The 57,540-nt window shown below is 71.1% G+C and carries 50 protein-coding genes and 1 pseudogene (1 of these 51 only partly in view); 28 read left to right on the forward strand and 23 right to left on the reverse strand.

Annotation, left to right across the window (positions count from 1 at the left end):
• A pseudogene (locus tag IEZ09_RS00005) lies at positions 1-545 on the forward strand (WD40 repeat domain-containing protein); the annotation flags it as partial.
• A 141-nt stretch (positions 546-686) separates the two neighbouring features.
• Complete coding sequence (locus IEZ09_RS00010) at positions 687-866, forward strand: hypothetical protein (RefSeq protein ID WP_189251425.1); 180 nt, start codon at positions 687-689, stop codon at positions 864-866.
• A 62-nt stretch (positions 867-928) separates the two neighbouring features.
• Here the strand turns inward: IEZ09_RS00010 and IEZ09_RS00015 are convergent, their stop codons facing one another.
• Positions 929-1,600: a response regulator gene (locus tag IEZ09_RS00015; protein ID WP_189251426.1), complete on the reverse strand. Its 672-nt coding sequence runs from the start codon at positions 1,598-1,600 to the stop codon at positions 929-931.
• On the reverse strand, positions 1,597-2,733 hold the full coding sequence (locus IEZ09_RS00020; protein ID WP_189251427.1) for a sensor histidine kinase: 1,137 nt from the start codon (positions 2,731-2,733) through the stop codon (positions 1,597-1,599). The genes IEZ09_RS00015 and IEZ09_RS00020 overlap by 4 nt, the downstream gene beginning before the upstream one ends.
• A 135-nt stretch (positions 2,734-2,868) precedes the next feature.
• Here IEZ09_RS00020 and IEZ09_RS00025 point away from each other — a divergent pair, with 135 nt between their 5' ends.
• The 4 genes from IEZ09_RS00025 to IEZ09_RS00040 are packed head-to-tail and all read left to right on the forward strand — an operon-like array spanning position 2,869 to position 6,211.
• Entirely contained in the window at positions 2,869-4,206 is a 1,338-nt protein-coding gene (locus IEZ09_RS00025) for a DUF8832 domain-containing protein (RefSeq protein ID WP_189251428.1), read from the forward strand.
• Positions 4,203-4,592, forward strand: coding sequence for a FixH family protein (locus IEZ09_RS00030; protein WP_189251429.1), 390 nt, complete (start codon positions 4,203-4,205; stop codon positions 4,590-4,592). The genes IEZ09_RS00025 and IEZ09_RS00030 overlap by 4 nt, the downstream gene beginning before the upstream one ends.
• A 16-nt stretch (positions 4,593-4,608) precedes the next feature.
• On the forward strand, positions 4,609-5,700 hold the full coding sequence (locus tag IEZ09_RS00035) for a hypothetical protein (RefSeq protein ID WP_189251430.1): 1,092 nt from the start codon (positions 4,609-4,611) through the stop codon (positions 5,698-5,700).
• Positions 5,693-6,211, forward strand: a complete 519-nt coding sequence (locus IEZ09_RS00040; protein ID WP_189251431.1) for a hypothetical protein — start codon at positions 5,693-5,695, stop codon at positions 6,209-6,211. Before IEZ09_RS00035 ends, IEZ09_RS00040 begins: the two co-directional genes overlap by 8 nt.
• On the opposite strand, the gene IEZ09_RS00045 is transcribed toward IEZ09_RS00040, so the two are convergent.
• Entirely contained in the window at positions 6,174-6,830 is a 657-nt protein-coding gene (locus IEZ09_RS00045) for a LuxR C-terminal-related transcriptional regulator (protein WP_229812219.1), read from the reverse strand. The genes IEZ09_RS00040 and IEZ09_RS00045 overlap by 38 nt on opposite strands.
• The gene (locus IEZ09_RS00050; RefSeq protein ID WP_229812106.1) at positions 6,830-8,107 is read right to left on the reverse strand and encodes a sensor histidine kinase; all 1,278 of its coding nucleotides are present in this window, start codon (positions 8,105-8,107) and stop codon (positions 6,830-6,832) included. The genes IEZ09_RS00045 and IEZ09_RS00050 overlap by 1 nt, the downstream gene beginning before the upstream one ends.
• 68 nt (positions 8,108-8,175) lie before the next feature.
• On the opposite strand from IEZ09_RS00050, the gene IEZ09_RS00055 reads away from it, so the two are divergent.
• The 4 genes from IEZ09_RS00055 to IEZ09_RS00070 all read left to right on the forward strand — a co-directional run bounded on the left by IEZ09_RS00055 (position 8,176) and on the right by IEZ09_RS00070 (position 13,172).
• Complete coding sequence (locus tag IEZ09_RS00055; RefSeq protein ID WP_370467601.1) at positions 8,176-8,949, forward strand: ABC transporter ATP-binding protein; 774 nt, start codon at positions 8,176-8,178, stop codon at positions 8,947-8,949.
• 12 nt (positions 8,950-8,961) lie between these two features.
• Complete coding sequence (locus IEZ09_RS00060; RefSeq protein WP_229812107.1) at positions 8,962-10,860, forward strand: FtsX-like permease family protein; 1,899 nt, start codon at positions 8,962-8,964, stop codon at positions 10,858-10,860.
• Positions 10,861-10,968: 108 nt separating this feature from the next.
• Positions 10,969-12,114 (forward strand): galactokinase, encoded by a 1,146-nt coding sequence (galK, locus tag IEZ09_RS00065; protein ID WP_189251434.1) that lies wholly within the window; start codon positions 10,969-10,971, stop codon positions 12,112-12,114.
• Between the two features lie 95 nt (positions 12,115-12,209).
• Positions 12,210-13,172, forward strand: coding sequence for a hypothetical protein (locus tag IEZ09_RS00070; protein WP_189251435.1), 963 nt, complete (start codon positions 12,210-12,212; stop codon positions 13,170-13,172).
• 3 nt (positions 13,173-13,175) lie between these two features.
• Here the strand turns inward: IEZ09_RS00070 and IEZ09_RS00075 are convergent, their stop codons facing one another.
• The 8 genes from IEZ09_RS00075 to IEZ09_RS00110 form a co-directional block, all read right to left on the reverse strand.
• Positions 13,176-14,114, reverse strand: a complete 939-nt coding sequence (locus IEZ09_RS00075) for a quinone oxidoreductase family protein (RefSeq protein ID WP_189251436.1) — start codon at positions 14,112-14,114, stop codon at positions 13,176-13,178.
• The gene (locus IEZ09_RS00080; RefSeq protein WP_189251437.1) at positions 14,099-14,965 is read right to left on the reverse strand and encodes a dioxygenase family protein; all 867 of its coding nucleotides are present in this window, start codon (positions 14,963-14,965) and stop codon (positions 14,099-14,101) included. Before IEZ09_RS00080 ends, IEZ09_RS00075 begins: the two co-directional genes overlap by 16 nt.
• Before the next feature lie 3 nt (positions 14,966-14,968).
• Positions 14,969-15,748 carry a citryl-CoA lyase gene (locus IEZ09_RS00085; protein ID WP_189251438.1) on the reverse strand — a complete coding sequence of 260 codons (780 nt, stop codon included), beginning with the start codon at positions 15,746-15,748 and terminating at the stop codon, positions 14,969-14,971.
• Positions 15,741-16,934 (reverse strand): CaiB/BaiF CoA transferase family protein, encoded by a 1,194-nt coding sequence (locus IEZ09_RS00090; protein ID WP_189251439.1) that lies wholly within the window; start codon positions 16,932-16,934, stop codon positions 15,741-15,743. Before IEZ09_RS00090 ends, IEZ09_RS00085 begins: the two co-directional genes overlap by 8 nt.
• Positions 16,934-18,364 (reverse strand): amidohydrolase family protein, encoded by a 1,431-nt coding sequence (locus IEZ09_RS00095; protein ID WP_189251440.1) that lies wholly within the window; start codon positions 18,362-18,364, stop codon positions 16,934-16,936. The genes IEZ09_RS00090 and IEZ09_RS00095 overlap by 1 nt, the downstream gene beginning before the upstream one ends.
• Positions 18,365-18,440: 76 nt before the next feature.
• Positions 18,441-19,241 carry an IclR family transcriptional regulator domain-containing protein gene (locus IEZ09_RS00100; protein WP_189251441.1) on the reverse strand — a complete coding sequence of 267 codons (801 nt, stop codon included), beginning with the start codon at positions 19,239-19,241 and terminating at the stop codon, positions 18,441-18,443.
• 44 nt (positions 19,242-19,285) lie between these two features.
• A complete protein-coding gene (locus IEZ09_RS00105; RefSeq protein WP_189251442.1) occupies positions 19,286-20,056 on the reverse strand; it encodes a crotonase/enoyl-CoA hydratase family protein in 771 nt (256 codons plus the stop codon).
• 17 nt (positions 20,057-20,073) lie between these two features.
• The gene (locus IEZ09_RS00110) at positions 20,074-21,183 is read right to left on the reverse strand and encodes a PucR family transcriptional regulator (RefSeq protein ID WP_229812108.1); all 1,110 of its coding nucleotides are present in this window, start codon (positions 21,181-21,183) and stop codon (positions 20,074-20,076) included.
• Between the two features lie 116 nt (positions 21,184-21,299).
• Here IEZ09_RS00110 and IEZ09_RS00115 point away from each other — a divergent pair, with 116 nt between their 5' ends.
• The 3 genes from IEZ09_RS00115 to IEZ09_RS00125 all read left to right on the forward strand — a co-directional run bounded on the left by IEZ09_RS00115 (position 21,300) and on the right by IEZ09_RS00125 (position 25,417).
• Positions 21,300-22,355, forward strand: coding sequence for a ferredoxin reductase (locus IEZ09_RS00115; RefSeq protein ID WP_189251444.1), 1,056 nt, complete (start codon positions 21,300-21,302; stop codon positions 22,353-22,355).
• Between the two features lie 53 nt (positions 22,356-22,408).
• Positions 22,409-23,527 carry a fatty acid desaturase family protein gene (locus IEZ09_RS00120; RefSeq protein WP_189251445.1) on the forward strand — a complete coding sequence of 373 codons (1,119 nt, stop codon included), beginning with the start codon at positions 22,409-22,411 and terminating at the stop codon, positions 23,525-23,527.
• A gap of 123 nt (positions 23,528-23,650) precedes the next feature.
• Positions 23,651-25,417, forward strand: coding sequence for a CocE/NonD family hydrolase (locus tag IEZ09_RS00125; protein WP_189251446.1), 1,767 nt, complete (start codon positions 23,651-23,653; stop codon positions 25,415-25,417).
• Here the strand turns inward: IEZ09_RS00125 and IEZ09_RS00130 are convergent.
• Both IEZ09_RS00130 and IEZ09_RS00135 read right to left on the reverse strand, forming a co-directional pair.
• Positions 25,410-25,967, reverse strand: coding sequence for a hypothetical protein (locus IEZ09_RS00130; protein ID WP_189251447.1), 558 nt, complete (start codon positions 25,965-25,967; stop codon positions 25,410-25,412). The genes IEZ09_RS00125 and IEZ09_RS00130 overlap by 8 nt on opposite strands.
• Positions 25,964-26,566: a hypothetical protein gene (locus tag IEZ09_RS00135; RefSeq protein WP_189251448.1), complete on the reverse strand. Its 603-nt coding sequence runs from the start codon at positions 26,564-26,566 to the stop codon at positions 25,964-25,966. The genes IEZ09_RS00130 and IEZ09_RS00135 overlap by 4 nt, the downstream gene beginning before the upstream one ends.
• A gap of 136 nt (positions 26,567-26,702) precedes the next feature.
• Here IEZ09_RS00135 and IEZ09_RS00140 point away from each other — a divergent pair, with 136 nt between their 5' ends.
• Positions 26,703-28,595, forward strand: a complete 1,893-nt coding sequence (locus tag IEZ09_RS00140) for a sensor histidine kinase (RefSeq protein ID WP_189251449.1) — start codon at positions 26,703-26,705, stop codon at positions 28,593-28,595.
• Complete coding sequence (locus tag IEZ09_RS00145; protein WP_189251450.1) at positions 28,583-29,224, forward strand: LuxR C-terminal-related transcriptional regulator; 642 nt, start codon at positions 28,583-28,585, stop codon at positions 29,222-29,224. Before IEZ09_RS00140 ends, IEZ09_RS00145 begins: the two co-directional genes overlap by 13 nt.
• Here IEZ09_RS00145 and IEZ09_RS00150 read toward each other — a convergent pair.
• From IEZ09_RS00150 to IEZ09_RS00160, 3 genes are read right to left on the reverse strand one after another with little or no spacing between them, the layout of a single operon-like run.
• The gene (locus tag IEZ09_RS00150; protein WP_189251451.1) at positions 29,208-32,090 is read right to left on the reverse strand and encodes a LuxR family transcriptional regulator; all 2,883 of its coding nucleotides are present in this window, start codon (positions 32,088-32,090) and stop codon (positions 29,208-29,210) included. The two genes, IEZ09_RS00145 and IEZ09_RS00150, sit on opposite strands and share 17 nt — an antisense overlap.
• Positions 32,091-32,148: 58 nt before the next feature.
• Complete coding sequence (locus IEZ09_RS00155) at positions 32,149-32,370, reverse strand: hypothetical protein (protein WP_189251452.1); 222 nt, start codon at positions 32,368-32,370, stop codon at positions 32,149-32,151.
• Between the two features lie 56 nt (positions 32,371-32,426).
• A complete protein-coding gene (locus IEZ09_RS00160; protein WP_189251453.1) occupies positions 32,427-34,796 on the reverse strand; it encodes a type 2 lanthipeptide synthetase LanM family protein in 2,370 nt (789 codons plus the stop codon).
• Positions 34,797-35,259: 463 nt separating this feature from the next.
• Between IEZ09_RS00160 and IEZ09_RS00165 the strand changes: the two genes are divergently transcribed.
• The 6 genes from IEZ09_RS00165 to IEZ09_RS00190 all read left to right on the forward strand — a co-directional run bounded on the left by IEZ09_RS00165 (position 35,260) and on the right by IEZ09_RS00190 (position 45,310).
• Complete coding sequence (locus IEZ09_RS00165; protein ID WP_189251454.1) at positions 35,260-37,776, forward strand: class III lanthionine synthetase LanKC N-terminal domain-containing protein; 2,517 nt, start codon at positions 35,260-35,262, stop codon at positions 37,774-37,776.
• Positions 37,773-38,504, forward strand: coding sequence for a GNAT family N-acetyltransferase (locus IEZ09_RS00170; RefSeq protein ID WP_189251455.1), 732 nt, complete (start codon positions 37,773-37,775; stop codon positions 38,502-38,504). The genes IEZ09_RS00165 and IEZ09_RS00170 overlap by 4 nt, the downstream gene beginning before the upstream one ends.
• The gene (locus IEZ09_RS00175; protein ID WP_189251456.1) at positions 38,501-40,066 is read left to right on the forward strand and encodes a hypothetical protein; all 1,566 of its coding nucleotides are present in this window, start codon (positions 38,501-38,503) and stop codon (positions 40,064-40,066) included. The genes IEZ09_RS00170 and IEZ09_RS00175 overlap by 4 nt, the downstream gene beginning before the upstream one ends.
• Complete coding sequence (locus tag IEZ09_RS00180) at positions 40,063-41,616, forward strand: alpha/beta hydrolase family protein (protein WP_189251457.1); 1,554 nt, start codon at positions 40,063-40,065, stop codon at positions 41,614-41,616. Before IEZ09_RS00175 ends, IEZ09_RS00180 begins: the two co-directional genes overlap by 4 nt.
• Positions 41,617-41,838: 222 nt before the next feature.
• Complete coding sequence (locus tag IEZ09_RS00185) at positions 41,839-43,578, forward strand: ABC transporter ATP-binding protein (protein ID WP_189251458.1); 1,740 nt, start codon at positions 41,839-41,841, stop codon at positions 43,576-43,578.
• Positions 43,571-45,310, forward strand: a complete 1,740-nt coding sequence (locus IEZ09_RS00190; RefSeq protein WP_189251459.1) for an ABC transporter ATP-binding protein — start codon at positions 43,571-43,573, stop codon at positions 45,308-45,310. The genes IEZ09_RS00185 and IEZ09_RS00190 overlap by 8 nt, the downstream gene beginning before the upstream one ends.
• Before the next feature lie 14 nt (positions 45,311-45,324).
• Here the strand turns inward: IEZ09_RS00190 and IEZ09_RS00195 are convergent, their stop codons facing one another.
• Positions 45,325-45,681, reverse strand: coding sequence for a 5-carboxymethyl-2-hydroxymuconate Delta-isomerase (locus tag IEZ09_RS00195; protein WP_189251460.1), 357 nt, complete (start codon positions 45,679-45,681; stop codon positions 45,325-45,327).
• A gap of 26 nt (positions 45,682-45,707) precedes the next feature.
• On the reverse strand, positions 45,708-46,085 hold the full coding sequence (locus IEZ09_RS00200) for a hypothetical protein (RefSeq protein ID WP_189251461.1): 378 nt from the start codon (positions 46,083-46,085) through the stop codon (positions 45,708-45,710).
• Positions 46,086-46,160: 75 nt separating this feature from the next.
• Here IEZ09_RS00200 and IEZ09_RS00205 point away from each other — a divergent pair, with 75 nt between their 5' ends.
• Entirely contained in the window at positions 46,161-46,961 is an 801-nt protein-coding gene (locus IEZ09_RS00205) for an alpha/beta fold hydrolase (RefSeq protein WP_189251462.1), read from the forward strand.
• Positions 46,958-48,151 (forward strand): PP2C family protein-serine/threonine phosphatase, encoded by a 1,194-nt coding sequence (locus tag IEZ09_RS00210; protein WP_189251463.1) that lies wholly within the window; start codon positions 46,958-46,960, stop codon positions 48,149-48,151. The genes IEZ09_RS00205 and IEZ09_RS00210 overlap by 4 nt, the downstream gene beginning before the upstream one ends.
• Here IEZ09_RS00210 and IEZ09_RS00215 read toward each other — a convergent pair.
• Positions 48,118-48,777: a response regulator gene (locus tag IEZ09_RS00215; protein WP_189251464.1), complete on the reverse strand. Its 660-nt coding sequence runs from the start codon at positions 48,775-48,777 to the stop codon at positions 48,118-48,120. The two genes, IEZ09_RS00210 and IEZ09_RS00215, sit on opposite strands and share 34 nt — an antisense overlap.
• Entirely contained in the window at positions 48,774-49,550 is a 777-nt protein-coding gene (locus IEZ09_RS00220) for a sensor histidine kinase (protein ID WP_229812109.1), read from the reverse strand. Before IEZ09_RS00220 ends, IEZ09_RS00215 begins: the two co-directional genes overlap by 4 nt.
• A gap of 138 nt (positions 49,551-49,688) precedes the next feature.
• On the opposite strand from IEZ09_RS00220, the gene IEZ09_RS00225 reads away from it, so the two are divergent.
• From IEZ09_RS00225 to IEZ09_RS00235, 3 genes are read left to right on the forward strand one after another with little or no spacing between them, the layout of a single operon-like run.
• On the forward strand, positions 49,689-50,381 hold the full coding sequence (locus IEZ09_RS00225; protein ID WP_229812110.1) for an ABC transporter ATP-binding protein: 693 nt from the start codon (positions 49,689-49,691) through the stop codon (positions 50,379-50,381).
• Positions 50,378-52,702 carry an ABC transporter permease gene (locus IEZ09_RS00230; RefSeq protein ID WP_189251466.1) on the forward strand — a complete coding sequence of 775 codons (2,325 nt, stop codon included), beginning with the start codon at positions 50,378-50,380 and terminating at the stop codon, positions 52,700-52,702. The genes IEZ09_RS00225 and IEZ09_RS00230 overlap by 4 nt, the downstream gene beginning before the upstream one ends.
• An 8-nt stretch (positions 52,703-52,710) precedes the next feature.
• Positions 52,711-54,996, forward strand: coding sequence for a penicillin acylase family protein (locus IEZ09_RS00235; protein WP_189251467.1), 2,286 nt, complete (start codon positions 52,711-52,713; stop codon positions 54,994-54,996).
• Here IEZ09_RS00235 and IEZ09_RS00240 read toward each other — a convergent pair.
• Positions 54,968-55,732, reverse strand: coding sequence for an SDR family oxidoreductase (locus tag IEZ09_RS00240; protein ID WP_189251468.1), 765 nt, complete (start codon positions 55,730-55,732; stop codon positions 54,968-54,970). The genes IEZ09_RS00235 and IEZ09_RS00240 overlap by 29 nt on opposite strands.
• 99 nt (positions 55,733-55,831) lie before the next feature.
• Here IEZ09_RS00240 and IEZ09_RS00245 point away from each other — a divergent pair, with 99 nt between their 5' ends.
• The gene (locus IEZ09_RS00245; protein WP_189251469.1) at positions 55,832-56,671 is read left to right on the forward strand and encodes a helix-turn-helix transcriptional regulator; all 840 of its coding nucleotides are present in this window, start codon (positions 55,832-55,834) and stop codon (positions 56,669-56,671) included.
• On the opposite strand, the gene IEZ09_RS00250 is transcribed toward IEZ09_RS00245, so the two are convergent.
• A complete protein-coding gene (locus IEZ09_RS00250) occupies positions 56,664-57,140 on the reverse strand; it encodes a GNAT family N-acetyltransferase (RefSeq protein WP_229812111.1) in 477 nt (158 codons plus the stop codon). The genes IEZ09_RS00245 and IEZ09_RS00250 overlap by 8 nt on opposite strands.
• A gap of 201 nt (positions 57,141-57,341) precedes the next feature.
• Between IEZ09_RS00250 and IEZ09_RS00255 the strand changes: the two genes are divergently transcribed.
• Positions 57,342-57,540: the 5' end (the start) of a sigma-70 family RNA polymerase sigma factor gene (locus IEZ09_RS00255; protein WP_229812112.1), read on the forward strand. Its footprint extends 1,319 nt past the window's final position; the window shows 199 of its 1,518 coding nt (coding positions 1-199); it begins with the start codon at positions 57,342-57,344; the stop codon falls past the right edge of the window.

The following is a 57,540-nucleotide window of genomic DNA, read 5'->3' on the forward strand; positions in this document are numbered from 1 at the left end:
TTGACCTGCGTGGATGCATGAGAGCGAGTCTGGCTGAACAGACGCTCGCAGACCTCGAAGGCATGGACAGCTACGTCTACAGCGCCGAGTTCAACCCCGGCGGCACCGTGCTCGCCGTCGCGGGCGTCGACAGCGTCGTGGTCCTCTGGGACGTCACGGACCCGGCCGCCCCCGCGCGCATCGGGCAGCCGATCAGCGGCCCGGCCGGGCGGATCTTCGAGCTCGCCTTCCACCCGCGCGGAAACCTGCTGGCGGCCAGCGTCATCGACGGTTCGACGTGGCTGTGGAACATCTCCGATCCGACGCGCCCCGTCCGCGTCGCGGTCCTGTCGGCAGGCACCTCACCGCTCAACACCGTCGCGTTCCACCCGTCCGGCGACGTCCTCGTCACCGGTGGAGGCGACAGGAGACTGCGTTTGTCGCGCACCGACGAGAACGCGGGCATCGCCGCCATCTGCGCCGGCGTCGGCGACCCGATCACCGAGCACGAATGGCGCACCTACCTGCCCGATGTCCCTTACACGCCACCATGTCCACCTGCCTGACCTGGTGTTTGTCCAAGACCCGCGTTGTCCGCCCCTGGGGTTGTCCGGACGATTTGGAGGCTCCGGGACAACCCTTCCGCACGTAGACATGGCTGGGGCGAACGCTGGTTCGCCCGAGTCGGCGAGAGGGGATTCCTGGCAATGCGGAAACTTGTGATGTCCAGCGGCGCGGCGTCGGCGAGGCTGCTCGTCGGCATGCCGACCTCCGCCGCCGAGGTCGGTGTCGCGGCCTGCACCGCCGCGCTGCCGGGATCGGCGATCGACGACGGCAACCCCCGCCACTACGCGGGCCCGGTGAAGCAGCAGGTCCGCTGCGCCTGATGCGGCCGGGGGCGAACCGGTCCGTCGAGGGGTCGGACCGGCTCGCCCCCGGCAGGCACCCGTCACCGCACTCCCGGTGGCCTCGTCTGCACCAGCCCGTTGATGTGCGCGTACGCGACGGCGTGCACCCGATCCCGCAACCCGAGTTTGGCCAGCACCCGCGAGACGTGGGTCTTCACCGTCTCGTCGCCCACGTGCAGCTGCGCGGCGATCTCCGCGTTGCTGTAGGCCGCCGCGACCAGCTGCAGCACCTCGCGTTCGCGGACGGTCAGCAGGTCGAGCTCCGGTGGCGTCGGGGGAGGGGCGAGGCTCACGGCGAACCGCGCGATGAGGCGCTGGGTGACGGACGGGTCGATCAGCGCGTCGCCTCGCGCGGCCACGCGGAGCGCGGAGATCAGTTCCTCCGGTGGCAGGGACTTCAGCAGGAAGCCGCTCGCACCGGCGTTGAGGGCGCGGTAGACGTACTCGTCGGTGTCGTAGGTCGTGAGCAGCAGGACCTTGGTGCGGTTGGCGGGGTCGGCGAGGATCATCTCGGTCGCGGCCAGGCCGTCCAGCTTGGGCATGCGGATGTCGAGCACGGCGACGTCCGGGCGCAGTCTGGCCACCTCGGCGACGGCCGCCCTGCCGTCGGCGACCTCGGCCACGCACTCCAGGTCGGGCTGCGTGTCGAAGATCGCGCGCATGCCGGACCGCAGCATCGCGTGGTCGTCGGCGAGCAGCACCGTCAGGGTCATGAAACCTCCAGGGGGAACGTGACGATCGTGCGCCAGGTGCGGCCGTCCGGGTCGAGACCGGAGCGGGTCGTGCCGGCGAACATGCCCGCGCGGTTGCGGATGCCGACCAGGCCGCGCCGCACGGAACCGGAGTGGCCGTTGCCGGATCCCGTGGCGTTCGACGAGGTGATCGTGAGCGAGTCCGGCGCGTACTCCAGCGTCACCGTGACACCCGACGAATCGCCGTGCCGCAGGGCGTTGGTCAGCATTTCCTGGATGATCCGGTAGACCGTGATGTCCAACGACTCCGGCAGGTCGCGTTGCCGGCCGCGGACCTCCAGGCGCGCCGGTGTGCCCGCCGCGCGCACTCCGTCGAGCAGCTCGTCGAGATCGCCCAGGCCCGGTTGCCGCGCGCCGGGGGACCCGTCGCCGTGCAGGAGGTCGAGCAGGTGCCGCAGGTCCACCATGGCCGCTCGGCTGGAGGTCTCGACCGAACGCAACGACGTCGCGAGGCTGGTGTTGCCGTCGGGCAGGCCGAGGCGGGCGGCGCCGGCGTGCAGGCCGATGGCGCTCACGTGGTGGACGATCACGTCGTGCAGGTCGCGGGCGATCGCGCTGCGTTCCTCGGTGACCGCCTTGGCGACCGCGGCCTTCGCGTCCGCCTGCTCCATCGCCGAGCGCTTCTCCAGCTCGGCGAGGTACGCGCGGCGAGCGGTGGTGTAGCGGCCGACGAGCCACGGCAGCACCGCGATCTTCGCCACCACGAGCAGCGCGCGCACCGGGTCGCCGCCCAGCACGATCGAGCAGGTGAACCCGCTCGCCGCGAGCACACCGAGCGAGGCGTACGCGGGTGCGCCGCGCAGCCAGGCGCCGGCGCGGTAGCCCGCGATCAGCAGACCCGCCTCGTTGGCGTGGACCCGCCCGCCCACGGCGAAGAGCAGGATCAGCGGGACCGCCGCCTGGGCCACCGCGACCCAGCCGGACAGCTTGGCGGGACCGGCCAGCATCGCGTTCACGGCCAGCGTCATCGCGAGCACGACGGCGGTCTGCCACGGCGGGCAGTTCGAGAACAGGACAAATCCGCCGTCCGCGACCATGCACGTGGCCGCGACCAGCCACGACTGGCTCTTCAGTGACAGCTTGATCGGATACATCGCCCCGGATCCTGCCGCATCCCGACCCTGAGTTCGTCCTGCTTCGCAGGGGTCGGAGGTCCCCCGCGCGGGGGACCCGGTTTCCGCCGCCGCAGTGACGCCTTCCACCGGTCATGATCGCTACGTTCGACCGCGATGAAGCGAACTGCTGCGATCTTGCTGTTCACGCTGGGGGCGATCCTGGGGATCACGGCTCCCGCGCCGGCCGACGGCGTCCAGGCAGGCGGCGACGTCCACGTCGCGCAGACGCTCGGCGACCGCGACCTGACGGTGATCATCCGGCGGGTCGCGGAGGTGCCGGGCCCCGTGCACGTCGACGTGGTGACGCACGCCGGTTCGCCACCGGGGGAGATCACGCTGACCGCGCGCGCCGCCGGTGCCGGGACGAGCACCGCGAAGGTGGTTCTCGGTGCCACGCCCGGCTTCTACTCCGGTGTCGTGCGGGTCGACCGGCCCGGTCCCTGGGAGCTCGCGGTCGACGAGGCGACAATCCCGTTCGTCGTGCCCGCGCTCGTGTCGTCGCCGTGGGAGAACGCCACCTACGGCGGGTTCATCGCGGCGGGCGTCTTGTTGTTCGTGGCACTCCTGCTGGCCGTGTTCGGGAAACCCGGTCTCGCCATCGTTCCCAGCGCGGGCATGATCGCCGCGATCGCCGTCGGGGTCACGGCGGCGTTGCTGTCGCCGAGCATTCCGCCCGTCGCGGCTCCTGGCACCCAGCTCGACCCGACGTACGACAACGTCAACGACCCCTACCAGCGCACGTCCACAACGGACTTCTCCAGGCCGCCGGTGAACCTCGTGCCCGCGGTGAAGGGCGGTGACCTCGTGCTGAACCTGACCGACGGGTCGTCGGGCCGCCCGGTCGACGACCTGCTGGTGCACGACAGCGCGTTCGTCCACCTCGTCGTGGTGTCCCCGGCGGGACATCTCCGCCACCTGCACCCGATCCGCACGGCGCCGGGCGAGTACCGCGCCCGTCTCCGCGACGCGGAACAGGGCACGCACGCCATCGCGGCGGAGATCGCACGGCGCGGCGGGGGAGTGCAGCTGCTGCGGTCGAGCGTGGAGGTCTCCGGCACCGCGACGGCGCAGGCGAACGACGGAAGAGCCGCCCTGGCAACGGAAATCCGGGAAGCGGGCAGGCCGAGCACGATCAGGGCAGACTTCGGCGAGCGGGATCTGCAGCCGTGGCTCGGCATGCTCGGCCACATGATCGTCGTCGGCCCGATCTCCGGCAACGCGGTGAACGCACCGATCTTGGCGCACGTGCACTCGATGATCCCACCGACACCGGGCCTGCCCGACAAGCCCGACGAGAGCGTCGCCGCGTACGGGCCGGACGTGCCGTTCACCTACTCGTTCCCGTTGCCCGGCAAGTACCTCGTGTGGGTTCAGGCCGAACGGGACTACTCGATCGTGACGGTGCCCGCCGTCGTCGACGTTCCCGCGCCGAAGGGGGTCTCCGAGAAGTGAAGCGTTCCGCACTGGTCGCCCTGGCCGCGGTGATCGCGGTCGCGGGCGCGCTGTTCGTGCTGTGGCCACGCGGCGTCGAGGCGCAGCCGCACCTCGCCGAGAGCGGGCAGCTCCGGTTCGTGCTCACCCCGGCGAGCACGAGGAGCGGCGTCAACTCGTTCGACCTGCGGATCACCGACCGTGCGGGAAATCCCGCCCAGGGCGACGAGGTCGTCGTTGAACCGGCGATGCCGCAGATGGGTCACGCGATCGCCCCGATCACCGCGGGGCCGTCGGAGCCAGGTCACTACCGGGTCGGCGACGTCGGCCTGTTCATGGCCGGGCAATGGGAAATCACCGTGTCACTCAACGCGGAGCGGGTGGTCATCCCGCTGCTGCTCACCTGAAGGGGGAGGATCACCAGTGGACATCACGGCGGTGGCACCGTCGACGAGGACCGTCCCGAAAGGACTGGTCCCGGCGGGTCTGGTGCTCGGCGGCACCTTGCTCTCGCTCGTCGGCCTGACGTGGGACATCCAGTGGCACTCCGACGTCGGTCCGGACACGTTCTTCACGCTGCCGCACCTGTTCCTGTACGCGGGTAGCGCGGTCTCCGGCCTCGCGAGCCTCGTGGTCGTGCTGATGACGACCGCGGACACCAAGCGCGCCAAGGACGTCGACCCGATCGTCGGCGGCCGCGCGGTCGGTGTCTTCGGCCGCACGTTCGCCGCGCCCGTCGGCTACCTGATCTCCGGCACCGGTGCGGCCCTGTTCCTGGTGTACGGCCTGTGGGACCAGTGGTGGCACGGCCTGTACGGCTTCGACGCGGTGATCGACTCACCGCCGCACATCGGGCTGCTGCTGTCGATCTCGATCACGATGGTCGGCGCGGTCATGGTCTTCGCGGTCGCGCGGGAGCAGCGCTGGGGTGTCTACGGCGTGATCGCGGCGTCCGCGGCCCTGCTGGTGTTCAGCATGGTGACGTCGCTCGGCCTGCGCGCCGTGCCCGCCGCGTTCGCGAACCCGGTCTCCGTGGGCACCGCGTTCTTCTCGGTGATGATCCTGTTCACGGCCGCTCACGCGCTGAACCGGCGGGGCGGTGCGCTCGCCGTCGGCGTGTCGGTCGCGGTGCTGCAGGCCGTGTTCTGGTGGTTCTCGCCGTGGGCCGCGAAGGTCTACGCGGACGCGACGGGCCTGCCGTTGCGCGACTACGCCGACGGCATCCCCGGCCTGCCCAACATGATCCCGATGTGCCTGGTCTTCGTCGCGGTGGCGGTCGAGCTGCTGCACAGGCTGCCGGTGTGGATCCCCGGCGCGGTCGGCGGTGCGGTCATCGCGGCGCTGGTGCCGGTCCAGCGCGTCCTCGTGCACGGAGGCTCGTTCCCGGTCAACGCCCGTTACCTCACCACCATCGTCCTCGCCGCCGCGTTCGGGGCCCTCGCCGCGATGCTCGGCCGTCGGTTCGGGCACATGCTGCGCCACCTCGCACCGGCAAAGGAGAACAGCCATGCGTAAGACACTGCTGGGACTGCTGGGCACCGCCGCGCTGCTGCTCGGTCTCGCCGCCCCGGCGCTGGCCTACGAGCCGGTGAACATCGTCCACACCGAGAAAGTGCAGGCGGGACCGTACAACCTGACCGTTGGCTTCAGCACGTGGCCCGTCAAAGCCATGCAGTCGCTGGACTTCACGTTCGCGCCCGAGGACGGCATCGCGGACAAGAAGGGCAAGCTGACCATGTTCTACGGTCAGGAGGAGGTCGACGACAGCCCGCTGGCACGTCATCCGCGCAAGCGGGAGGTGTGGGGCCTGGACATCCACGCCATGCCCGCCCAGGGGACGTGGACCTTCCGGTTCGACATCGACGGCCCCGCCGGTCCGGCGACCGGTGAGCTGAAGAACCTCCAGGTGATGGATCAGCCAGGTCCGCCGATGGGACTGTCCTGGGCCATCAGCACGATCCCGCTGTTCGGCCTGATCGCGTTCATCGTCATCGCGTGGAGGCGGACCCGTCCCGCAAATAGGTGAGCGTCGCGAGCACCCGCCGGTTGCGGTCTTCCCCTGGCGTGAAGCCGAGTTTGGTGAAGATGTTGCCGATGTGCTTGTTCACCGCCGCCTCGGACACGACGAGGTGCTCGGCGATCCCTGCGTTGGAGTACCCCTCCGCCACCAGGCCGAGCACCTCGCGTTCCCGGTTCGACAGCGCCGCCAGCGGGGTGCTGCGCTTCACCAGCTTCCGCACCACCTCCGGGTCGACGACGGTCTCGCCCGCCGCGACCCGGTGCAGCACGGCGACGAACTCCCGCACGTCGCCGACCCGGTCCTTCAACAGGTAGCCGACACCGGTGCCGTCGCCGGAGTCCAGCAGGTCCGAGGCGTAACTGGTCTCCACGAACTGGCTCAGCACCACCACCCGCAGCTCCGGCCGCGTCTGCCGCAGCCGCACGGTCGCCCGCAGTCCCTCGTCGGAGAACCCCGGCGGCATCCTGATGTCGGTGACGACGAGCTCGGGCTCGTGCCGCTCCACCGCCGCGATCAGCGCCTCCGCGTCCCCGACGGCCGCCACCACCTCGAACCCGAACCGGCCGAGCAGCGCCGCGAGCCCCTCCCGCAGCAACGCGCCGTCCTCGGCGAGAACCGTCCTGATCACCTGCACGGGAACTCCGCTCGTACCGTGGTGGGCCCGCCGACCGGGCTGGACAGGGACAACGTGCCGCCGATGGCCGCCGCGCGGTCGGCGAGCCCGGTCAGCCCGCTGCCGCGCGCCGCGTCCGCGCCACCCCGACCGTTGTCGGTGACCTCGACGACGAGCACGTCGCCGCTTCTCCTGGCGCTGACGTGGATCTCGGTGGCCTCTCCGTGCTTGCCCGCGTTGGTCAGCGCCTCGGCGACCACGAAGTACGCGGCGCCCTCGACGACACTCGACGGCCGCTCCGCGATGGCGCACTCGACGGTCACCGGCGTCGCCGACCGGTCCGCGAGTTCCCGCAACGCCGCCGGCAAGCCCAGATCCGACAACGCCTGTGGGTGAATCCCGTGGATGAACTCCCGCAGCTCCGTCAGCAACTGCTTGGCCTGCTCGTGCGCGCTGGCCACGGACTCGGCGCCGGGGGAGTCCGGCGGCACCTCCAGCTTTGCGAGCCCCAGCTGCAGGATGAGGCTGACCAGCCGCTGCTGAGCGCCGTCGTGCAGGTCCCGCTCGATCCGCCGCCGTTCCGCCTCGAACGCGGTGACCAGCCGTTCCCGCGACCGCGAGACCTCGACCAGCTCGGCCCGCAGCCGACGGCCCGGCCCGAGCAGCGCTCTGGCCGCGGTGGCCTGCGCCCCCGCCAGTCCCGCGGCGAGGTACAGAACGACCGGCACCAGCACAAGGCCCAGCAGCGCGTACGGCAGCGCCTCGGCCGTGGTGCTCGCTTGTCCGACGCCCAGCGCGAGAGACCTGCCGGGAGCGACGACCAGCGGGCTGATGATCAGCGACAGGACCATCACCGCGGTGACGGCGAGAACCGCACTCGGCAGCGCCGCCACGGCCACCACGACGAGATGGGCGAACTCGCGCCAGGCCGTGGGCTCGCCGTACCACCGCCACCACCGCGTCCGCTCGGGCGCGGGCACCCGGCCGGCGTGCACCAGCCGCAGACGCACCCGCTCCACGTGCGCGATCGGCAGCGCCACCAGCGGGCCCGCGGCCACGACCACCAGTCCCGCCAGGCCGAGCCCGACGACCTCGCCGAGCGTGATCGGTTCCGGTCCGACAAGCCTGACGACCAGCCACGCCCACGGCAGGCACAGCACGGCGAGCGGGACGCCCGCCAGGACCGACACCACCGGCGTGCTCAGCACGTACGACAGTCCGCGCCACGGCCACCACGTCAGGAGGAACCGGCGTTGCCCGGCCGATTCCCAGATGGTGCTCACCCCCACGCCGACCACCGTAGTGCCTGCCGATCGGGGTAGAGGTTTCTCCACCTCAAGTTCGGACGTTTCGAACAGTGACGACGGCGCAGCGCACGCGGTTGGCTGATCCCGCCATGAACACAGCACATCCAGCCGTGCAACTGCACCAGGTCACCCGCGTCCACGGTTCGAAGAACACCGGCGTGGCCGCACTCGACAACGTCAGCCTCACTTGCCCACCGGGCACCTGGACCGCGGTGATGGGCCCGTCGGGCTCCGGCAAGTCCACCCTGCTGCACTGCGCGGCGGGCCTGGACCAGGTCACCAGCGGCCGCGTCCTGCTGGCGGGCCACGACATCACCGCCGCACCCGACAACGTCCTCACCGCGATGCGCCGCCGCACGATCGGCTTCGTGTTCCAGACGTTCAACCTGATCAGCTCGCTCACCGCCGAGCAGAACGTCGCGTTCCCCGCGAAGCTGGCCGGTCTGCGAGTGTCCAAAAGGGACGTTCGGGCCGTGCTGGCCGTTGTCGGGCTGGCCGACCGGGCGACGCACCGCCCCAAGGAGCTCTCCGGCGGCCAGCAGCAACGCGTGGCCATCGCCCGCGCCATGATCACCCGGCCTGCCGTCCTCTTCGCCGACGAACCCACCGGCGCCCTCGACTCCGCCTCCGCGAAGACCGTTCTCGCGCTGTTGCGCGACATGGTGCGGACCGCGGGGCAGACCATCCTCATGGTCACCCACGACCCCGCCGTCGCGGCCAGCGCCGACACGGTGATCTTCCTGGCGGACGGTCGCGTCGTCGACCGGCTGACCGGGCCCACCACCCACGACGTGGCCGAGCGCCTGGCCGGGCTGGAGAGCTGACCTTTGTTCCAGATGTCCTTCAGCACCTTCCGCGAACGCTGGGAGCTCTTCGCGGGAGCCGTTCTCAGCGTGGCCGTCGGCGTCGCGCTCCTGCAGGCCTCGATGCTGGTGCTGGCCGCCACCGGAAACCCGCAGATCCCTCCCGGCCTGTCCCGCCAGGAGCAGGACGAGATCCGCGAGGGCTTCGTGGGTGCCGCGACCGTGATGGGCATGACGGCCTTCCTCGCCATGTTCCTGGCGGTCTTCATCGTCAGCTCGACGTTCGGGTTCACCGTCGCCCAGCGCCGCCGCGACCTCGCGCTCCTGCGTCTCACCGGAGGCAGCCGTGCCCAGCTGCGTGCGCTGCTGCTGTCCGAGTCCCTGCTGCTGGGCGTCGTCGGATCCGTCCTGGGCGTGCCGTTCGGGGTGGTCGCGCAACACGTCCAGACCTGGCTGCTGATCGAGATCGGTCTGCTGCCGGACGGCTTCACCGCGCCCTGGCGGGGGTGGGCCGCGATCACCGCCGGTGTGCTCGGGGTAGGGGTGGCACTGACCGGGGTGTTCACCGCCTCGCTGCGGGCGGCGCGGATCCGGCCGCTGGAAGCGTTGCGGGAGACGGGAAAGGCCGCCAGGGTGATGAACACCTCGCGGTGGTTGTTCGGCCTGTCGGCCGCCGCGTGCACCGTCGCCATGGTGGTGTGGGCTCAGGGCACGAACCTGATCGGCGCGTTGATGGCGGCGCTCGGCATCTCGATGTGCGGTGCGGTCGCGATGAGCTTGCTGAGCCCCCTGGTGGTGCCGTTGACGGCCTGGCTGTTGCCCAGCGGCCTCGTGCGGGCGAACCTGCGGGAGGGGGTGCGGCGCAGCGCCGCCACCGCGTCTCCGCTGATCGTCCTGGTGTCGCTGCTGCTGGGGCTGTCCGGCACGTTCGGCTCGCTGGCCGCCGCGGGTGGCGAGGAGGCGAAGCGGTCCGTGAACGCCCAGCTGGTGGTGACGTCCACGGGTGAGGAGGCGGAACGCCTGCCCGCGGTGGAGGGGGTCGCCGTCGCCTCCCGGCAGAACGCGGTGGACATCACGATCACGGCGGAGCAGCCGGACGAAGGCCCGACGAGGTACTACAGCGGGATCGTCGCGGTGGACCCGGCCGACTACGCCCGCACCCACCACCTGCCTCCGTCAGCGGGAAACCTGGCGGCGCTGACCGGCACCACGGTCTTCACCGGCCCTGCCAGGCACGGTGACGGGATCATCCCGGGGCAGGTGCTCGCCGCCGACGCCGGTGGGCAGCCGTTGCAGCTCACCGTGGTCGGCGGCTTGCCGGAGACCCTCGAAGCGGGCGACAGCTTCCTCCTCCCGCGCGCGGCCCTGCCCCGGCACGTGTGGTCCGCTGCGCCGACCGAGACCGTCGTCCAGGTGGTGCCCGGCCAGAACCCGGCCGACGTGGCCGACCGGATCAGGCGGCAGGGCTTCGGCGAGATCAGGACGGTGCCGGAGTGGGCGGCGGCCCGCGCGCGGCAGACCCAGGACGGCAATGTCGAGATCCTGACCGTCCTGATGGGCCTGGCCGGTCTCTACGCGCTGATGGCTGTGGTGAACGCGGCGGTGATCGCGGGAGCGGAACGCCGCCGCGAGTTCGCCGTCGCCAGGGTGACCGGCCTGACCCGCCGGCAGGTGATCGGATCCGCTGTGGCCGAGGCAATCGCGGTGGCGCTCATCGGGGTCGTGCTCGGCTGCGTGGTGGCCGGTGCGGGCCTGGCGGGCATCGGTGGTGCCGTGCGGAAGGCGATCGGTGTGACCGTGGTGGACGTCCCCTGGGCACTTCTCGCGATCGTCGTCGTCGGCTCGGTGGCGGTCGTGGCGACGACGACCGGGATCACCGCCGCCGTGACGACGAGGCAACGGCCCGTCGCGCTGGTCACGGCCGGGGAGTGAGCCAGACTTTATCCAACTTTTCTGCTCAACAGTCAACATTGTCAAGACGGCCCGCCGTCCGTCATGCTCTCCGCCGTCACTTTCGCGGCAGGCAATGGATCGGGCGGCATGAACTCAACAGGATCGAACATCGCGGCTGAGGCGTTCCGGCGGCTGCACGGCGTTGCGCCTGCCGGCGTGTGGTCGGCGCCCGGCCGGGTGAACCTCATCGGCGAGCACACCGACTACAACGACGGGTTCGTGCTGCCGTTCGCGATTCCACATCGGACCCGGGTGGCAGCGGCACCGCGGGAGGACGGCCTGATCACGTTCGCGTCAGTGGAGGAGGACGGGCAGATCGCCGTGGCGGAGCCCGTCCGGCTCGCCGAGCTCGCGCCGGAGGCCGTGAGGGGATGGGCCGCGTACCCGGCTGGAGTGGCGTGGGTGTTGCGGCAGCAGGGTGTCGGCGGTGGGGCCGACCTGGTTGTCGCGGGGAACGTGCCGCGCGGAGCGGGGCTGTCGTCGTCGCACTCGCTGGAGGTCGCCACCGCGCTGGCGCTGCTGGGGCTCGGCGACGCGCATCCGTCCACAAGCGACATCGCGAAGTGGGTGCAGCAGGCGGAGAACGACTTCGTCGGCGCGCCGACCGGGTTGCTCGACCAGACCGCGTCGCTGTGCTGCACGGACGCGCACGTGCTGTTCCTGGACGTCCGGACCGGCAAGCAGGAACAGGTGCCGTTCGACGCCGCGTCGCACGGCCTGGAGGTGCTGGTGATCGACACGCGGGTGAGCCACTCGCTGGTCGAGTCCGGGTACGGCGAACGGCGCAAGGGATGTGAGCGCGCGGCCGAACTGCTCGGGGTGGCGGCGTTGCGGGACGCGACCGGAGACGAAGACCTGCCGGAGGAGCTGCGGCCGCTGGTCCGGCACGTGGTCACGGAGAACGACCGCGTGCTCAAGACCGTGGAACTGTTGAAGCAGGAGCGGTACGCGGAGATCGGGCCGCTGCTGAGCGGCTCGCACGCGAGCCTGCGGGACGACTACCGCGTGTCCTGCGCCGAGCTGGACGTGGCGGCGGACGCGGCGGAGAAGGCGGGCGCCCTGGGCGCGCGCATGATCGGCGGCGGTTTCGGCGGTTCGGCGATCGCGTTGGTGCCGGAGGAGCTCCGGGAGCGGGTGGAGTCAGCAGTAGCGGAAGCCTTTGCGGAGCACGGGTTCGTGGCACCCCGCATGTTCACCGCGGTGCCCTCGGAAGGGGCGGGCCGGGACGTGTGACGTTGAGCCGGGCGCACGCATTCGCTGGCGCTGGGTGATCACCACAGTGCATAGTGGCCCGCAGGAGTATGGGGACTCCGATGGGGGGACTACTGATGCACGTCAAATCCTTGTTCGTCGCGACCACGGTCGTGACGGCGCTGCTCACACCCGTGGCGTCCGCCGCCGCGGACTGCACGTGGCAGCGCGAGGCCCTGCCGATCCAGGACGGCATGAGCTGGAGCAACCTCCGGATCACCGGCGTGGACGGCCAGGGCAACGTCAGCGGGTTCTACGCACCGGGCGGAGAGGACCGCGTGCTGGCGCGGTGGACCACCTTCGCCATGGAGATCGTGCCGAAACCGGACGGCGTCAAGAAGTTCGTCCCGTCGGCGGTGAACGCCTCCGGTGTGGTGATCGGAGGCGCCTACCACGACGACGGACGGTATGTCGCGACAACGCACACGCCCGGCGCCGGATATCGCGAGCTGCCCGCTCCCGCCGGGGCCGAGGTGTGGCTCGTCGAGGACATCAACGACCGGGGCGACGTGCTCGCCAGGGCCACCCCGGAGGGCACGTCCGACTGGGCCGCGGTCCTGTGGCGCGGTGACGGCAGCGCGCCGGAGGTCATCAGGCCGGCGGAGGCGCGGTCCGTCACGGCGGTCGCCCTGGGCGAGGACGGCACCGTGCTGCTCGACTCGTACGACGGGGTCTTCCTGTGGCGCAACGGTGCGCTCACCAAGCTGCCGAAGGTGGACTACTCGCTGCGGCCGCGCGGTCTGAGCCGCGACGGCGTGATCTTCAGCAGCTACCACGAGTCGTGGAAGTGGACCGAGGCGACGGGAGCGTTGGAGAAGTTCTCCGTCAACGGGTACGTCGAGGCGGTCAACGACGACGGGCTCGCCATCGGCTACCTCGACGACGGCAACTACACGCCGGTCGTGTGGCAGGGCACCACGCTCGTGGCGAAGCTGCCGGTGTCCAGTGCCGGCTACGGGTCCTCCGCCGAGGCCGTGGGCGCCACCGGTGTCATCGCCGGGATCGACGTGACGAAACCGGCTCGCTGGACCTGCCGCTGATCCTCACGGCACGAGCACGACCCGCCCGCGCGTGGCGCCTTCGGACTGGCGGCGCCACGCGTCGGCGACATCGGCCAGTGGCACGACCTCGTGATCGACGGTGAGCGCGCCCTGCGCCGCCAGGTGGGCGACGGCCGAGATGGCTTCAGCGCGCTGCTGCGGGCTCAGTTCGTTGTTGGTGTAGCCGGACAACCGCAACGACCGGCTGCGCAGCACCGACGACGTGATCGGGCAGGTCTCACCCGCGGAGCTGCCGAGGTTCACCCATCGCCCACCGGGCCGCAGTGCCTGCGCGGCAGCGGCCGCGGGAGGACCGAAGAGCGGGTCGAGAACGAGGTCGGCGTCCGGCGCGGCCGCGCGGAACCGCTCGGCGAGGCCGTCGGCGTCGAGGGCGATCACGGCGTCGGCACCCGCTCGCTTCGCGCGTTCACGGGCCTGCTCCGACCGTGCCGCCGCGACGACGCGCCCGGCTCCCGCGGCACGGGCGAGCTGGATCGCGGCCTGCCCGACCGCACCACAGCCGAGCACGATCACGCACTCGCCGGGAGCGAGCTCTCCTCGCCACGTCAACGCCATGTGCGCGGCGACGGCCGAAAGCCCGAGCGCGGCCATCGCGACCGGCGACACGTCGTCGGGCAGGAACACCAGATCTTCCTGCCGCGCCACCGCCTTCTCCGCCATGCTGCCGTCACCCGCGGCCATCCCCGCGACGGTCGGGAACCACACCGCACGCCCGTCGACCGTGCCGATCCCTTGCACGCCAGGCACATACGGCGTACTCGGCGAGCCGAAGTACGAGGTTCCCGTGGCGCACAACAGGTCCAACGGCGTGATCGGCGCGGCCAGCACGTCGAGCACCACGTGGTCCGCAGGGACCACGGGCTTGTCCCGGTCGGCCACCGCCGGCGGCTGACCGAGCTGATCGATCACCGCGGCGCGCACGGCTGCAACACGAAGTCGTAGCGGGCTTCGAGCCACGGCACCTCGCACGTGCCGCCGTCCGGGGCGGGACCGGGCTCGTGCGGTTCGAAGGCGACCACCAGCTCCTGCTTGGTGCCGAAGACGACGTCGCTGTCGAGGTACTCGGCGCCTTCCTCGAACAGGTGCGTGATCAGCGGCTCGTGCCCGTCGGCGGTGACGAGGAAGTGGACGTGCGCGGGCCGGAAGTGGCTGATCCCGGTCTGCCCGATCAGCTCGCCGACCGGCCCGTCCATCGGGATCGAGTACCCCTTCGGCGCGATCGTGCGCACGCAGTACGTGCCGTCCTCGCGCGCCCGGTACTTCGCCCGCAGCCGTGCCTCGTCGACGTCGGGCAGCTGCGCCTCGTAGGCACCGTCGGCGTCGGCCTGCCACACGTCGAGCACGGCGGCCACCGGATCGCCGTCGAGCGAACGAACGGTTCCGGTGATGTAGAGCGGGGTCCCGTTCACGCCGTCGGACATGTCGCCGCCGAACCCCAGCTCGGGCGAGCCGTCGATGTGAAACGGCCCGAGCACCGTCGCCGGCGTCGCGCGCGGGTCGAACCGGTGGTTCATCTGCACCACGAGCATGCTGAGCCCGAGCACGTCGGAGGCGAGGATGAACTCCTCGCGCTTGTCGTCGCTGATCTGCCCGGTCGCCGTCAGCCACCTGATCGCGGCCATCCACTCGTCCTCGGTGAGCCTGACCTCGCGGGCGAAGTCGTGCAGGTGCCGGACGAGCGCGGTGACGAGCTGAGCGGTGCGCGGATCCTTCGCGGTGGCCCAGCGCCGCACCGCCAGTTCGGTGATGTTGTCCTCGGTGACCAGCTGCATTGCTCACTCCTCCAGCGGCGCGACGGACCGCGTGTGCGAGTCCACGGACAGGAAGATCTGGTTGGCGACGGGGTGACGCAGCTCCTCGGCGAGCTGCCCGATCAACCCGGCGGTGCGCGCGAGCAACGCGAAGCCGCGCAACAACTCCAGCGGCAGCCCGAGATCCGCCAGCACCGCACCGCACGTCCCGGCGCCGTTGAGCGGCAACGTCTTCCCGAGCACCCGCGGGTGAACCCGCCCGATCGCTTTGAACAGTGACAGGTGCGGTCCGACGAGCCCTTCTTCGGCGGCGATCTGGAACAGGCGCAGCGTGCGCGGGTCGCCGTTCTTGTGCACGTGGTGGCCGAGCCCGGGGATGCGCGGTTTCCCTTGCACCCGCAGGGTTTCGAGCGCCAGCGCGTCCCAGCCGTCGTCGTCCTCGGGAAGATCCGCGGTCGCCAGCACGTCGTGCAGGAACCGGCCGCAGTCCTCGGTGACGCCGAGGAACCGGGAACCGCCGCCCAGCAACCCGGCCGCGAGCGCGCCCTGCACCGAGTCGGGCGCCGAGAGGTAGGTGAGGCGGCTGACGATCGCGGTCGGGGTGAACCCGTGGTCGGCCAGGGCCGCCAGCACGGCCTCGAACAGCCGGGTCTGGCCGGGGCTGGGCCTGCGTTGCGTGGCCAGCCAGAACGCCAGCTCGCCGAAGCCGACGGTGCCCATCACGTCGGTGGCGAGGTCGTGGCCCAGCAACGTGATCGTGTCGGGGGTCGAGGCACCGAGCGCGGTGTCGTAGTGGTCAGCCACGGTCCTCCTCAACGACGTGCGCGGTCGGTGCTCGTCCGGGTCCGGCGGCGGCCTGCCCGTCCTCCTTCAGCCACGCCCGCAGCTCCTCACCGTGCTCATCGAGCGCGGGCGGCGGCAACTCGTACACCGCCGGAGTCTCGGAGAACCGGATGGGATGCCGGGTCGTCGGCACGTCCCCGGCCATCACAACAGGGTCCAGCCCGAACCGCTCGGCCATCGCGAACCCGCCGTCGATCGTGTTGATCGGCCCGCACGGCACCCCGGCCGCGACGAGCAGGTCGAACCACTCGACGGCGCCGCGGGTGCGCAGCCGTTCGACCAGGACGGGCCGCAGCTCCTCGCGGTTGCGGGTGCGGTCGGCGTTGCGCGCGAACCGCGGGTCGTCCGGCACGTCCGGCAGCCCGAGCACCTCGCAGAGCTTGCGGAACTGGCCGTCGTTCGCGGCCGCGACGATCAGGTCGTTGTCGGCGGTGGGCAGCGGCTCGTAGGGGAACACGCTGGGGTGCGCGTTGCCCATGCGGAACGGCACGACGCCGCCCGCGACGTATGCCGAGCTGTGGTTCACCAGGCCGGTCAGCGCCGACGACAGCAGGTTGACCTCGACGAGCTGGCCCCGGCCCGTCGCGTCGCGGTGCCGCAGTGCCGCGAGGATGCCGATCACCGCGTGGTTGCCCGCCATGACGTCGAACACCGAGATGCCCGCGCGGTACGGCGGTCCGTCGGGGTCGCCGGTGAGGCTCATCAGGCCGGAGATCGCCTGCACCATCAGGTCGTAGCCGGGCACGTGCCGGCCGTCGCCCGAACCGAACCCGGTGATCGACGCGTAGATCACCCGCGGGTTCGAGGCACTGACGTTCGGGTGGTCGAGGCCGTACTTCGCGAGGCCGCCGGGTTTGAAGTTCTCGATCAGCACGTCCGCGCGCCTGGCCAGCTCGCGGCCCAGTTCGGCGTCGGCGGGGTCGCGCAGGTCGAGCGCGATGGACCGCTTGCCGCGGTTGATGCCGAGGTAGTAGGTCGAGACGTCGTCGCGCACGGGCGGCATCCACGTGCGGGTCTCGTCTCCCTGAGGGCCTTCGACCTTCACGACCGTCGCGCCCAGGTCGGCCAGCAGCATTGTCGCGTACGGTCCCGCGAGCACACGGGAGAAGTCGGCGACGAGCAGGCCTTCGAGCGGTCCTCCCGGCATCAGACGGACGTCCTCGTGTCGCCGCGGTACTCGGTGTAGGTGTAGGGGTTGTCCAGCACTTTCGTGGTCGGGATGTCGGGGTTCATGCCCTTCTCCCACGCCTCCTCGCCGAGCTGGCCGCGCAGGTGCTCGACGGTCTGTTCGACCTGCCGGCGGATGGCCTTGAGATCGACACCGACGAGCCGGTGGTCGCGTTTGACGATCCTGCCGTCGACGATCACGGTGTCCACATCGGACCGTTGCGCCTGGAACGCCACGTGCCCGTACGGGTTCAACACGGGGAACATCACCGGTGAGTTCTCGTTGCGCAGCAGCACGATGTCGGCCTTCTTGCCGATCTCGACGCTGCCGAGGTCGTCGCGTCCCAACGCTTTCGCGCCGCCGACCGTCGCCCACTCCACGACGTGCTCGGCTCGCAGCGACGAGTGCGTGACGGTGTCGTTGCGAGCGTGTGCGGCCATGTGTTCTCTCGCCCGGTCGGCGCCCAGCGTCGAGCGCATCGCGGAGAACAGGTCACCGCTCCACCACACCGACGTGTCCATCGACAGCGACACCGGGATGCCGTGGGCCCGGATCGCCCAGGTGGGCGGGTAGCCCTGGCCGGCGCTCTGCTCGCTCTCGGTCGACACGGAGATCGATCCGCCGGTCGCGGCGATGCGGTGGTACGAGTCGGCGGACAGCGTCGCGGCGTGCACGTAGATCGACTGCGGGGTCATGAACCCGTTGTCGTACATCAGCCTGATGCCGTCGTCGTTCGTCGCGCCCCACACGCCCGCATGGGTGGTGACGGGGACGCCGAGCTCACGGGCGACCTCGAACGCGGGCTTCTCCGGGAACGCCGGGTCGCCGGTGACGTCGAACGCGAGCTGGAAGCCGAGCATGTCGTCGCCGGTGATGCGGCGGTTCACGAAGTCGCGGAACTCCGGCTTGGCCGTCCACGACGCCGGGGAGTCCTGGATGTTGCCGTAGGCCAGCACGAACCGGCCGGGCACCGCCTGCAACGCGTCGACGGCGGCGTCGGCGTGGTCGGTGGTCTGCAGGCCGTGCGACCAGTCGACGGTCGTGGTGACGCCGGCGTCGAGTGCCTCGGCGGCGCCGAGCAGGTTGCCCGCGTGGATGTCCTCGGGCCGGAAGACCTTGCCCCACTCGAGGTAGTACCAGACGAAGTACTGCGTGAGCGTCCAGTCGGCGCCGTACCCGCGCATCGCGGTCTGCCACATGTGCCGGTGCGTGTCGATCATGCCCGGCATCACGATGCCACCGGTCGCGTCGATTTCCTCGGTGCCCTCCGGCACCTGCAGCCCCGGCCCGATCGCGGCGATCCTGTCGTCGACCACCAGGACGTCGTGGCCGGTGAGGATCCTCTTCTGGCCGTCCATCGTCAGGACCGTGTCGTTTCGCAGGACAGCAGGACGTCGTTCGCCGACCATCGGGGACCTCCTCGACCGGCATGCGGACAGGTGTCCGTTGAATCCTCAACCTTCGCCGGCCGGGCGTCAACCCCGCTCAGGCGACGACGACGTGCGGCACGTCCGCGAGCCGGGCGAAGTCGGCGCTGATGTCGCCCGCGGTCTGCAGCAGCAACGGCAGGTGGTGCTCGACCATGTGCTCGATCGACGTCTCGGCCGCGTGACAGTTGACGTTGAGCCCGGCGATGACCCTGCCCTCGCCGTCGCGCAGGGGTGCCGCGATCGACCGGATGCCCGGCGCCAGCTGCTGGTCCGTCAACGCCCACCCGCGGGCCCGCACGTCCCGCAGCTCCGCGTTGCGCTCGGCCGCGTCCGGCTGCCACCGCGGCGTCAGCCCCGACCGCGTCGGCTGCGCGAGCACCGCCTCCAGCTCCTCCGGCGGCAGCGCGGCGAGCTGGACCTTGCCCAGCGACGTCTGCAATGCAGGGAACTTCGTGCCGATCTGCACCGACAAGGTGACGATCTTCGGCACCGCCACGCGCGCCACGTACACGATGTCCGACCCGTCGAGCTGGGCGATCGACACCGACTCGTTGGTGCGCGCGCAGAGCCGTTCCATGTGCGGCCGCGCGACCTCCCACAGCCCGGTCGACCGGACGTAGGCGACGCCCAGCTCGAGCACGCGCGGCGTGAGTGCGAACCCGTCCTCGTCCTGCCGCGCGTAACCGAGCTCGGTGAGCGTGAGCAGGATCCGCCGCGCGGTCGGCCGTGCGAGCCCGGTGGCCGCGGCGACCTCGCTCAGCGTCATCACCGGGCGCCGGGGCTGGAACGCGCGGATCACGTCCAGCCCGCGGGCGAGCGCCTCGATGAAGTCGGGGCCGGTGTCCGGACGGGGCATATCGTCAGCGTAGCGGACACTTGTCCGGGAAAGACGCAGCGGCACTAGCTCTCGAACTGACCGTGCCTGCCCGCTCCGGCCGCGAACCGAGCGGCACCGTCGGCACCTTCCCGCTGCACGATCGGCACCCCCGCCGCGCCCTCGGCCCTCAACGCCTCCGCCAGCGGCAAGTCGAGACCCGCGTAGGCCGACGCCCGATCCGCGAGCACGCACTCGAACGGGAACCCGGCGATCTGCTCGGCCAGCTCCAGCGCGGCGGGCACGGCCTGCCCCGGCTCCACGACGCGGTTGGCCAGCCCCATCGCGAGCGCCTCGTCCGCGTGCACCGGACGGCCGGTGAGGATCAGGTCCAACGCCCGGCCGAGACCCACGATCCTGGGCAGCCGGACGGTGCCGCCGTCGATCAGCGGCACACCCCAGCGCCGGCAGAACACCCCGAACACAGCGTCGCTCTCCACCACCCGCAGGTCGGCGAGCAGCGCCAGCTCCAGCCCGCCCGCCACCGCGTACCCGCTCACGGCCGCGATCAGTGGCTTGCTCAGCCGCAACCGGGACGGTCCCATCGGCCCCGCGCCGTCGGGGTCGAGATCGTTGCGCCGGGCCGGGTCGCTGACGGAGGTGAGGTCCGCGCCCGCGCAGAACGTGCCGCCCGCACCGGCGAGCACCGCCACGCGCTGGCTTTCGTCCGCCTCGAACGCCAGAAAGGCGTCGCACAGCCGGCGGGCCATCGGGCCGTCCACCGCGTTGCGCCGATCGGGGCGGTTCAGCCAGATCACCGTGGTGGTGCCGGTCGTCTCGACCCGCACGTCGTCCATCCGCGCCTCCTTGCCGATCAGCGGGCGGGAAGCCCGACCGCGAGGGTGAGCTCCAGAATGCGCTGGGGCGACCCGAGATCCGGGAACAGCTCCCGCAGCTGCGACATCCGGTACCGCACGGTCTGGGGGTGCACGAACAACGTCGTCGCCACCTCCTCGCGTCGTCCCTGGTGCAACAGCCACGCCCGCAACGTCTCCTCCAGCCGGCGAGCGGTGCCGGCGGGCAGTGCCCGCAACGGTGCCAGAGCGCGGGCGCGCAGATCCGCGAACGCGTCGACGTCGGCGCTCAGCACCAGCTCCGGCAGGTGGTCCTCGGTGTCGCGGATGTCGGGGGAGAGGGAACGCGCGCGCACGGCCCGTGCGTACGACGCGGACACACGCGTCCACGGACGAGCCGGGCCGACGACGGCGGTGCGGCCGGTCAGCTGGCGCAGCAGGTGGGCGCGGTCGGCGTCGGGCACCAGCAGCACCCCGAGCGCCTCCGGCAGGTCGTCGAGCACCAGGGTGCTGGGGTCGAGCGAGCGGTAGGCGGGCCGGGCCTGGGCGGCGGGGAGCAGGACGGCGGTCAGCGACGTGGGTGGCTGCCACCCGGCGCGCTGGGCGGCGGCGAGGAGCACCTCCGCGCTCGCGCCCGCGAGGAGGTCGCGGGCCAGCTGTTCGAGATGGCGCTCGTGGGCGAGGCCGCGTGCGGCCAGTTCGTCGGCGTGGCCCGCCGCGCTCGCGGCGGAGAGCTCGTCGATGTAGGCGAAGGTCAGCTCGGCGAACTTCGCCACCTCCTCCGCCGGGAGGCCCGCTGCCACCGCGCCCGCGGCCAGGCCCCGCCACGCCACGCGTGCGCCCACGCGGTAGGCGCTGAGCAGGGCGTCCATCGAACGGCCGTCGCGGACTTCACCGCGGCCGAGCTCGTAGGCCGCGTCGCCCGCGTCGCCGCCGGTGGCGATGCCGCCTGCCAGGTCGAGGTAGTGTCCCAGCGCCGTGCGGACGGCGCGGCGGATGGTGCCACCCATGCGTCCGGACAGGGCGTTGGCGTAGCTCGGCACCTCGTCGATGATGGCCTCGACGACCTCGTCGGCGGTGGTCTTCAACGCCGCCCTCAGAGCGGTGACCGTCGTCTCATCCAGGGCCAATTCGGTGGCCCTCCGCATTGCGTGACTCACGTTTTGTTCCCTGCGAACAATCCAGCCGGACAGATTCACGTCCTGCGGACAGGACTTTACGCCCTGAGGCGCATCAAGCTGGAGTCATGACGAGTGCCGCCCTCCGCAGCAGGGCGTGGAAACTGCTGGAACTGGTCACGACGCCGCTGCTGCCGTCGGACTACCTCGACCTGGTCAGCCCGCTGCGTGCGGGCGCGGACCTGCGCGGCCGCATCGAGGCCGTGCACCCCGAGACCGCGGACGCCGCGACCATCGTGATCAGGCCGGGACGAGGCTGGCGCGGCCACCGGGCCGGCCAGTACATCAGGATCGGGATCGACGTCGACGGCGTGCGCCTGTGGCGTGCCTACTCGGTGACGTCGCCCGCGAACAGGGCCGACGGCCGCATCACCATCACGGTGAAGGCCATCCCGGACGGCAAGGTCAGCAACCACCTGGTCCGCAGGGCCAAGCCCGGCACGGTGATCCAGCTCGACCAGGCCTGCGGCGAGTTCGTGCTGCCGGAGACCAAGCCCGCCAAGGTGCTCTACCTGACGGCGGGCAGCGGCATCACCCCCGCGATGGGCATGCTGCGCGACGCCGACTTGGACGACGTCGTGATGGTCCACTCCGCGCCGCGCGAGGAAGACGTGATCTTCCGCAACGACCTCCACGACCTGGTCGCGGACGAGAAGCTGCGGCTCGTCGAGCTGCACACCGACACCGACGGCATGCTCGACGTCACCCGCCTGCACGAGCTGGTGCCCGACTGGGCCGAGCGCGAGACCTGGGCCTGCGGTCCCGCGGGCCTGCTCGACGCCGCCGAGGAGCACTGGGCCGCCAACGGCCTGGCCGACCGCCTGCACACCGAACGGTTCCGCCCCAGCGTCGTCGTCGCCGGTGACGGTGGCGAGGTCACGTTCAGCACCACCGGCAAGACCGTCGAGGCCGACGGCGCCACCCCGTTGCTGGACGTCGGCGAGGACGCCGGTGTGCTGATGCCGTCCGGTTGCCGCATGGGCATCTGTTTCGGCTGCGTCACGCCGCTCAAGGCGGGCGCCGTCCGCGACCTGCGCACCGGCGAGATCACCGAGGCCGAGCCCGGTGTCCTCGTCCAGACCTGCGTGTCCGCCGCTGCGGGCCCCTGCGAACTCGAACGTTAGCCCCGCCCGCGGGCACCCCCTCACCCCCGACTCTTCCCGCGAAAGCGAGCTTCATGACCGCCATCGACCCCACCGCCCACCTGACCGCCGAGCAGATCGAGGAGCTGGGCCGCGAACTCGACGCGATCCGCGACGAGGTGATCGCGAGCCGCGGTGAGAAGGACGCCGCCTACATCCGCAAGGTCATCTCGGTGCAGCGCAAGCTCGAGCTGGCCAGCAGGGGCGTGCTGCTGTTCTCGATCTTCCCGCCCGCGTGGCTGATCGGCACCGCCGGCCTGTCCGTGGCGAAGATCCTCGAGAACATGGAGATCGGCCACAACGTCCTGCACGGCCAGTGGGACTGGATGCGCGACCCGAAGATCCACTCCACCACCTGGGAGTGGGACCACGTCTCGCCCGCCGACCAGTGGAAGCACTCGCACAACGAGCTGCACCACACGTACACCAACGTGATCGGCAAGGACAACGACCTCGGCTACGGCATCATGCGCGTCGACGAGGACCAGAAGTGGCACCCGATGCACCTCGGCCAGCCGCTGTGGAACTTCGTCAACGCCTGCTTCTTCGAGTACGGCATCGCCGCCTACGACCTCGAACTGGGCAAGAACCTGCACAAGCGCCGCCGCAAGAACCCCGAGTTCCGCGCGCGGGCCAAGGCCGTCGGCCGCAAGATCCGCAAGCAGGTCCTCAAGGACTACGTGATCCACCCGCTGCTGTCGGGCCCCTCGTTCCTCACCACGCTCGCCGCCACGTTCACCGCGAACCTGGTCCGCAACCTGTGGTCGCACTCGGTGATCATGTGCGGGCACTTCCCCGAGGGCGTGCAGGTCTTCGAGCGCCGCTCCATCGAGGGCGAGACGCGCGGCGAGTGGTACCTGCGGCAGATGATGGGCTCGGCGAACATCAGCGGCAGCAAGCTCATGCACATCATGACGGGCAACCTGTCGCACCAGATCGAGCACCACCTGTTCCCGGACCTGCCGAGCAACCGCTACGCCGAGGTCGCGGTGAAGGTGCGCGCGCTGTTCGACAAGTACGAGCTGCAGTACGTCAGCGGCTCCCTGCCCAAGCAGGTCTTCTCCGCGTGGCGCAAGGTCTTCCGCCTCTCGCTGCCGAACAAGAAGCCCAAGGTGACCACCCCGGACCGGGAGAAGGAGCTCGTCGCCGCCTGAAACCGGTAATTGTTCAGACCTTTCGGCCGTACCGGCGACACCGCCGGCTTCGGTGAGATCCGTTGACAGGGCCCGATCCGTTGTATCCCTGCTGCTGCATCGGGCCCTCCGACGGAGGAACTCATGCGAAGGGTCATTCTCGTCGCGGCCGCCCTGCTCACGGCCGCGACGATCACCACGCCCGTCTCCCACGCGGCTGCGGCCGCGATCACCGAGACGGTGTACGTGGAGTCCACAACGGACAGTGACGCGGACGGTCAACCCGACCGGATCGCCGCGGACGTGATGCGTCCGGACACGGCCGGGAAGGTGCCGGTCGTGATGGAGGCCAGCCCCTACTACGGGCTGGGCGCGGAGATGGCGGCCACCGTGCCGCGCGGCTTCAAACGCTGGTACGACGAGTACTTCGTACCGCGCGGCTACGCCGTCGTCGAGGTGGAGATGCAAGGCACCTCGCGCTCGACCGGCTGCCCGACGACCGGCGGACCGGAGGACACGGCGAGCGTCCGCGCGGTCGTCGACTGGCTCAACGGCCGGGCGAAGGCCTTCTACGCCGACGGCAGGCCCGCGGTCGCCGGTTGGAGCACGGGCAACGTCGGCATGCTCGGCGTGTCCTACAACGGAACCCTGCCCAACGCCGCCGCGGCCGCGGGCATCCCCGGCGTCAAGACGATCGTGCCGATCGCGGCGATCTCCAGCTGGTACGAGTACTCCCGCGACCAGGGCATCGGCTACCGCGGCGCGCACGCGAAGGACTACCCGACCTACCTCGCCAACTACGTGATCAGCGCGGCGCAGAAGGCGAAGTGCAAGCCGGTGCTCGACCGGCTGGCCCGCGAGGACGGCGACGAGTCCTACGACTACACGGCCTTCTGGAAGGCCCGCGACTACCGGCAGACGGTGCAGAACGTGTCCGCGTCGGTCTTCGTCGTGCACGGCCAGGCCGACTGGAACGTCAAGCCCTCGCAGTTCGGCCGCTGGTGGCAGAACCTCGCCGACCGGGGCGTGCCGCGCAAGATCTGGCTGCACCGCGGCGGTCACCTCGACCCGATCTCGTTCCGCCAGGCCGAGTGGCAACGCGTCATGGGCCTGTGGATGGACTACTGGCTCAAGGGCGTCGACAACGGCATCATGCGCGAGCCCATGGCCGACATCCAACGGCCCGACGGCAGCTGGGAACAGCACACCGCGTGGCCGCAGCCCGGCACCAAGGACGCCACCCTGTACTTCGGCCCGGCGGCCGGTGGTTTCGCGGGGTCGCTGACCACCACGCCGGGCAGCGGGACCCAACGGTTGGGGGACAACGCGAACCTCAGCGAGTCGGCGATGATGGCCAACCCGGAGCTGACCGACTCACGCCGGCTCGTCTACGTGACGGCGCCGCTGAAGGAGGCCGCCCGGCTGTCCGGCGAGGTGCGCGTGACCGCGCGGGTCGCCTCGAACCGTCCGTCGACCCCGCTCACCGCGCTGCTCGTGGACTACGGCCCGAGCACGCAGCCGGTGCTCACCGACCGGTCGCCGCTCCAGCTCTCGACCGAGACGTGTACCCGTTCCGACCTGCGCAACCGCACCGGATGCGCCCGTCCGCCGGACGTCTCGGTGCAGGCGGTCACCGCGACCCTGCTGACCCGCGGTGCCATCGACGCGAAGAACCGCGAGTCGCTGGAGTCAGCGGTCCCATTGCCCACCAACGCAACCGCGGACGTCAGCTGGCGGCTGCACGCCAGGGACGCCGTGATCCCGGCCGGTCACCGCATCGGCATCGTGGTCGTGACCAACCACGGCGGCTACATCAGCCAGGACACCGGGGCCAACGGCATCGGCATCGACGTGTCGCTCGGCGTGAGCAAGGTGGTGCTGCCGGTCGTCGGGGGAGCGGTGATCACCTGACCTGATTGCCGGCCGCCGCGGAAACGCGGCGGCCGGCAAGCGGGATCGCGCACGCCATCTCGAGAACCGCGATGAGCGAGTAGAGCAACAACGCCACCCAGGCACCATGCGCGGTGGTGACGGCGAAGTCGGGCCCGAACGGGCCGTTCGTCAACGGCCACAACGGAACCGGCGCCACGGCCACCACCCCGGCGAGCACCCGCGTCCACATCGGACCGCGCCCCGCGAGCAGGTACCCGCCCGCGATGCCGAACAACGGCAGCGCGATCGCCCCACCCCCGATACCGCCCTCGAAGAGCAGCCCTTTGAACGCGTCCGGCGACACGAAGACGGCGACCGCGAACAACAACGGCGCCATGATCAGCCGCCGGTCCCCTGACCGCACCGAGTACCCGAGCAACGCGCCCGTCAGCACGCCGGGCAGAAGGATCTGCCCGAACGTGCCGTACCAGGAAACGTGCGACGACACCCCGGCCAGCTCCGACATCAGCCCGCGCAGGCCTGCGGCCCATGCCAGGCCGCAGACCGCGCCGATCAGTGCGGGTTTCACGCCGCGATCCGAGCTGTCGTCGCCGGCGCCGGAGTGCGGAGCGCGACCCCCAGCGCCAGGATGCACAGCCCGTACACGCCCACCCCGATCGCGAGCGCGGAGGTGGCCGCCAGCCCGACCAGCAGCGCCGACCAGACACCGGTCACCAGCGGCACGTACCGGCGCCAGTCCTGCCACACCCCGGCGCGCAGCGTGGTCACGCCGGTCATCAGGATGCCGAGAGCGGTGAGCACGGTGCCCAGCCCGAAGATCGCGCCAACGATCGACGGTCCGGTGGCGCTGAGGGGCTCTGTGCGGTACAGGATCGACGCGAGCTCGGCGATGAACAGCACCGCCGTGCCGGCGACCGCGAGCAGCCCACCGGCACGGGCTGCTCTGCCGGTGCCCGCGGCCCCGCTGCGGGCGAACCCGAGCACGCCGACGAGCACCAGCGCGTGGAACACCGCGTACACCAGGCAGACGAGGACGAAGGTGTCGCTGGGCCAGGGGTAGCTCCACATCGTGTCCGGGACCGTGGTGGACGGCTGCACGACCGCAACGGCGAGGATCGCGGACGCGACGGTGGCGGCGCCTCCCGCGATGGCACTCAACGCGTACATGGTGACCTCCTCTTTCGGGATTGGATGCCGGGAAGCGTGCGCCCTGATACGTGGCGGAGGCATCGGCGCGAGCACCGAAATCGGATGCAGTGCTGGCACTGTGGTCGGACCCGCCCACCCCTGCGACCATGAGCCGGTGCCGACGCTGGTGTTCGCGCTGACCGTCATCGCGGAGCTGGGTGCGACCGCCCTCTCGTGGGGCTTCGAACCCCTCTACGACACGGTCATGTACGCGATCTACGCCATCGTCATGGCGGGCGCGGGAGCGTTGATCGCCCGGCGCAGCGTCATCGGCTGGCTGTTCCTCTGGTTCGCCCTGCTCAACGCGCTGGCCGCCGACCTGGGCCAGGCCTGGGGCCTGCGCGAGCTCCCAGGCGGCCCCATCGCGCTGTGGATCAGCCTCACCAGCTGGCTCCCGAGCGGCTTCGGCTGGATCCTCACCTTCGTGCTCTTCCCGGACGGCAAGGCCGGCCGGTGGCGTCCGCTGCTCTGGGTGGGCGGCATCAGCACGGTGCTGGCGATGGCCGGCTGGGCGTTCAGTCCCGACCTGGGCCGCAGTTTCCCCGACGGACGCAACCCGATGGCGGTGGAGAGCCTGCCGACCGCAGCGGTGTTCACGGTGGGCATCACGCTGTTCCTGGCCGCGTTGGGCCTGTCGGTGCTGGCGTTGATCCTGCGGTTCCTGCGGTCCGAGGGGATCAGGCGCCAGCAGCTCAAGTGGTTCGTGTTCGCGGCCGCGCTGGCCGGCGTGGGGCTGCCGATGTCCTTCGCGCTCTGGTACGTCACGCCCGCCGCCGGGGTGATCGCCGCCGTGGTGCTGACGGGGCTGGTGGTGGCCGCGTGTCTCGCGATCCTGCGGTACCGGCTGTTCGACGTGGACGTCGTGATCAGCAGGACGATCAGCTACGGCGTGCTGACGGTGCTGCTGGTCGCGGCCTACGCGGTGACGGTCGTGGTGGTCGGCACGGCGGCCGGGCGCGGGTCGTCGTGGGCGACGGCGGCGGCGACGCTCGTGGCGGCGCTGGCGTTCCGGCCGTTGCGGGCGCGGGTGCAGGACGTCGTCGACCGGCGGTTCAACCGGGCTCGGTACGACGCGCGGCGGCGGATGGCCGACTTCCTGGAGGCGTTGCGGGCCGGGCGGGCCGCGCCGGAGGAGGTGCGCGGGGTGTTGCGCGAGGTGCTGGCGGATCCCGGGCTCGAGCTGCTCGTGTACCTGCCGGAGAGCCGGGAGCACGTCGACCTCGACGGGCGGACACGAGCCGTGACCGGGTCCCGCGTCGTGATCGAACGGGACGGACAGCCGCTCGGCGTGGTCGTCCACACGACACCGCAGGCCGCCCTGGTGCGCGAGGTCGTGGAAGCGGGCGGGCTGGCCGTCGAGATCGCGCGGCTGCGAGTCGAGCTGCGCCGGCAGCTCGCCGAGGTGCGGGCGTCCAGGGCGCGCATCGTCGCCGCCGGGGACGCCGAGCGCCGCCGCATCCAGCGCGACCTGCACGACGGCGCGCAGCAACGGCTGGTCGCGATCGGGCTCGCGTTGCGGCACGCGCAGCACCAGCTCACCACCGACGCGGCCGACCAGGCGGGGCGCACGATCGACGACGCCGTGGCCGAGCTCGCGGTCGCGATCGGGGAGTTGCGCGACCTCGCCCGCGGTCTGCAGCTCGACGGCGGTCTGCGGCCCGCGTTCGACGACCTCGCCCGCCGCACGCCCCTGCACGTCCAGGTGCGGGCACCGGACGAGCGGTTCGCCGAGAACGTGGAGGCCGCCGCCTACTTCGTGGGCTGCGAGGCACTGACGAACGCGGTCAAGCACGCCAAGGCCACCACGGTCGCGCTGACGGTCGCCCAGCGCGACGGGAACCTCGTGGTGACGGTGACCGACGACGGCATCGGCGGCGCCGCGCCGTCGGAAGGCAGCGGGCTCACCGGGCTCGCCGACCGGGTGGCGGCGCTCGGCGGCACGCTGCGGGTCGACAGCGCGCCGGGAACCGGGACGACGGTGATCGCGGAGGTGCCGTGCGAGTCGTGATCGCCGAAGACCAGGCGCTGTTGCGCGACGGTCTGGCCCGCCTGTTCGCCGACAGCGGCCACGAGGTCGTCGCGACCCTCGGCGACGCCACCGGGCTCGCGTCCGCGGTGTCCGCGTTCGCGCCCGATCTCGTCGTGGTCGACATCAGGATGCCGCCCACGTTCACCGACGAGGGCGCCCGCGCGGCCCGCGACCTCAAGGAAACCCATCCCGGGCTCGGGGTGCTGGTCCTGTCCCAGCACGTCGAGGCGACCCACGTCGCGGAGCTGATCACCAGGAGCGGGTTCGGCTACCTGCTCAAGGACCGCGTGCTGGACGTCGCCGACTTCCTCGCCGCCGCCACGAGGGTCTCCCGCGGTGGTTCGGCCCTCGATCCGCACGTCGTCGCGGGCCTGCTCGGACAGGGCGCGAACGGCCCGCTCGCCACCCTCACCGAACGCGAGCGGACCGTGCTCGAACTGATGGCGCAGGGCCTCACGAACACGGGCATCGCGAAACGCCTGCAGCTCAGCGAACGCACGGTCGAGGCGCACGTGCGGCACCTGCTGATCAAGCTCGACCTTCCGTCCGATGAGGACGGTCACCGGCGCGTGCTGGCCGTGCTGGCCCACCTCAACGCGACTCGGTGAAGACGTGCTCGGTGGCGAGCTTGCCCAGCGCGAGCCGGTTCGCCAGACCGGTCTTGGTCAACAGGCTCGACACGTGCTTCTCCACCGTGCGCGGCGAAACGTGCAGCTGCGCGGCGATCTCGTTGTTCGCGAGCCGCGCCCCGAGCAGCCGCAGCACCTCGTACTCGCGCACGGTGACCCCGGCCAGGCGCAGCTCGTCCGGTACCTCGTCGGTGCCGGTCCGCCGTTGCGTGACCCGCACGCCCATCTGCCGCAGCTGGGCCCGGCACGCGCCCGCCACGGCGGCGATTCCGGCGTCGTGGAAGTGGTGTTCGGCCGTGCGCAGCCACGTTTCCGGCTCGCCCCAGCCATCTCGCGCGGCCGCCTCGCCGACGAGTCGCAGCCCCAAATTGCGCGCCATCGGGTAGGGCAGCCCCACCTCGGCGCTCTCGGCGACCTGTGCCCGTGCGGTCGTCTCGTCCCCGGAAGCACCGGCCAGCACTGCGGAGGCCAGCAACGCGAAGTGGTGGTCCCAGCGCAGACCGGCGGCCGGGTTCGCGACGATCTCGTCGTACTCGGCCCTCGTCAGCTCGCCGTCCACCGCGCGCAGCAACAGGTCCAGCCCGAACCTGCCGGTCAGGTGATACGTCGTCGGGGTGGCGCGTTCGGCGGCCAGCGCGAGGTCCAGGTCCGCCCGCGCCCTCGGTCTGTCCTCCTCCAGCAACGAGCAGAACGCCGCCGCGAGGCCGTGCAGGCGGGCGGTGTGCTGCTCGCCGCCCGGCTCGGTCAGGACCGACCAGGCCGCGGTCAACGTTGTCCGGTCGCCGCGATGCCCGGCCAGCACCGCGCGCAGCACCGCCATGAACTGGCCGATCTCCTGCAGCCCCAACCGTCTTGCGGCGGAGGACACCTCGTCGACCAATGCCTCGGCGGCCGCGAAGTCGCCGCGCAGCACCAGTTGCAGGCCGATGTTCACCTCGGACTGGTAGCGGGCGATCACCGCACCGATCCGTGAGGCGAGGTCCCGCGCCTGCTCCAGCCTGGTGATCTCGCCGTCGCGCAACGCGTCGTTCAACCCGAGGCGCACCAACGCGTGGATCTCCCAGATCGGCAGGTCGTGCGCGATGGCGAAGGCACGGCTGCGTTCCAGATAGGCCGTCGCCTGCGCGGGATCACGTCGTCGCGTGAGCGCACCCAGCAACTGCCACGCCTGACACGCCACCACCGGCAACGGCACCCGTTCGGCGACGGTCGCCGCCCTCAGCGCGACCGACTCGGCGCGCTCCAGGCTGCCCGGCTCCGCGCGGTCGAGCTCCAGATGCGCGGCCACGACGTCGATCGGCGCGGAATCCTCTGCCGGGGCATCGGATCCGAGCAGCGCCCGCGCGATCTCCACCTGGGCGAGGCCGTCGGACGTGCGACCGGCGAGGTTCGCCGCCCACGCCAGCTGCGTGTGCAGGCGGGCCCGATGCGGTCTGTCCAATCCGGAGCTGTCGAAGCTCATGGCGAGCGCGCGATCCACCTGTCCCGCTTCGGTCAACGCCAGCAACTGCGCTTCCAGCGCCTCGAACCGGTGCACCGGGTCGTGCACGAGCTCCAACGACCGGTCGAGCAACGTCACCGCCGACTGCGCCGCGCCCTGCGCCAGCGCCCGCCGGCCGGCTTCCGCGTACAGGGCACCGGCTTCCGCGGTCTGCCCGGCCGCCTCGCGCAGCGTCGCGCACAGGTGGCACCAGTCGCCCGGCACACCGGGATAACGCTTCTCGACCGCGTCCGCCGCCCGTCGCGCGAGATCCGCCTGCACGTCTTCGGGGATGAGGGTCAGCACCGCGTCCGCCACCAGCGCGTGCGTGAACAGGAACCAGTCGGGCGTGTGGTCGTCCGGCCCGATCAGGTGCGCCACCGGTTCGCTCTGCAGATAGCGCAGCAGAGTGCGGTAGTCGAGGCCGGTGACCTCGCGGACGACCGTGAGCGGGAACCTCAGGCCGATCACCGCCGCGACCGACACGAACTCGCGGGCCTGGTCGCTCAGCCTGCCGAATCGTCCAGCCACGCTGTGCACCAACGCGGACGGCGGAACACCGGCATCCGCCATCTGCCAGACGTCGCCGGTGCGCACGAGCTGACCGTCCGAGATGATCTCGTCGAGCAGTTCCTCGACGAACAACGGCAGTCCGCCGCTGCCCACCCACAACAGGTCCAGCGCCGGTGCGGGCAAAACGCCTTCCAGACAGGCACCCGCGAGCGCGGAGACCTGGTGCTGCCGCAGCCTGCGGAGTTCGATGAGGGTGGCGGAGTCGCGTTTGCTGGTGGCACGGGCGAACTCCAGCGCCGCGCTGTCCTCGTCGCGCATCGTCGCGAGCAGCAACGTCGGCTGGTGCGCGATGTTGTCGATGACGTACTCGAGCACCGCCAGCGTGTCCGGGTCCGCGTACTGCAGATCGTCGATCACCACAGCGCATCCGCCGTCGCGGCCGACGAGTTCGGTCAACCGGAGCACGCCCTCGGCGAGCACGATCAGCGAGCCGCTCGACGCGTCGTCGGCCGAGGTGCCCCAGTCGGGGTTGAGGCGCGCCAACGCCGGGCGGTACGGGCCGAGCGCGTCTATGTCGACGGTGGTGCCCAGGCGCTGCAACGACAGCAGCGCCTCGCTCAGGCACCGGAACGGGATCGTCCGGCTCATCGCGCTGCCGCGGCCGCGCATGATGCTCATCCCGCTGGAGTAGGCGAGGTCCGTCGCGGCGGAGGCGAGCCGGGACTTGCCGATCCCGGCCTCGCCGGTCAGGAACACCACCTGACCCCGCCCCGTAGCGACTTTCGCCAACGTCGTTCTGATCAGTTCCAGCTCATTGTCACGACCGACGACGACAGGTGCACGTAATGCCACGTGCCCATGAGATCACGACATGCCACAAAACGTGACACACAGTCGGATAACGGGCGCGTCAGTTTTCCGGCCGGCAACACGTGGAACCGGTGCCACCGCCATCGGTGGCGACGACCGAGTCGAGCACGGCGTCCGTGCTGAGCTCGGCTGCGATGCTCGGAGCTGCGGCGATGGCGCCGGCGGTGAGGACGACGCCGGTCAGCGCGGCGATCCGCAGGCCGATCTTGCGGGTGGCGGCGCGGGTCGCGGCGGACTGGGCGTTGGTCTCCGGCAATCTCATTGCTTCTCCTGTTGATCAGTAACGGTTTTATCGGTGTTCCGGCAAATGCCGGAAGATCAGGTGTCCGATTGGAACAGCAGCACGGACGGCGTTCGATCGGGAAATCCGAGGCGCAGCAGTCCGATCCCGATTCCGGCGAGCCCGGTCAGCAGACCCGGTGTGGGAACGCGGTCCGGGGTGACACAACGAGGTCCGTCGCGGCGCAACGCGGCGAGCACCTCGCCCGTCCGGCGGTGTCTCGTGGCGGCGGACCAGCCGGTCACCGACACGTCCGCACGGCCGAGTTCCCCGTGGCACAAGGACAGGTCGTCGTCCGTCCATTCGGAAGCGCCGTGCTGGCACCATTGCGCGGGCCCCGCGGGTCCGTCCGGGTACAGGGCCGCGAGGTCGCGTGCGTCGGTGCAGCCGATTTCCGCGTCGAGCGCACGCATCGCCGCCGCCAGGCCGTGTTCCGGTTCGAACTCCGCCGCCGCGGCGGCCAGCGGCACGGTCGCGCGGGCCCACCGGGCGACCTCCTCGTCGTCGACGAGTTTCGCGATGCGGGCGAGGGCGTACCCGATACCGGCGAACCCGGTGAGGCCGCCGGAGCCGACCGCTGCGATGAGCTCGTCGTTGCCGCGCAAGGCGTTCAGCAGGTCCGGGACCGCGCCGAGGGCCCGGCGGGCGACGTCGGTGTAGCGGGAGACCTCGCTGATCCGCCCGAGCTGCGCCAGGAACAGCGCGACGCCGGTGTAGCCGTGCGCGAGCCCGGCGCCCATGGGCAGCACCAGCCAGCGGGTGTCGCCGACCGGTTCGAGGCCGATCCAGTTGATCCGCTCGGTGCCGAAGCTGGTCGTGACGATCCGGTCGGCCACGGCACACGCGGCGGACAGCACCTCGTCCGTGCCGACGGCGTGCTGCTGGACCTGGCCGGGACCGCCGCCGGTCAGCGCGACCCTGCGGCTGGCGAGCGACGCGGCGATCACCCATTCCTGGTCCGCGCGGTCGAACTCGTCGAAGGCCCCGAGGCAGGCGAGCGCGTCCTCCAGGCCGGAGGTGGCGAGCACGCCCGGCAGCGTGCCGGTGGCGGAGTGCAGGTCGCGGCCGTCCGCGCGCGCCGTGAACAGGGGGATGTCGCCCGCGTCCAGCTCGGCGGCCTCGAGCTCGGCCAGTCCGGGCAGGAAGTCGTCGGCACACGCCGTTTTCAGGGCGTTGAGCCTCGTTTCGGGGTTCTGCAGGAACTCCGGAGCGCGCGTGGCCGCGATGAGGTCCGCGTACTGCCGCGTCGGCCGTGGCACCACGCGCACCGGCACGGACGCGCATCCGGCCAGGAGAGCGGCGAACTCCGCGCGGTGGAAGGAAATCGCGTCGTAGGTCAGCCGGAACCCGGACAGCACCGCGTCCGCGTGGTCGGCGGCTTCGACGGGCTCGCCCTGCCACGTCGGGCGGTTCGCCGCGCCGGGCATGATCTCCGGCCGCTCGACCGCGCGCATGCGGTCGGTCCCGGCGTCGACCCATTCCGTTGTGACGCAGGAGGTTTCCTGGCCGGCGTCGCCGCCGACGGCGGAGATGTCGGTGAGGCCGTGCCGTCCGGCGACGGCCGGCAGGATGCCGGTGCGTGCCACCGAACGGCCCAGCGCGATCGTGGCCGGATCGGGCCGTCCGCCGGGAAGCTGGGCCTGGAACAGGGTTTCGACGTCGATCAGCAGCGGCTGGTCGGCGCGGGCGATCACGTTCTGGTGGTGCATGTCCGTGGCCCGCACCAGGTGCAGCACCGCGAGCAGCCCGCCGAGCCGGTGGAAGTACGCCGTGGCGTCGCGCGTGGGCAGCGGTGCCGGTTCGACGTGCTCGGTCCAGCCGTAGCCGTCCGCCGCCAGCGCCTTGACCGTGACGATGCCCAGGTCGGTCAGGTCGTTCACGAGCTCGACCACGTGCGCCAGCGCCAGGTGCGCGTCGACGCCACGCGGCTTGTGGACCACGCGCTGCCCGTCGGCGAGCCGCAGGATCGTGGTGGCGCGCCCGCCCTGATGACGGTCACCTCCCGGCCGCACCGCGACGAGCGCGGCCTTGGCGGTGAGCAGCGTGCCGGTGAGGCGCTCCTGGTCGGCCGCGTACCGGGCGGCGATCTCGGCGGTGGTGACGACCGCGGTGTCGCGTTCCCGGTCCAGTTCCCGGATCAGCACGGGATAAGGCTCGAAGTGGGCGCGGGTCAGTCCGTCGAACGGGGTGTTCGCGAGTTCACGGACGAGAACCGGCGCCGCGAGGCGGGTGAGCCGGCTCGTGAGGTTCTTCGCGCACGACGCCGTCAGTGCGTCCGGATCAACGGCGGTGCCGGGCAGGCCCGTGAGCTCGTGGTGCAACCGGGCGCTCGCCGCGTCCACCCACGGGGCCACGACGTGCGCGAACACGTCCGTGGGAGCGGGTGTGACGCGACAGGCGATCTCCATGACACGAAGCGTGCCAGCGCGGCACCGGCGGGTCATGGGTGGAGAACACCACCATTGATGGCCACGTACGTACGCGCCTCTACGCATTCTGCCGGACGCCGCTCGTGAACCGCTCGAGCACAACCCGCCCGCCACCGCCGTCACACCGTCCCGCACCTGCGGCTTCCGAATGGTGGTGGCCGCCACGGATGAGTTTCGCGCCGCCGGACGGGAGATTTCTCTCGGGCCGCAACGAGGCCCGCAACACCAACAACACGGAGGTGCATTCACATGGAGAAGATCGTGGACGCGAACGACCTGCTGACCCTGGGCTTCGAGGACGACGCGCTGCTGATGGAGGACAACTCCCTCTGCACGCTGTGCTCCTGGACCATGAGCGAGAACTGACCGGAGCTCCCGGTGATGCGGTGGGCCGCCGTCGCGCGGCCCACCGCAAGTCCCTTCTCCGAGGCAGGTGAGTTCCATGCGACGACGCGCAGCCGCCGACCCGATCCGGCGCGGGGTGGGAGAGATCGCCGCCTCGTGCGCCGACACCTACACCGTGCGCGGCGAGCCCTTCTGGTGGCACTTCGACCCCGTGACCGACCGCCCGCAGCTCCGCCAGGGCTGGAAGATCCACGTGAGCGCCGCGCCCCAGCACGCCCCCGAGGTCCTGCGCCGCGTCGCCGCCGTCGTCGTGCCCCGCGCGTTGCGCTGGAAGGCCGCCCGGTCCATCGACAAGCTGATGGACCTCAGCTCACCGCCCTCACCCCTGACCCAGTCCGGCAAGTTCATCACCGTCTACCCGGACTCCGACGTCGAGCAGCTCGCCGCCGACCTGGACGCCGTCACGGCCGAGTTCGACGCTCCCGTCGTGCCGTCCGACCGGCGATTCCGCCCGCACAGCAACGTCTACCTGCGGTACGGCGCGTTCTCCGCCTCCAGCGTCTTCGACCCGGCCGAGCAGAGCCTGCGGCACGTGCTGGTGCACCCCGACGGGCACTGCGTCGAGGACAAGCGAGCTCCCGGTGTCGCCGCACCCGACTGGGTGGACGACCTCGTGCCCGCGCAGTCCCGCGTCTTCCTGGAACGGCCGGGAACCGGCCTGTTCGGGCGCGAGATCGTGGTGCAGGGGGTGTTGCGGCAGTCCGTGAAGGGCGGGGTGTTCCGGGTCCGCTACCGGGGCGCGCCGGCCGTGCTGAAGGAAGCGCGGATCGGGACGACGCCGGACCGGCTCGGCCGGGACTCGCGCACCGCGCTGCGCAACGAGTGGCAGCTGCTGCGGGCGCTGAGCGGAACGGGGCTGGCGCCGGAGCCGCTCGCGTTCTTCCACCAGGAGGACAACGCCTATCTGGTGCAGGAGTTCCTGCCGGGACGGACGTTGCGGGCCGAGGTGGAGCGGCGCAACTACCGTTCGCCGGTGTCCGTGCCTGATCTGTTGTCGCTGATGGACGGGGTGCACCGGCTCGTGCGGGACGTTGAGGCGCACGGGGTTCGGCTGCTCGACCTCACGCCCAACAACATCATGGTCGACGGGGCGCGGTTCGCGGTGATCGACCTTGAGCACGCTGGTCTGGTTGATTCGCCGGAGCCGCCGTTTGCCGCGCACACGCCGGGGTATGTGCCGCCGTCTGCGCCTTGGGCCGCGGACACCGAGTACGCGCTCGCGGCGATCGACCACTTCGTGCTGACGGGGATCGATCCGTTTCTGGGCAGGAACGTGACGTACGCCGAGCACCTGCCTGCGGTGTTGGAGGCGTTCGCCCCGGCCGGGCTGGATCCGGAATCGATCCACCTTGGCCCCCTCCGGGGGGATCGCGAGGTCCCCACTCCCATCGTCTCAGGCGGGTCCGACAGTGTCGGCGACCGCGCCGTCGAGGAAGCGGTCGAGGCTGGCGAAGAACTGGTCAAGCTGGCCGAGTGGGACCGCCACCCCTGGCCCTGGCCTCAACGCTGGGCACCGGGCTCCCTGCACCCGGCCTCCTTCATGGCAGGCACCGCCGGCATCGCCCGCTTCTACCTCGACCTCCACGAAGCCACCGGCGACAGGACCTGGCTGCACCACACCGACCAACTCCTGACGTGGACCATCGACAACCACCCGGTGGTCCCAGGCCAGACCCCACCAGGCCTGTACTTCGGCCTCGGCTCCCTCCCGTGGCTCATGACCGATCTCGCCGCCACCGGACACGAACCCGAACTGTGGCACCGCGAAGCCCTGAAGCTCTCCGCCGAGCTGAGCAGGATCGAGGTCCACGGCTGGGACATCACCCACGGCTGGGCGGGCATCGGCCTCGCCAAGATCGCCCTCCTGCGCACCACCGGCAAAGGCCAGGAAGACATCAAGGCGATCATCGCGAAAGTCCTCGCAGGCGTGTCCACAAAGGATGGTCTCCCGGCGTGGCCGAACAACGGCTCGTCGTTCTACGGCTTCGCCCACGGCAGCGCGGGCGTTGCCTACTTCCTGCTGCACGCCGGCCGAGCCGTCGACGACCCGGTCGCCACCGACCTCGCCGTCGCCACCGGACGAGCCCTGCTCGGCGCCGCGGTCCCGGCGGCGGAAGGCCTGTCGTGGCCGCACAAACCGGGCCACGACACGGTGTGGTCGCACTGGTGCAACGGCGCCGCGGGTGTCGGCATCCTGTTGCACGCCCTGGCCCGGCACACCCAGGACGAGGAATTCGAGCAAGGCGCGCGAAAAGCAGGCCTCGCCATCACGACCGCGCGGCCGTTCGGCAGCGTCTGCCGGTGCCACGGGCTCGCTGGCGACGGTGACTTCCTGCTGGACCTGGGCGACCACGAGGGCGCCGTCCACATCGGACGCAAGCTCGACGCGCTCCGGTTCCGCGACGGGTTCTCCGTCAAGTGGGCGCCGGAAGGGCTCGGTGCGCCCAGGCCCGACTACATGCGCGGTTACACCGGCGTGCACGCGTTCCGGCTGCGGCTCGCGGGCCGCGTCGCCCGTTCGCCCCTGACCCTGCGACTGGAGGAGTGGCAGTGAACCTCACCGATCTCCTGGTCCACGAGATGGTCGTGGACTGGGGCCCGAACCGCCGGGTCGTGGCGTCCCGGCAAGGCGAGACGGTGTTCGAGTGCGTGGTGCGGCCGGCCGGAGGGCTCTGGTACGTCACGGAGTGCCTGCCGCAGCGCGATGACCCGGCCATCGCCGACCATCTGGGCAGGGTGCTCGCGTACCTGAAGGAACAGGGGATCGGCGACGTCGTCGTCGTGCACCCGGAGTTCTGGGACGTCGGCGGCACCGACTGCGGGCGGATCGTGCCGATGTGGCTGCGGCTGGACGCCGAGATGATCGCCTCGTTCGAGCGCGTGCTGCCCGTCGGTCACAAGGTTGAGCCGTTCTCGGAGGATGTGCCGGGAGAGCCGCACGACCGCCGGGTCTTCGCCGAGCTCACGCAGAACCAGTACGGGCCGTTGATCCCCGAGGCGTCCCTCAGGATCGTCGCGGACGGCGTCCCCCGCGGCGCGATCGCGGTGACGGAGGACCGTGGTGTGCCGCTCGTCGGGCACCTCGTGGTCGAGCCCGCCGCGAGGGGTGGCGGGCTCGGCAGGACGTTGCTGGTGCGCAGCATGCTCGGGCTGGCGGAAGCCGGGTACGTCGACTGCCGGCTCAACGTCATGGCCGAGAACTTCGCCGCGCGCAGGCTGTACCGGTCGATCGGCTTCGTGCAGGACCGCGCGACGCTCCGAGCGAGCCGGGTGACGTCATGACCGTGACGGTGCTGGAGCTGGAGTCCGCGCGGATTCCGGCGACCCTGGAGGATCTGCGGGCGCAGGGGCCCGTCCGCTACTACCTGTCCGCAGGTCGTCCCGTGTGGTTGCGAGGACCCGAGGGTCCCGCTGACCTGACCACGGCGTTGCTGCGCTGCCACGACGAACGCGAGGCACGGCTGCGGGCCGAGGTCAGGGCCGCCAAGGAATGGCTGGCCGAGGGCGGCCCACGGGCCGTAGTCGTCGAGCTGGTCAACCCACCGACGAGAGACGACGTGCGCTTCCTCCAGGAGTGCCGCATGCGGCTGGTGCGCGGGGAAGCGCAGTCGATCACCGTGCTGCGCCACCTCCCCGCCGCACCGCCCGCGAACGAAATCCTCGCGATGCTCCAGCTCGCCGGTGGATCGGTCCCGGAAGAGAAATTCCGCCACTGGCAGGCGAAACACGGCTGGGACGACGATCTGGTCGAGACAACAACGTCCACAAGGGACAATCGACGTACCTACGCGGCCCCGCCACCACGTGACCTGCCGATCACCCCGGAGCTGGCGGCCGAGGTCGCGCAGAGCGTCGAGGTGCCGCTGTCCACCGCCGCCCTGCTGACCGACCCGTCAGCGGCACTCCACGCCTTCACGGCCGGCGCCGCCGCGGAAGCCGCGGGCCAGGGCAGGGTGCTGTCGCGGTACGCGGGCAACCTGTACCGCCGGGCCTTGCGCGGCAACGAGGTTCCGCACGCCACCGCCGCGAGCGCGTACCTGGCGGCACTCGTCGCGGATCGCCGCCGGGTCTCCGGCGCGGTGGCCGACCTGCTGCTGGCGCAGGCGGAGAAGTGGGACGTGGAGCCGATCGACCGGGCCATGCTCGCCTACCAGCTCGGCCAGCTCCTCGCGAAGGACCCCGACCCGGCTGTGCGCAAGTCGGCCGCGCGCTGCTTCGAGCACGCCCGCGACCTGGACGTGCCGGTCACCCAGATCGCCGCGTCGTTCAACGGCGCCGCACTGGCCCTGTACCGCGACCGCGACCTGGACGGTGCCGTCACGACCATGCGCACGGCACTGGAGTTGCTGGAAGGCCAGGACGTCGTGGCCGATCAACAGGTCCAGCTCCTCACCAACCTCGCCAAGCTCCGCCGCGGCACACCCGAGGCCGTGGGCCTGTACCGGCGGGCGTGGGCGGCCGCGGACGACGTCGCCAACGCCACCTACGTCGCCGCCGACCTCGTGCGGGTGCTGCTCGACGCGGGGGAGGACCGCGAGGCGGAGGCCGTCGCGACGCGGCTGCTCGACCTCTTCGACCGGGCGGCCGACACGAACCAGGCGAGTGAGAAGGCGGTGTCCGCGGTGTGCTTCCGTCTCGCCGACAAGCGGCTCGCGGCGAACGCGACCGCGGAAGCGGCGCGCTGGTACCTCGCCGCGGTCAGCCGGATGCGGCGCGGCGCCCCCGAGGTCGTGGACACGATCCTGCGCAACCTGGGCGACCAGCCGCCAGCCCTCGTCGAGGCACGCGCCGCGCACGCGCTGGTCGCCGACGACCTCCTGGCGCTGCGGGGTCTGCTCGCATGACCATCACCGAGTTCTCCCTCCACCGCGACCGCCTCGTCCTCACGCGACCGGGCGAGGTCGGGCTCGTTCCGGCGGGAACCACCGACCTGACCGAGGTCGACTGGATCCCGGCCGGCGACTGGCACCTCGTCGGCTGGGCCGCAGAAGACCTCGTGGCGCTGCGCCGCCGGGGCGAACTCGGCCTCCTGGACACCGGCCGCCGGATGCTGACCTCGACGCATCCGGTGGTCGGCCGCATCCTGCGCTACAACGGCGAAGAAGCCCTCGTCGCGGTCGTGCGCGACGGACGCCCGGTGCTGTGCGTGCACCGCCCGTCCACAGGCACCTACCAGGTCCTCGACGCCACCGAGGGCGTGTCGTCGGTGGCCGCCTGGGACGGCACCACCATCGTGCTCACCAAGGACCGGCGGGTCGTGCTGGTGCGGTACGACGACACGAGCAGCGAACAGATCGCCGAGATCCCAGCGGTGTCGGCCGCGGGCGACGGACCGCTGGTCGCGCTGACCGGCGAAGATCAGGTGCCCGGCGTGCTCGACCTGGCAAGCCGCGAGGTCCGTTGGTACGCACCGGGAAGTGCCGGCATCGCCGTCTCCCCGTCCGGCCTGCTCCTCACGATGGCCTGGACCGATCACCGCTACGTCTACCGGGTCCTCGACCGCGAGGGCGAGGTCGTCGGCACGCCCGTGCCCGGTCACGGCATCGCCACCGACCTGACCTTCACCGCGGACGAGCGCCACCTCCTCGGCCGCCACCAGTCCCCGGCGGCCTCACCCGCACTCGTCCGCTGGGACATCCACAGTGGACAGATGACCGAGCTGCCGGGACAGCGGCGCACCGAGACGCCCGTCCGCTGGCGGCACCGCGAGTCCGCGCAGTCCCCGGAATGGCTCTACGAACCGGAAAACGGCGGCCACGGCGGCATCGTCCTGCACCTGCACGGCGGCCCCCGCAGCCAGCTCAGGCAGATCCACGAGCCGATGATCGCCGCGCTGGTCGAGGCGGGCTGGACCGTCATCGGCATGAACTACCCCGGCAGCAGCGGATACAGCGACGAGTTCCGCGACGTCGTGGTGGGCGACTGGGGCGGTGCCGACGTGGCGGCGGTGACCGCGCGCCTGCGAGAACTGCGGCGCGACCGGCCGGTGTGCCTGTACGGCCAGAGCTACGGCGCCTACCTCGCCCTGCTCGCCGCGGCACGGGAACTGGTGGACGCCGTCGCCGTGTGGGCGCCGGTCACCGATCTGCCGCAGCTGCTGGAGTCCGCGACGGGACTGCACCGGCAGTGGCTCCGCACCGAACTCGGCGCGCTCGCCGACGACCCCGGCCAGTTGAACGCACGCAGCCCGATCAACCAGCCGTTCACGGCACGACGCCTGCTCATCGGCCACAGCAAGGGGGACGACAGGTGCCCGGTGGAGCAGTCGCGGAGGTTCGTCGAACGGCAGGGCGCCGACCGCTACCTCGAACAACCCGGCAACGGCCACGAGCCAGGCGATCCAGGCGCGTGGACGGCGGCCGTGGTGGAGCACTTCGCGGAGGTGCTGGGATGACGGGCTTCGCGCGCTGGACGGACGCGGTGGTGGAGCGTCTCGGAGGTGCTGGGATGACGGCTTCGCGGGCTGGACGGGCGCGGTCGTGGATCGCCTCGGAGGTGCGGCGATGACGTACTTCGCGCGCTGGACAGGCGCGGCCGTGGAACGCCTCGGAGGTGCTGGGATGACGGCTTCGCGGGCTGGACGGGCGCGGTCGTGGATCGCCTCGGAGGTGCGGCGATGACGTACTTCGCGCGCTGGACAGGCGCGGCCGTGAAACGCCTCGGAGGCGCAGGAACGACCGCACTCCTGTGGCAAGCGGGCAGGTGGCGATTCGCCGTGTTCTGCGTGCTGGCGGTCCTCCAGGGCCTGACCCCGGCCACCGCCATCGCCGCGTCCGGCGTGCTGATCTCCGGCCTGCCCACCGACCCGGCGCGGGCCACCCTCGGCCTAGCCCTGTTCGGCGCCTCACTCCTCACCGGCACCGTGCTCGCCGCGATCCTCGACCACCAGGCCGCCGTGCTCGACGGCAGGGTCGCCCGCACGATCCACGACACGGTGGCGCACGCGACTCTCCGCACCGACGTGGAACTCTTGGTGGACCCGCGAACCACCGGTGAGCTCGGCGCGCTGGCCGAGTTCGAACGCGTCGACGGCTTCGTCGGCACCGTCACCGCTCTGCGGGAACTGCTGCGGCAGCGGGCAACCGGTGTCGGTGCGGCCGTGGTGCTCGCGACGTTCGCGTGGTGGGCCCCGCTGGTGATGTTCCTGGGCTGGCGCGGTCTCAGCTTCGGCGTCCGCAGGTGGCTCGACCACGGCATGAACCTCGGTGCCCGGCAGGGCGAACAGGCGCTGCGCCGCGCCCGGTACCTGCGCGGCCTCGCCGTGGACAGCCCGGCGGCCAAGGAGGTCCGGGTGTTCGGGCTCGCGGGCTGGCTCGTCCCGCTGTACCGCGACTCCTACCTGGCGGCGCTGGAAGTCCTGTGGGAGGGCCGCCGCCTCGGCATGCGCACGGTTCTCGCCGCGACGGGCGGAGTGGTGCTCGCCCACCTGATCGTCCTGACCGCGATCGCGCAAACCACCACCACACCGGCGGAGATCGTCGTCTACGCGCAGGCGGTGCTGTCCACCAGCGCGCTCGGCTACGTCTTCGGCGCCGAGGTCCCGCTGGCCCGCGCCCGCAAGGTGGCGAAGCTGGCCCGCGCGCTCGCCGACCGTCTCGCGACCAGCCCGCCACCCGCGAAGAAGACCGCGAACGCCATCGAGCTGAAGAACGTCCACTTCACCTATCCCGGCAGGGACGACGAGGTCCTGGCCGGCGTGAACCTGACCGTCCCGAAAGGACAGTCGCTGGCCATCGTCGGCGAGAACGGCGCGGGCAAGAGCACGCTGGTGCACCTGTTGTGCGGCACCTACCGGCCACAGCGGGGCGAGATCGCGATGCCGGGCGAGGTCAGCGCGATCGTGCAGCGGTTCACCCGCTTCGAGCTCTCCTTGCGCGACAACATCGGCTTCGGCGCCGGCGACGAGACCGTGCACAGGGCCCTGGAACGCGCCGGTGGCCTCAGCCTGCTCGACGACCTCCCGCACGGCTGGGACACGGTGCTGTCCTCGTCGCACCCGGACGGCCGCGACCTCTCCGGCGGCCAGTGGCAGAAGGTCGCGCTGGCCAGGGCGTTGCTCGCGGTCGAGACCGGCGCCGAAGTCCTGATCATGGACGAGCCCAGCGCCAACCTCGACGTGCTCGCCGAGGAGGAGCTCTTCGCCCGCTTCAGCGAGCTGGCCGGCGAGATCACCACCATCCTCGTGTCGCACCGGCTGGCCTCCGTCCGCCACGCCGACCGCATCGTGGTGATCGCCGACGGCCGCATCGCCGAGGACGGCACCCATGCGGAACTGATGGCCGCCAACGGCCGGTACGCCGCGATGTACTCGCTGCAGGCAGAACGGTTCGCGGAGAAGGAGTGGAGCCATGCGTGAGATCCGCGTCCTCGTCGCGACGGCGTGGCGGGTCGACCGCCGCCTGACCCTGGCCATGATCGCCGAACCGCTCGGCAACACCCTCGTACTGATGTCCGGCCTGTGGCTGGCGATGCTGACGAACGGCGTGATCCGGCACGACCCGCGCCAGGTCGTGATCGGCATCGCCGCCCTCGTCCTCGGCGCCGGGCTCGGCTGGCAGCTCGACCTGTCCGCCAGCCAGTGGCGCATGGTGCTGGGGGAGAAGGTCGCGCACGCGTTCGACACGGAGATCGCGCGGCTCTGCGCCGAACTGCCCACCCTCGACCACTTCGAGCGCTCCGAGTACCAGAACCAGCTCGAACTGCTGCGGCAGCGGCAGGGCCTGCTCGGCAACTCGCTGAGCGCCCTCGCCGTGACGGTCAAGGCGATCTGCGCGGGCCTGACCGTGCTGATCCTGCTGGTCGTCGCGCACCCGGCGATGCTCGCGCTGGTGCTGCTCGCGCTACCCGCTCTGCTGATCACCAGGACCCAGCAGCGCTGGCGAGCCACCGCGGAAGACGCCTCCGCACTGCCCGGCCGCACCGCCCGCCATCTGCGCACCGTGGCCCAGGATCGCGACGCCGCCGTGGAAATCCGCCTCTTCGGCCTGGCGGACTACGTCGAACGCCGCATCGACACGCTCTGGCGTGCACAGCGCGCACCGATCGAGAAGACCGAACGCAAGGTCGCCCTCGCCTCGCTCGCCCAGCAGCTCCTGTACGTGACCGGCGTGATCGCCGCCGTCGGTTTCGTGCTGCACCAGGCGATCCGGGGCACGTCAGCGCCCGGCGACGTCGTTCTGGCGATCTACCTGAGCCAGCAGGTGCAGACCGCGGTCATCTGGCCGATCCAGGCCGTCACGGGCTTCGGCCGCACCCTCCACACCGTCCGCCGCTACCTGTGGCTCGTCGACCACGCCCGCGCCGCGGCCCCGACCGGCCACCTCCCCGCGCCCGAGCGGATCGTCGAGGGCATCCGGCTGGAGAACGTGTCGTTCCGCTACCCCGGCACCGAGAAGTGGGTGCTGCGCAACGTCTCCCTGACCATCCCGGCCGGCGGCGCACTGGCCGTCGTCGGCGAGAACGGCGCGGGCAAGACCACCCTCGTCAAGCTCCTGACCAGGATGTACGAACCCACCGAAGGCCGCATCACGGTCGACGGGACCGAACTCGCCGACCTCGACGCCGAGCAGTGGCGGGAGCGACTCGCCGCCGCGTTCCAGGACTTCGCCCGCTTCGAGCTCACCGTCCAGCACGCGGTCGGCCTCGGCGACCTGCCCCACCTCGACGACACCGCCCACGTCCGGGCGGCACTCGGCAGAGCCAGCGCCGACGTCCTCCCGCAGGAAGCTCAACTGGGCACGTCGTGGGGCGGCGCAGACCTCTCCACCGGCCAGTGGCAACGGCTCGCGCTGGCCCGCGGACTGGCGCGAACCACCCCGCTCGTCCGGTTCTTCGACGAGCCGACCGCCAGCCTGGACGCGTTCACCGAGGACGCCCTGTTCGGCAGCATGGCCAGAGCCACCGACGGCGCGAACGGCATGATCACGATCCTGGTCACGCACCGGTTCTCCACGGTCAGGTCCGCCGACCTCATCGTGGTGCTGGCCGACGGCGGCGTCGCGGAACTGGGCTCCCACCGCGACCTGCTGGCCCGCGACGGTCGTTACGCCCGTCTCTACCGGTCGCAGGCGGACGCGTTCGCCGGTTGACCTGCCGGAACGCCTCAGACGACCAGCTTCTGGTACTGATCGCGATCCATGTCGTGCACCTCCAGCGTGAGCTGGGCCGGCAGCCCCTCCACCGGCTTGAGGTGCTCGCGCACGAGCCCGATGCCCACCCGCCCCACCTCCTGCTTCAGCTCGGCCGGACGACCCGACAACAAGCCGATCCGGACGTGGATCATCGCCCCTGCCGACCCGTCACCGATCACGCTTTCCTCGATCTGCCGGAACCGCGTCTTGAACGCGGCCACGTCCGAGCTGACCAGCGTCGACAGCGTCCGGTGCAGCGCGAGGGCGAAGGCCCGGCGGTCGAAGGCGCCGCTCAGTTCGGCGGAGTACTCGACGGTGATCTGTGGCATGCGCCCACGCTACCGGCGCGCCCGGCTCAGCTGAGCCGGGCGGCGACCTGGGTGCGGCGTGCGGCGAGGGAGATCGCGGCCCAGCCGAACGCGCCGGCCCAACCGGCGAGCACCGCGGTGAGGGTCGGTTCCCAGTCCGGCTGGCCGAGCCGCAGCGTCCAGCTCACGCCGAACAGCACGAGCACGGCGGCGATGCCGAGGTCTCGCCCGGACGTGCGGGTGCGCGACTCGCCGAAGATCCGGTCGAGCCATTCGGCGGAGACCACCGCGATGCCGAGCAGCAGACCGGCCGTGATGAGGTGCCAGGAGACGGCTGCCGGCAGGCCGAGGAGCACGTGCAGCACGTCGAGGACCGCCGCGGTGGTGAGGAGGGCGAGCGGCAGTACGACGAGACGGCGCAGCATCTTTCCACCTTTCTGAAGCATCTCGGGGCATAGATACCCGGCCAGGGGGAATCCACACACCTAGGATCTGCAGGGGTGGACGTGCTGCGCAGGAACAACGTCGTGGTCACCGGTAGCGAGACCGGTCCGGTCGTGCTGCTCGCACACGGTTTCGGCTGCGACCAGAACCTGTGGCGCAGAGTCCTTCCCGACCTGGCCGAACGGTGCAGAGTGGTGTTGTTCGACCACACCGGCTGCGGCCGCTCGGACGTGAGCGCGTGGAGCCCCGAGCGCTACGGCACTCTCGACGGGTATGCCGGCGACGTGCTGGAGATCTGCCGTGAACTCGACCTCCGGGACGTCGTGCTGGTCGGCCACTCGGTCAGCGCGATGATCGCGGTGCTGGCCGCCAACGAAGAGCCGGAACGGTTCTCGCAACTGGTCCTGCTCACACCGTCACCGTGCTATGTGGACGATGGCGACTACCACGGCGGCTTCAGCCGGGAGGACGTCGACGAGCTGCTCGTCGCGCTGGAGTCCAACTACCTCGGCTGGTCCTCGACGATGGCACCGCTCATCGTGGACAACCCCGATCGCCCGGAACTCGCGGACGAGCTGAAGAACAGCTTCTGCCGCACGGATCCCGCGATCGCGCGGGTGTTCGCCCGCGCCACGTTCCTGTCGGACAACCGCGAGGACCTCCGGAAGGTCACCGTGCCGACCCTGGTGATCCAGTGCGCCGTCGACGCCATCGCGCCGCCGGAGGTCGGTCTGTACACCCACGAGCAGATCCCCGGCAGCAAGCTGGTGACGTTGAACGCGATCGGACACTGCCCGCAGCTCAGTGCGCCGGAGATGACAGCGGAGGCGATCTTGGAGTTCGTGAACGGCCGATGAAGTGGCCGGACGGCGCGGCGTTCGCCGCGTTGCTGGAGGACAGCGCTGAGGACCTCTACGACAACGCGCCGTGCGGCTACGTTTCGTACCTCCTCGACGGCACCATCGCGAAGATCAACGCGACACTGCTGAGCTGGCTCGGCCACGACCGGGACGACCTCGTGGGCCGCAGGCGGTTCTCCGACCTGCTGACCGTCGGCGGCCGGATGTACTACGAGACGCACTTCGCGCCGTTGCTGCAGATGCAGGGCGAGCTCGGCGGCGTGGCGCTGGAGATGAAGGCCGCGAACGGCACGCGGCTGCCGGTGCTGCTGACCTCCACCGTCAAACGCGGCCCCGGAGGCGAGGCACAGCTGATCCGCACCACCGTGTTCGACGCCCGCGACCGGCGCGCGTACGAGGAGGAGCTGCTGCGTGCCCGCCAGCAGGCCGAACGGGAACGCGACAGGGCTCAGCAGCTGGCCAGGACCCTCCAGCAGACGCTGCTGCCGCCCGCCCTGCCCGACGTGCGTGGAGTGGAGGTCGAGGCGTACTACCACCCGGCGTCGCTCGACCAGGTCGGCGGCGACTTCTACGACCTCTTCCCGCTCGCCGGCGACACCTGGGGCTTCTTCCTGGGTGACGTGTCCGGCAAGGGCGTCGACGCCGCGGTGGTGACGTCGCTGACCCGCTACACGCTGCGCGCGGCGGCGATCAACGACCCCGAGCCGGTCAGCGTGCTCAAGCATCTCAACACCGTGCTCACTCGCGCGAAACCACGCCTGTGCACCGTCATCTACGGCACCATCCGGCCCACCGCCGACGGCGCCACCATCACGCTGGCCACCGGCGGACACACCCCACCGGTGCTCATCGGTGCGGACGGCGTCGCGGAGCTGGTGAGGATGCCGGGCGGGCAGCTCGTCGGCGTGCTGCCGGACGCCCGGTTCGTCACGGCCGAGGTGCTCCTGGGACCGGGAGATGCCCTGCTGTTCTACACCGACGGGCTCACCGAGGCGCGGGTCGGCGACGGCCGCTACAGCGAAGAGGCGTTGCGGGATCACCTGGGCGGCCTGGCCCCGGCCACCGCGGAGTCCGTGATCGCCGCCGTGACCCTGCTGCTGACCGACCTGGGCGACGGCGTCGAGGACGACACGGCACTGCTGGCGCTGAGCGTTCAGCCGCCCGGCGCCACCAGCCCGGTCTCGTAGGCGAGCACGACGGCCTGCGCCCTGTCGCGCAGTGCGAGCTTCGCGAAGATGCGGGCGACGTGCGTCTTCACCGTCGCTTCGCTGAGGGTGAGGTCCTCGGCGATCTCGGCGTTGGACCGGCCGCGCCCGACGAACGTCAGCACCTCCCGTTCCCGCGGGGTCAGCGCGGCGAGATCCCGGTGCACGGCGGGAACGTGCGCCACCGGTGAGGCGAACTGTTCGACGAGCCTGCGGGTGATCGACGGGGCGAGCAGCGCGTCCCCGGTCTCGACGAGCCGGACGGCGGCGACGAGGTGTTCCGCGGTGACGTCCTTGAGCAGGAACCCGCTGGCACCGGCGGCGAGCGCGTCGTAGACGTACCGGTCGAGGTCGAACGTCGTCAGCATCAGCACCCGGCAGTCCGGCGACTCGCGGACGATCCGGCGGGTGGCTTCGAGGCCGTCCATGGCCGGCATGCGGATGTCCATCAGCACGACGTCCGGCCTGAGATCCCGCACGGCGGCCACGGCCTCGGCACCGTCGGCCGCCTCGCCGACGACCTCGATGCCGCCCGACGTCAGGATCATCCGGAAACCGATGCGCACGAACGCCTGGTCGTCCGCGATCACCACCCGTGGCCCGGTCACAGCGGCAGCCTCGCCCGCACGCGGAACCCGCCACCGAGCCGCCGGCGCGCGTCGAGATCGCCGCCCAGCACGGCCACCCGCTCGCGCAACCCGAGCAGACCGCGGCCCTGACCGTCCTTCGTGGACACCGAATCTCCCGTCAGCACGCTGGGACCGCTGGTGAGCACCTCGACCCGCAGGGAGTGCTCCGCGTACCTGACCGTCACGTCCGCCTTCCCGCCGTCGCCGTGCTTGAGCGCGTTGGTCAGCGCCTCCTGCACGATCCGGTACGCCGTGAGGTCCACTCCGGACGGCAGCTCACGCGGCTCGCCGGAGATCCGCACCTCGACCGGCAGCCCGGCGAAGCACATCCGGTCGACCAGCGAGCTGAGCCTGCTCAGACCTGGTTGCGGTGTCAGCAGGTCCTCGCCGTCGGCCGACGGCGCGAGCAGGCCGAGCATGTGCCGCAGCTCGGTCATCGTGTCGCGCCCGGCGGACTCCACGGCCAGCAACGCGTTCGTCGCGTCGTCGGCCTCGGTCGCGAGCACCCGGCGCGCGGCACCGGCCTGCACCACCATGACGCTGACGTTGTGGCTCACGATGTCGTGCAGCTCCCTGGCGATCCTGGCGCGTTCGGCGTCCACGGCCCCGCGAGCGGCGCTTTCGCGTTCACGCTCGAGCAGCCAGCCGCGTTCCTCCATCGCACGGGTGTACGCGCGCTTCGCCGCCGCCAGCCGCACCGCGAGAAACCCGGCGGTCAGGCAGGCGAGGACCGCGACGACCAACTCCCACACGCGATCACCCTCCCAGAGCGCGAGCCGTGCGCGCATCACACCCCGGATGCAGCGCCTACATCCCCGGGATGACCCCGTCCGGCAGGTTACCTCCCGGGACTGATGCCCGTCCGCGTCCCGCCGAACAGGATGACGGCCATGAACAACGACGTGGTCGTCGCGATCTCGGACCTGCGCAAGGAGTACGCGGACTCGGTCGCGCTGAACGGGGTGTCGCTGACCGTGCGGGCGGGGGAAGCCGTCGCGGTGATGGGACCGTCCGGCAGCGGCAAGTCGACGCTGCTGAACATGATCGCGGGCCTGGACCGGCCGACCTCCGGCTCGGTGGTCGTGCACGGCACGGACCTGGGATCGCTCGACGAGACGGGCCTCGCCCTGTTCCGCAGGCGGGGAATCGGCATGATCTTCCAGTTCTTCAACCTGCTCGACGACCTGTCGGCGCTGGACAACGTGGCTCTCGCGGCCCAGCTGACCGGCACACCGGCGAGCCAGGCGCGCAAACGGGCGCTGGAGCTGTTCGGCGAGCTCGGCATCTCCAACCGCAGGAACGTCTACCCGGCACGGCTGAGCGGCGGCGAACGGCAGCGGGTCGCGGTCGCGCGGGCGTTGATGAACCGGCCCGCGCTCCTGCTCGCCGACGAACCCACTGGTGCGCTCGACAGCAGGTCCGGTGAGCAGGTGATGGACCTGCTGCTCGACCTCAACCAGATCGGCCAGACGTTGCTGCTGGTCACGCACGACGAACGGCTCGCGACCCGGTGCGCCAGCCGTGTCGTCGAGGTCGTCGACGGGCGGATCGCGCGGGAGCAGAGCCTGGAGCGGACCTCGTGAGCGCGGTGTGGAGCGCGGCCTGGGCGGCCGTGCGTCGCCGGATGCTGCAGACGATCGTGATCGGCGTCGTCGTGTGCGCCTCGACCGCGACCATCGTGATGGCCCTCGGCCTGCTCGAATCGGCCGCCGCGCCGTTCGACCGGGCCTTCGCCACGCAGCGTGGCGCCCACCTGGCCGCGGCGTTCGACCCGTCGAAAACCTCCGAAGACCAGCTCAGGCACGCCGCCGGGCAGACCGAGTCGGCAGGGCCGTTCGCTCAGTCCACTCTGGACACCTCCACCGGCGAGATCTTCATGGGGACGCTCACCGTCGCCGGACGCGCGGATCCCGGCGGTCCGGTCGACCGCCTGACCGTCTGGGAGGGCCGCTGGGCCACGGCACCCGGTGAGATCGTCCTCAACCGCGCGCCCGGCGGCGAAGGCAGGACGAACCTGGGTTTCCAGCTCACCGCTGCCGGACGTCCGACGCTGACCGTGGTCGGCTTCGCCCACTCCGTCACGGGATCCGCCGACGCCTGGGTGACTCCCGAGCAGGTCAAGGCGTTGCAGCCGACCGCACTGCAGATGCTCTACCGCTTTCCCAACGCCGGCACCGCGGCCGAGGTCGCCGAAGGGCAGAAGGCCGTGACGGCAGGCCTTCCGGAGGGGGCGTTGCTGGGCACGCTGTCCCACCTCACCGTGAAGGACAAGGCCACGTCCGAGCTCGGCGTGTTCATCCCGTTCCTGCTGATCTTCGGCGTCCTCGGGCTGGTGGTGGCGGTCCTGATCGTCGCCAACGTCGTCAGCGGCGCGGTCGTCGCGGGCTTCCGGCACATCGGGATGCTCAAGGCCCTCGGCTTCACCCCGGGCCAGGTCATGGCGGTCTACCTGGTGATGGTCTCGATCCCGGCGGTCGCCGGTTGCGTGCTCGGGACGCTCGCGGGCAACGTCTTCGCCAAACCGGTCGTGCAGGACGCGGTCGAGGGCTTCGGCGTGACGGAGCTGAGCTTCGCGCCGTGGGTGAACGCCGTGGCGCTGCTGGGAATGCCCGCGCTCGTGATCTCGGCGGCGCTGGTCCCGGCGATCAGGGCACGAAGGCTGCCCGCTGCCCAGGCGATCAGCGCGGGCACCACCGCGCGCACCGGACGCGCCTTGCGGGTGCAGCGCTGGCTCAGCGGAACGCCGTTGCCGCGCTCGGTCAGCCTCGGCCTCGGTGTGCCGTTCGCCCGCGCGGGCCGCAGCGCGCTGACCCTGGCCTCGGTCGTGCTGGGCGTCATGACCGTGACGCTCGCGACGGGCGTGACGATGTCGGTGACGGCCTACAACGAGGCGGTCCGCCCGTCCTACGACGACCGCGTCGAGGTGCTGGCCGGACGACCGGAGGGCATGCCGGTCCTGCGGACCCCGGAGATGGGGGAGCCGCCCGCCGCCTCGCTGAGCGACGCCGACGACGAGAAGATGCTGCGCTCGCTGCCGGGCACGGCGGCGGTGATGGCGGTGTCCCAGCTGGAAACCGAGGTCGCGGGCGGCACCCAGAACGCCACGATCTTCTTCTACCGCGGCGACACCTCGTCGCTCGGCCCGCGCGTGCTGACCGGGCACTGGCCCGACGGACCCGGTCAGGTCGCCGCCCCCTCGCGATTCCTGAACCAGCGCGGTCTGGCGGTCGGCGACACGATCACCGTGCAGGCGAAGGAGAACCGCACCCAGCTGAAGATCGTCGGCGTCGTCCTGACCAACAACGAGGACCAGATCTTCGCGGACTGGACCGCGCTGAACGTCCTCGCGCCCGGCACCCGCGCGCACTCCTACCAGGTGAAGTTCGCGCCAGGCACGGACCGCGCCGCCTTCACCGCCGCGATCGGACAGGGCGATCCCGGTCTGCGCGTCCTGCCGCCGCGCGATGGCTCGTCGTCGACCGCGGTGATCCTCATCAGCGCCTCGGTCCTGCTGACGCTGGTCCTGGGGGCGGTGGCGGCACTGGGCGTGTTCAACACGGTCGTCCTCAACGCCCGTGAACGCCGCCGCGACTTCGGCATGCTGAAGTCGATCGGCATGACCCCGCGCCAGGTCACCGTGATGCTGTCGACCTCCATGGGCGCGCTGGGCGTGGTCGGCGGACTCGTCGGGGTGCCCGTGGGCGTTGCGGTGCACCAGCTCCTGGTGCCCGCGATGGCTCACGCCGGCCAGGCCGACGCCGTCGACATCCTCATGGACGTCTACCACGCGCCCGCGCTGGTCCTGCTCGCTCTCGCGGGAGTCGTGATCGCGGTGCTCGGCGCCCTCGTGCCGGCCAGGGGAGCGGCACACCTCTCGATCGCCACCGTTCTGCACAACGAATAGGGGGAAGCATGGTCAGGCGGTTGATCGCCTTGTCGCTCACGTTGGTGTTCCTGGGGCCTGCCGTGAGCCACGCCGGGGGAGACGGGGCCACGATCCGGCGGACGTCCTACGGAATCCCGCACGTGCGCGCGGCCGACCACCGGAATCTGGGGCTGGGCTTGGGTTATGCGTTCGCCGAGGACAACGTCTGCATGATGGCCGACATCGTCGTGACGCTGTCGGCGGAACGTTCGCGGTGGTTCGGCCAGGACGCCACCACGGAGTCCGGCGAGAACAACCTCGTGAGCGACCTCTACCACCAGCGGCTCAACCAGTCCGGCGTGATCGAGCGGGCGCTGTCCCAGCCGTCCCGGCAGGCCCGCGACCTCGTGCGCGGCTACGTCACGGGCTTCAACCGCTATCTCGCGAAGACCGGCGTCGACGGCCTGCCCGACACCCGCTGCCGCGGCGCTGCCTGGGTGCGGCCGATCACGGAGCTCGACGTGTGGCGGCGCGTCCACCAGGTCGCTGGCCTCACCGGCGGCGAAGGGTTCCAGGAACCCGTGGTGGCGGCCCAACCTCCTGGCTCTCCGGCTCCGGCGAAGCTGGTGGAGCGCTCCGAGCACCGGCCCGGCAGCAACGGCATCGCCCTGGGGCGTCAGGCCACCACCGGCACCGGCATGGTGCTGGGCAACCCGCACCTCCAGTGGGACGACGACTGGCGCTTCTACCAGAGCCAGCTCACGATCCCCGGCGAGCTGAACGTGAGCGGCGCCGGCCTGTACGGGGTGCCGGTCATCGCGATCGGCCACAACGACCGGCTGGGCTGGACCCACACGGCGTCCGACGCGCAGACCGTGACGATCAGCAGGCTCACCCTCGTCCCCGGCGACCCCCTGAGCTACCTCGTCGACGGCCGGGCACACCGCATGATCGCCGAGGAGATCACGGTGTCCGCGCGCCGGCCCGACGGCAGCATCACACCGATCACCAGAACCCTGTACCGGACCCCCGACGGCCCGCTGGTCGCCGACCCCGGCCCGTTGCAGTGGACCTCCACCACGGCGCACGTGTTGCGCGACGCCAACTCCGGCAACCTCGCGGTGGTCGACCAGTGGCTCGCGATCGCCCGTGCCCGCAGCGTCCCCGACCTGCACCGGGCCCTCGTCCGCCACCAGGCGCTGCCGTGGGTCAACACGCTGGCCGCCGACTCCACCGGAACCGCGTACTACAGCGACATCCAGGTCGTCCCGCACGTCACCGACGAGCACAGGACCCGGTGCGCGAGCGGCCCCGACATCGGCCTGCTGATCCTCGACGGCAGCCGCTCGTCGTGCGGCTGGGGCACCGACGCCGACGCGGTCCGGCCGGGCGTGCTGGGCCCGGACCGGCTGCCGCACCTGATCCGCGACGACCACGTCAGCAACATGAACAACAGCCCGTGGCTCACCAACCCGGCCGCCCCGCTCACCGGCTATCCCTCCATCGTCGGCAGCATCGGCACCGAACGCTCACCGCGCACCCGCCTGGGCCTCGACATGATCGCCGACCGCCTGGACGGCAGCGACGGACTCGGCCGCCCCGGCTTCACACTGTCCACTCTGGAAGCAACGATGTTCGGCAACCGCAACCTCAGCGCCGAGGAGGGGCTCAACGACGTCATCGCTTTGTGCCAGGCGAATCCGACGCTGAACGGGGTCGACGTCCGCGAGGCCTGCGCGGCCCTGGCGAAGTGGAGCGGCACCGGCGACACCGGCGAACGCAGCAGAGGAGCGTTCTTCTGGCGCACGTTCATCAACCTGGCGCGGCGCCCGAACGTGAACTCCTGGCTGGTGCCGTACGACCCGGCCGACCCGGTCCACACCCCGCGCGGCATCAACACCGCCGACCCCGGCGTCGGCCGAGCTTTCGCTGATGCGGTCACGGCTTTCGCAAAGGCAGGCATCCCGGTCGACGTGAGGCTCGACGACGTCCAGCACTACGAGGGCATCCCGATCCACGGCTGCCGCGGCCCGGAAGGCTGCTTCAACGTGATCTCCGTGCCCGGTGCGCCGCGGCCGTTGGACCAGATTCCTGACGTCCCGCACGGGACCAGCTTCGTGATGGCCGTGGAACTGACCAAGAACGGGCCGCGATCGAGCTCGCTGCTGGTCTACGGGCAGTCGGCCGACAAGGCTTCACCGCACCACCACGACCAGGCGCACCTGTACGGGGAGAAGAAGTGGGTGAGCGGGCGGTTCTCCGAGCAGGAGATCGCCCGCGATCCCAACCTCACCGTGCGATATGTCAGTTGGCGTGCGGGTCGGTGGCGTTGAGCGTGGCGACGACCTGGTCGTAGTCGCCACGCGCTTCGCCGTACCGCAGGAACTTCACCCGCTCGACCTGGATCTCCCGCACGTCGGGCTGCGTCTCGATGATGCTCATGACCTCGGCGACGTACTCGTCGAGCGGCATGGCGTGGTCGTTGTCGGCCTGGCCAGGCAGCAGGTCGGTCTGCACCGACGGCGGCTCCAGCTCGACGACGCGGACCGACGTGTCGGCGAGCTGCAGGCGCAGGGACTCGCTGAGCATGTGGATGGCCGCCTTGGACGCGTTGTAGCTCGGCGTCACCTTGAGCGGCGCGAAGGCGAGGCCGGACGAGACGGTCATGATCGTGGCGTCCGGCCTGGTCTGGAAGTGTTCGACGAACGCGGCGATCAGGCGGATCGGGCCGAGGACGTTGGTCGTGATGATGCCCTCGGCGGACTCCAGGAACGACTCCGGGCGGTGCCAGTCCTCGACCCGCATGACGCCCGCCATCGTGATCAGCACGTTCAGCGACGGGAAGCGGGCGAGCACGTCCTTGGCCGCGGTCTGGATGCTGCCGGGGTCGGTGGTGTCGATCCGGACGGTCTCGACGCCGGGGTGCTCGGCGGCGATCTTCTCGAGCAGCTCGGTGCGGCGGCCGCCGACGATCACGGTGTTGCCGCGTTCCCGCAGGGCGAGAGCGAGGGCCAGGCCGATGCCGCTGGTGGCGCCGGGGATGAAGACGGTGTTTCCGGTGATGTCCATGCATCGAGCTTCGGGCCGCGTTCGGGACGGCGGCAGAGAGCGCCTGTCGGGGGATCGGCGATCCCTGGTTGGTGGCGGTGAGCCCGCCATACTGGGGGTGTGGATCGTGCCGAACTCGCGGCGTTCCTGCGCCGCCGCCGGGAAGAGCTCAGGCCGGAGGACGTCGGCCTGCCCGCGGGTGCGCGCAGGCGGGCACCGGGGCTGCGGCGCGAGGAGGTCGCGTCGCTCGCCGCGATGTCGACCGACTACTACACGCGCCTGGAGCAGCAACGCGGTCCGCAGCCCAGCGAGCAGATGCTGGCCGCGCTCGCCCGTGCACTCAGGCTGAGCGACGACGAGCGCGACTACCTGTTCCTCGTCGCCGGCCGCAACGCACCGTCGCCGCAGCTCACCGGCACGCACGTCGCGCCCGCGCTGCAACGGGTGCTGGACCGCCTCGACGACACGCCCGCGCTGATCCTCAACAACCTCGGCGAGGTCCTGGTGCAGAACAGGTTCGCCGAGGCCCTCTACGGCGACTCGTCCCGCTTCACCGGACTCGCCCGCAGCGGGATCTACCGCTGGTTCACCGACCCCGGCGAACGCCTCATCTACCCCGAGCACGATCGCGAACGGCAGAGCCGCGCCCAGGTCGCGAACCTCCGCGCCGCCTACGCCGCCATGGGGCCGAAGTCGCGGGCGGGCGAGCTGGTCCGCGTGCTGCACCGCGAAAGCGCCGAGTTCGCCGCGATCTGGGAACGGCACGAGGTCGCCAAGCGGTTCGAGGACCACAAGGTGCTCGTCCACCCGCAGCTCGGTGAGATCGAGGTGGACTGCCAGGCGCTGTTCACGGAGGACCAGTCCCAGGCGCTGCTGGTGCTCACCGCGCCGCCGCGCACCGAGGCGTTCGACAAGATCCAGCTGCTCGGCGTGCTGGGCACCGAGAACTTCGTCAGCTGAGCCGCAGGATCGTCTCCTCGATCTCCTCCTTCCTGGCCGGGGCGTAGCCGGTGTCGGTGCCGACCTTCTCGAAGCCCGCCCTCTCCAGCACGCGCAACGAACCCGCGTTGTCGCTGGCGACCCGGCCGTATATCGGCCGGTCGGTGACCTCCTCCAGGATCAACGCCACCGCGCGCCCGGCCACGCCCTGACCCCAGACCGCGCGGTCGACCCAGTACGTGATCTCCAGGTCGCCCTCCATCACGAAGATCGCGATGGTGCCCACGACCCGCCCGTCGCCGACGATCACGCGGTTGGTGACGTCGGTACGCGCCCGCACCTTGCGCATGTGGGCGTCGAACGCCTCGCGGTCGTCCGGGTCCTCCGCGGTGAACGCCGCCATCCACACGGACTCCGGATCACGCATGAACTCGAAGATCGTGTCCAGGTCCGCGTCCTCGATCGGACGCAGCGCGACCTCGCGCATCATCGAGCCAGCCTTTCTGCCAACCACCCCAGTGAAAGCGGGTAACGGTAGTCGATTCCGGCGTCGAAGAGCTCGAAGTGCGAGCACTGTCCGGGTGTCCGTGTGACCTGGCTCACTTGTCGGCCCGGTTTCTGTGACCTGAGGTGAGACTGCCCGGTCTCCCCAAGGCGTACGGAAGTCGTCGGCGAAGTGAGGGTGTTGGACGTGACGGGTCGGGAGTGGCTGGGCCATCTGGACGAGGAGCAGGTGATCGCGGCACGGGCCGGTGATCGTGCGGCGCTCGACGCGGTCGTCGCGGCTTCCCTGCCTCTGGTCTACAACGTCGCCGGCAGAGCCCTGTCCACCGACGCCGACGTCGACGACGTCGTGCAGGACACGATGTTCCGCGTGATCCGCGGCATCG

Source organism: Lentzea flava (genome assembly GCF_014648475.1).
Classification (GTDB): domain Bacteria; phylum Actinomycetota; class Actinomycetes; order Mycobacteriales; family Pseudonocardiaceae; genus Lentzea; species Lentzea flava.

Excerpts from the sequence above, each read along its gene's own strand:
- IEZ09_RS00010 (WP_189251425.1), top strand. The coding sequence starts at position 687 with ATGCGGAAACTTGTGATGTCCAGCGGCGCGGCGTCGGCGAGGCTGCTC.
- IEZ09_RS00015 (WP_189251426.1), bottom strand. The coding sequence starts at position 1,600 with ATGACCCTGACGGTGCTGCTCGCCGACGACCACGCGATGCTGCGGTCC.
- IEZ09_RS00020 (WP_189251427.1), bottom strand. The coding sequence starts at position 2,733 with ATGTATCCGATCAAGCTGTCACTGAAGAGCCAGTCGTGGCTGGTCGCG.
- IEZ09_RS00025 (WP_189251428.1), top strand. The coding sequence starts at position 2,869 with ATGAAGCGAACTGCTGCGATCTTGCTGTTCACGCTGGGGGCGATCCTG.
- IEZ09_RS00040 (WP_189251431.1), top strand. The coding sequence starts at position 5,693 with ATGCGTAAGACACTGCTGGGACTGCTGGGCACCGCCGCGCTGCTGCTC.
- IEZ09_RS00060 (WP_229812107.1), top strand. The coding sequence starts at position 8,962 with ATGTCCTTCAGCACCTTCCGCGAACGCTGGGAGCTCTTCGCGGGAGCC.
- galK (WP_189251434.1), top strand. The coding sequence starts at position 10,969 with ATGAACTCAACAGGATCGAACATCGCGGCTGAGGCGTTCCGGCGGCTG.
- IEZ09_RS00070 (WP_189251435.1), top strand. The coding sequence starts at position 12,210 with ATGCACGTCAAATCCTTGTTCGTCGCGACCACGGTCGTGACGGCGCTG.
- IEZ09_RS00080 (WP_189251437.1), bottom strand. The coding sequence starts at position 14,965 with ATGCAGCTGGTCACCGAGGACAACATCACCGAACTGGCGGTGCGGCGC.
- IEZ09_RS00090 (WP_189251439.1), bottom strand. The coding sequence starts at position 16,934 with ATGCCGGGAGGACCGCTCGAAGGCCTGCTCGTCGCCGACTTCTCCCGT.
- IEZ09_RS00095 (WP_189251440.1), bottom strand. The coding sequence starts at position 18,364 with ATGGTCGGCGAACGACGTCCTGCTGTCCTGCGAAACGACACGGTCCTG.
- IEZ09_RS00100 (WP_189251441.1), bottom strand. The coding sequence starts at position 19,241 with ATGCCCCGTCCGGACACCGGCCCCGACTTCATCGAGGCGCTCGCCCGC.
- IEZ09_RS00105 (WP_189251442.1), bottom strand. The coding sequence starts at position 20,056 with ATGGACGACGTGCGGGTCGAGACGACCGGCACCACCACGGTGATCTGG.
- IEZ09_RS00115 (WP_189251444.1), top strand. The coding sequence starts at position 21,300 with ATGACGAGTGCCGCCCTCCGCAGCAGGGCGTGGAAACTGCTGGAACTG.
- IEZ09_RS00120 (WP_189251445.1), top strand. The coding sequence starts at position 22,409 with ATGACCGCCATCGACCCCACCGCCCACCTGACCGCCGAGCAGATCGAG.
- IEZ09_RS00125 (WP_189251446.1), top strand. The coding sequence starts at position 23,651 with ATGCGAAGGGTCATTCTCGTCGCGGCCGCCCTGCTCACGGCCGCGACG.
- IEZ09_RS00135 (WP_189251448.1), bottom strand. The coding sequence starts at position 26,566 with ATGTACGCGTTGAGTGCCATCGCGGGAGGCGCCGCCACCGTCGCGTCC.
- IEZ09_RS00155 (WP_189251452.1), bottom strand. The coding sequence starts at position 32,370 with ATGAGATTGCCGGAGACCAACGCCCAGTCCGCCGCGACCCGCGCCGCC.
- IEZ09_RS00160 (WP_189251453.1), bottom strand. The coding sequence starts at position 34,796 with ATGGAGATCGCCTGTCGCGTCACACCCGCTCCCACGGACGTGTTCGCG.
- IEZ09_RS00165 (WP_189251454.1), top strand. The coding sequence starts at position 35,260 with ATGCGACGACGCGCAGCCGCCGACCCGATCCGGCGCGGGGTGGGAGAG.
- IEZ09_RS00175 (WP_189251456.1), top strand. The coding sequence starts at position 38,501 with ATGACCGTGACGGTGCTGGAGCTGGAGTCCGCGCGGATTCCGGCGACC.
- IEZ09_RS00180 (WP_189251457.1), top strand. The coding sequence starts at position 40,063 with ATGACCATCACCGAGTTCTCCCTCCACCGCGACCGCCTCGTCCTCACG.
- IEZ09_RS00185 (WP_189251458.1), top strand. The coding sequence starts at position 41,839 with ATGACGTACTTCGCGCGCTGGACAGGCGCGGCCGTGAAACGCCTCGGA.
- IEZ09_RS00190 (WP_189251459.1), top strand. The coding sequence starts at position 43,571 with ATGCGTGAGATCCGCGTCCTCGTCGCGACGGCGTGGCGGGTCGACCGC.
- IEZ09_RS00195 (WP_189251460.1), bottom strand. The coding sequence starts at position 45,681 with ATGCCACAGATCACCGTCGAGTACTCCGCCGAACTGAGCGGCGCCTTC.
- IEZ09_RS00200 (WP_189251461.1), bottom strand. The coding sequence starts at position 46,085 with ATGCTGCGCCGTCTCGTCGTACTGCCGCTCGCCCTCCTCACCACCGCG.
- IEZ09_RS00210 (WP_189251463.1), top strand. The coding sequence starts at position 46,958 with ATGAAGTGGCCGGACGGCGCGGCGTTCGCCGCGTTGCTGGAGGACAGC.
- IEZ09_RS00225 (WP_229812110.1), top strand. The coding sequence starts at position 49,689 with ATGAACAACGACGTGGTCGTCGCGATCTCGGACCTGCGCAAGGAGTAC.
- IEZ09_RS00235 (WP_189251467.1), top strand. The coding sequence starts at position 52,711 with ATGGTCAGGCGGTTGATCGCCTTGTCGCTCACGTTGGTGTTCCTGGGG.
- IEZ09_RS00240 (WP_189251468.1), bottom strand. The coding sequence starts at position 55,732 with ATGGACATCACCGGAAACACCGTCTTCATCCCCGGCGCCACCAGCGGC.
- IEZ09_RS00250 (WP_229812111.1), bottom strand. The coding sequence starts at position 57,140 with ATGATGCGCGAGGTCGCGCTGCGTCCGATCGAGGACGCGGACCTGGAC.